The 52,267-nt window shown below is 67.6% G+C and carries 57 protein-coding genes, 1 tRNA gene and 1 pseudogene; 9 read left to right on the top strand and 50 right to left on the bottom strand.

Annotated features, from left to right (window positions below; translation table 11 throughout):
• The 29 genes and pseudogenes from ACWC09_RS41000 to rpsJ form a co-directional block, all read right to left on the bottom strand.
• Positions 1–104: pseudogene (locus ACWC09_RS41000) on the bottom strand (DNA-directed RNA polymerase subunit alpha); the annotation flags it as partial.
• A 144-nt stretch (positions 105–248) separates the two neighbouring features.
• On the bottom strand, positions 249–653 hold the full coding sequence (gene rpsK / locus ACWC09_RS40995; RefSeq protein WP_003956432.1) for a 30S ribosomal protein S11: 405 nt from the start codon (positions 651–653) through the stop codon (positions 249–251).
• Positions 654–723: 70 nt separating this feature from the next.
• A complete protein-coding gene (rpsM, locus tag ACWC09_RS40990) occupies positions 724–1,104 on the bottom strand; it encodes a 30S ribosomal protein S13 (RefSeq protein ID WP_450856139.1) in 381 nt (126 codons plus the stop codon).
• Between the two features lie 196 nt (positions 1,105–1,300).
• Complete coding sequence (rpmJ, locus tag ACWC09_RS40985; protein ID WP_003998809.1) at positions 1,301–1,414, bottom strand: 50S ribosomal protein L36; 114 nt, start codon at positions 1,412–1,414, stop codon at positions 1,301–1,303.
• A 29-nt stretch (positions 1,415–1,443) separates the two neighbouring features.
• Complete coding sequence (gene infA, locus ACWC09_RS40980) at positions 1,444–1,665, bottom strand: translation initiation factor IF-1 (protein ID WP_003948620.1); 222 nt, start codon at positions 1,663–1,665, stop codon at positions 1,444–1,446.
• Between the two features lie 210 nt (positions 1,666–1,875).
• Positions 1,876–2,712 carry a type I methionyl aminopeptidase gene (gene map, locus ACWC09_RS40975; protein WP_450856138.1) on the bottom strand — a complete coding sequence of 279 codons (837 nt, stop codon included), beginning with the start codon at positions 2,710–2,712 and terminating at the stop codon, positions 1,876–1,878.
• A gap of 100 nt (positions 2,713–2,812) precedes the next feature.
• Positions 2,813–3,475: an adenylate kinase gene (locus ACWC09_RS40970; protein WP_450856137.1), complete on the bottom strand. Its 663-nt coding sequence runs from the start codon at positions 3,473–3,475 to the stop codon at positions 2,813–2,815.
• The gene (gene secY / locus ACWC09_RS40965) at positions 3,475–4,788 is read right to left on the bottom strand and encodes a preprotein translocase subunit SecY (RefSeq protein ID WP_450856136.1); all 1,314 of its coding nucleotides are present in this window, start codon (positions 4,786–4,788) and stop codon (positions 3,475–3,477) included. Before secY ends, ACWC09_RS40970 begins: the two co-directional genes overlap by 1 nt.
• A 188-nt stretch (positions 4,789–4,976) precedes the next feature.
• The gene (gene rplO / locus ACWC09_RS40960) at positions 4,977–5,432 is read right to left on the bottom strand and encodes a 50S ribosomal protein L15 (protein WP_450856135.1); all 456 of its coding nucleotides are present in this window, start codon (positions 5,430–5,432) and stop codon (positions 4,977–4,979) included.
• 2 nt (positions 5,433–5,434) lie between these two features.
• Positions 5,435–5,617 (bottom strand): 50S ribosomal protein L30, encoded by a 183-nt coding sequence (rpmD, locus tag ACWC09_RS40955; RefSeq protein ID WP_129307387.1) that lies wholly within the window; start codon positions 5,615–5,617, stop codon positions 5,435–5,437.
• Between the two features lie 2 nt (positions 5,618–5,619).
• Complete coding sequence (rpsE, locus tag ACWC09_RS40950; protein WP_365145914.1) at positions 5,620–6,225, bottom strand: 30S ribosomal protein S5; 606 nt, start codon at positions 6,223–6,225, stop codon at positions 5,620–5,622.
• Between the two features lie 36 nt (positions 6,226–6,261).
• Complete coding sequence (gene rplR / locus ACWC09_RS40945) at positions 6,262–6,645, bottom strand: 50S ribosomal protein L18 (RefSeq protein ID WP_007494754.1); 384 nt, start codon at positions 6,643–6,645, stop codon at positions 6,262–6,264.
• 3 nt (positions 6,646–6,648) lie between these two features.
• Positions 6,649–7,188, bottom strand: coding sequence for a 50S ribosomal protein L6 (gene rplF / locus ACWC09_RS40940; RefSeq protein ID WP_269661073.1), 540 nt, complete (start codon positions 7,186–7,188; stop codon positions 6,649–6,651).
• Between the two features lie 24 nt (positions 7,189–7,212).
• On the bottom strand, positions 7,213–7,611 hold the full coding sequence (gene rpsH, locus ACWC09_RS40935; protein WP_007384075.1) for a 30S ribosomal protein S8: 399 nt from the start codon (positions 7,609–7,611) through the stop codon (positions 7,213–7,215).
• A 213-nt stretch (positions 7,612–7,824) separates the two neighbouring features.
• Entirely contained in the window at positions 7,825–8,010 is a 186-nt protein-coding gene (locus ACWC09_RS40930) for a type Z 30S ribosomal protein S14 (protein ID WP_003948630.1), read from the bottom strand.
• 5 nt (positions 8,011–8,015) lie between these two features.
• Positions 8,016–8,573 (bottom strand): 50S ribosomal protein L5, encoded by a 558-nt coding sequence (gene rplE, locus ACWC09_RS40925; protein WP_020135807.1) that lies wholly within the window; start codon positions 8,571–8,573, stop codon positions 8,016–8,018.
• Entirely contained in the window at positions 8,573–8,896 is a 324-nt protein-coding gene (gene rplX, locus ACWC09_RS40920) for a 50S ribosomal protein L24 (RefSeq protein WP_037929577.1), read from the bottom strand. Before rplX ends, rplE begins: the two co-directional genes overlap by 1 nt.
• A gap of 2 nt (positions 8,897–8,898) precedes the next feature.
• Positions 8,899–9,267 carry a 50S ribosomal protein L14 gene (rplN, locus tag ACWC09_RS40915; protein ID WP_003998823.1) on the bottom strand — a complete coding sequence of 123 codons (369 nt, stop codon included), beginning with the start codon at positions 9,265–9,267 and terminating at the stop codon, positions 8,899–8,901.
• Between the two features lie 98 nt (positions 9,268–9,365).
• Complete coding sequence (gene rpsQ, locus ACWC09_RS40910; RefSeq protein WP_007384073.1) at positions 9,366–9,653, bottom strand: 30S ribosomal protein S17; 288 nt, start codon at positions 9,651–9,653, stop codon at positions 9,366–9,368.
• Positions 9,653–9,877 carry a 50S ribosomal protein L29 gene (gene rpmC, locus ACWC09_RS40905; RefSeq protein WP_003998824.1) on the bottom strand — a complete coding sequence of 75 codons (225 nt, stop codon included), beginning with the start codon at positions 9,875–9,877 and terminating at the stop codon, positions 9,653–9,655. The genes rpsQ and rpmC overlap by 1 nt, the downstream gene beginning before the upstream one ends.
• Positions 9,877–10,296, bottom strand: a complete 420-nt coding sequence (rplP, locus tag ACWC09_RS40900) for a 50S ribosomal protein L16 (RefSeq protein ID WP_007494765.1) — start codon at positions 10,294–10,296, stop codon at positions 9,877–9,879. Before rplP ends, rpmC begins: the two co-directional genes overlap by 1 nt.
• A gap of 5 nt (positions 10,297–10,301) precedes the next feature.
• Positions 10,302–11,126 (bottom strand): 30S ribosomal protein S3, encoded by an 825-nt coding sequence (gene rpsC / locus ACWC09_RS40895; RefSeq protein ID WP_062023386.1) that lies wholly within the window; start codon positions 11,124–11,126, stop codon positions 10,302–10,304.
• Positions 11,126–11,473: a 50S ribosomal protein L22 gene (gene rplV / locus ACWC09_RS40890; protein ID WP_003974262.1), complete on the bottom strand. Its 348-nt coding sequence runs from the start codon at positions 11,471–11,473 to the stop codon at positions 11,126–11,128. The genes rpsC and rplV overlap by 1 nt, the downstream gene beginning before the upstream one ends.
• Positions 11,474–11,517: 44 nt before the next feature.
• A complete protein-coding gene (rpsS, locus tag ACWC09_RS40885; RefSeq protein WP_007384069.1) occupies positions 11,518–11,799 on the bottom strand; it encodes a 30S ribosomal protein S19 in 282 nt (93 codons plus the stop codon).
• A 12-nt stretch (positions 11,800–11,811) separates the two neighbouring features.
• The gene (gene rplB / locus ACWC09_RS40880) at positions 11,812–12,648 is read right to left on the bottom strand and encodes a 50S ribosomal protein L2 (RefSeq protein ID WP_450856134.1); all 837 of its coding nucleotides are present in this window, start codon (positions 12,646–12,648) and stop codon (positions 11,812–11,814) included.
• A 38-nt stretch (positions 12,649–12,686) separates the two neighbouring features.
• A complete protein-coding gene (gene rplW / locus ACWC09_RS40875; protein ID WP_359016919.1) occupies positions 12,687–13,106 on the bottom strand; it encodes a 50S ribosomal protein L23 in 420 nt (139 codons plus the stop codon).
• Positions 13,106–13,762, bottom strand: a complete 657-nt coding sequence (rplD, locus tag ACWC09_RS40870) for a 50S ribosomal protein L4 (protein ID WP_450856133.1) — start codon at positions 13,760–13,762, stop codon at positions 13,106–13,108. The genes rplW and rplD overlap by 1 nt, the downstream gene beginning before the upstream one ends.
• Before the next feature lie 7 nt (positions 13,763–13,769).
• On the bottom strand, positions 13,770–14,414 hold the full coding sequence (rplC, locus tag ACWC09_RS40865) for a 50S ribosomal protein L3 (RefSeq protein WP_210572712.1): 645 nt from the start codon (positions 14,412–14,414) through the stop codon (positions 13,770–13,772).
• 18 nt (positions 14,415–14,432) lie between these two features.
• Complete coding sequence (gene rpsJ, locus ACWC09_RS40860; RefSeq protein WP_003948644.1) at positions 14,433–14,741, bottom strand: 30S ribosomal protein S10; 309 nt, start codon at positions 14,739–14,741, stop codon at positions 14,433–14,435.
• A 475-nt stretch (positions 14,742–15,216) separates the two neighbouring features.
• Between rpsJ and ACWC09_RS40855 the strand changes: the two genes are divergently transcribed.
• Both ACWC09_RS40855 and ACWC09_RS40850 read left to right on the top strand, forming a co-directional pair.
• Entirely contained in the window at positions 15,217–17,826 is a 2,610-nt protein-coding gene (locus ACWC09_RS40855; RefSeq protein ID WP_450856132.1) for a hypothetical protein, read from the top strand.
• Entirely contained in the window at positions 17,823–18,986 is a 1,164-nt protein-coding gene (locus tag ACWC09_RS40850) for a hypothetical protein (RefSeq protein ID WP_450856131.1), read from the top strand. The genes ACWC09_RS40855 and ACWC09_RS40850 overlap by 4 nt, the downstream gene beginning before the upstream one ends.
• A 30-nt stretch (positions 18,987–19,016) precedes the next feature.
• Here ACWC09_RS40850 and ACWC09_RS40845 read toward each other — a convergent pair whose 3' ends face one another.
• On the bottom strand, positions 19,017–21,911 hold the full coding sequence (locus ACWC09_RS40845; RefSeq protein WP_450856130.1) for an AfsR/SARP family transcriptional regulator: 2,895 nt from the start codon (positions 21,909–21,911) through the stop codon (positions 19,017–19,019).
• A 181-nt stretch (positions 21,912–22,092) separates the two neighbouring features.
• On the opposite strand from ACWC09_RS40845, the gene ACWC09_RS40840 reads away from it, so the two are divergent.
• Positions 22,093–22,833 (top strand): IclR family transcriptional regulator, encoded by a 741-nt coding sequence (locus ACWC09_RS40840; protein WP_450856129.1) that lies wholly within the window; start codon positions 22,093–22,095, stop codon positions 22,831–22,833.
• Positions 22,834–22,851: 18 nt separating this feature from the next.
• On the opposite strand, the gene ACWC09_RS40835 is transcribed toward ACWC09_RS40840, so the two are convergent.
• Complete coding sequence (locus ACWC09_RS40835; RefSeq protein ID WP_450856128.1) at positions 22,852–23,361, bottom strand: RICIN domain-containing protein; 510 nt, start codon at positions 23,359–23,361, stop codon at positions 22,852–22,854.
• A gap of 329 nt (positions 23,362–23,690) precedes the next feature.
• On the opposite strand from ACWC09_RS40835, the gene ACWC09_RS40830 reads away from it, so the two are divergent.
• The 3 genes from ACWC09_RS40830 (at position 23,691) to ACWC09_RS40820 (ending at position 25,807) form a co-directional block, all read left to right on the top strand.
• Positions 23,691–23,834: a hypothetical protein gene (locus tag ACWC09_RS40830; RefSeq protein WP_450856127.1), complete on the top strand. Its 144-nt coding sequence runs from the start codon at positions 23,691–23,693 to the stop codon at positions 23,832–23,834.
• Positions 23,835–24,040: 206 nt separating this feature from the next.
• Positions 24,041–24,901, top strand: coding sequence for a helix-turn-helix domain-containing protein (locus ACWC09_RS40825; protein WP_450856126.1), 861 nt, complete (start codon positions 24,041–24,043; stop codon positions 24,899–24,901).
• A 15-nt stretch (positions 24,902–24,916) separates the two neighbouring features.
• Positions 24,917–25,807, top strand: coding sequence for a hypothetical protein (locus ACWC09_RS40820; RefSeq protein WP_450856125.1), 891 nt, complete (start codon positions 24,917–24,919; stop codon positions 25,805–25,807).
• Positions 25,808–25,835: 28 nt separating this feature from the next.
• On the opposite strand, the gene ACWC09_RS40815 is transcribed toward ACWC09_RS40820, so the two are convergent.
• The 7 genes from ACWC09_RS40815 to ACWC09_RS40785 all read right to left on the bottom strand — a co-directional run bounded on the left by ACWC09_RS40815 (position 25,836) and on the right by ACWC09_RS40785 (position 32,620).
• Positions 25,836–26,036, bottom strand: coding sequence for a hypothetical protein (locus ACWC09_RS40815; RefSeq protein ID WP_450856124.1), 201 nt, complete (start codon positions 26,034–26,036; stop codon positions 25,836–25,838).
• A 12-nt stretch (positions 26,037–26,048) separates the two neighbouring features.
• A complete protein-coding gene (locus tag ACWC09_RS40810) occupies positions 26,049–27,188 on the bottom strand; it encodes an acyltransferase family protein (protein WP_450856123.1) in 1,140 nt (379 codons plus the stop codon).
• 187 nt (positions 27,189–27,375) lie between these two features.
• Positions 27,376–28,569, bottom strand: a complete 1,194-nt coding sequence (gene tuf / locus ACWC09_RS40805; protein WP_142141935.1) for an elongation factor Tu — start codon at positions 28,567–28,569, stop codon at positions 27,376–27,378.
• A gap of 169 nt (positions 28,570–28,738) precedes the next feature.
• Positions 28,739–30,865 carry an elongation factor G gene (fusA, locus tag ACWC09_RS40800; protein ID WP_450856122.1) on the bottom strand — a complete coding sequence of 709 codons (2,127 nt, stop codon included), beginning with the start codon at positions 30,863–30,865 and terminating at the stop codon, positions 28,739–28,741.
• A gap of 39 nt (positions 30,866–30,904) precedes the next feature.
• Positions 30,905–31,375, bottom strand: coding sequence for a 30S ribosomal protein S7 (gene rpsG, locus ACWC09_RS40795; RefSeq protein WP_003992340.1), 471 nt, complete (start codon positions 31,373–31,375; stop codon positions 30,905–30,907).
• A gap of 2 nt (positions 31,376–31,377) precedes the next feature.
• The gene (rpsL, locus tag ACWC09_RS40790) at positions 31,378–31,749 is read right to left on the bottom strand and encodes a 30S ribosomal protein S12 (RefSeq protein WP_003948652.1); all 372 of its coding nucleotides are present in this window, start codon (positions 31,747–31,749) and stop codon (positions 31,378–31,380) included.
• Between the two features lie 328 nt (positions 31,750–32,077).
• Positions 32,078–32,620, bottom strand: coding sequence for a DUF1707 and DUF4190 domain-containing protein (locus ACWC09_RS40785; RefSeq protein WP_450856121.1), 543 nt, complete (start codon positions 32,618–32,620; stop codon positions 32,078–32,080).
• Positions 32,621–32,851: 231 nt separating this feature from the next.
• Here ACWC09_RS40785 and ACWC09_RS40780 point away from each other — a divergent pair, with 231 nt between their 5' ends.
• A complete protein-coding gene (locus ACWC09_RS40780) occupies positions 32,852–34,081 on the top strand; it encodes a hypothetical protein (protein ID WP_450856120.1) in 1,230 nt (409 codons plus the stop codon).
• 25 nt (positions 34,082–34,106) lie between these two features.
• Here ACWC09_RS40780 and ACWC09_RS40775 read toward each other — a convergent pair whose 3' ends face one another.
• The 11 genes from ACWC09_RS40775 to ACWC09_RS40725 form a co-directional block, all read right to left on the bottom strand.
• Positions 34,107–38,006, bottom strand: a complete 3,900-nt coding sequence (locus ACWC09_RS40775; protein ID WP_450856119.1) for a DNA-directed RNA polymerase subunit beta' — start codon at positions 38,004–38,006, stop codon at positions 34,107–34,109.
• 100 nt (positions 38,007–38,106) lie between these two features.
• On the bottom strand, positions 38,107–41,592 hold the full coding sequence (gene rpoB / locus ACWC09_RS40770; protein ID WP_450856118.1) for a DNA-directed RNA polymerase subunit beta: 3,486 nt from the start codon (positions 41,590–41,592) through the stop codon (positions 38,107–38,109).
• A 548-nt stretch (positions 41,593–42,140) separates the two neighbouring features.
• The gene (gene rplL, locus ACWC09_RS40765) at positions 42,141–42,524 is read right to left on the bottom strand and encodes a 50S ribosomal protein L7/L12 (protein WP_450856140.1); all 384 of its coding nucleotides are present in this window, start codon (positions 42,522–42,524) and stop codon (positions 42,141–42,143) included.
• A 121-nt stretch (positions 42,525–42,645) separates the two neighbouring features.
• The gene (rplJ, locus tag ACWC09_RS40760; protein WP_009330729.1) at positions 42,646–43,176 is read right to left on the bottom strand and encodes a 50S ribosomal protein L10; all 531 of its coding nucleotides are present in this window, start codon (positions 43,174–43,176) and stop codon (positions 42,646–42,648) included.
• Between the two features lie 279 nt (positions 43,177–43,455).
• The gene (locus ACWC09_RS40755) at positions 43,456–44,313 is read right to left on the bottom strand and encodes a DUF1396 domain-containing protein (protein ID WP_450856117.1); all 858 of its coding nucleotides are present in this window, start codon (positions 44,311–44,313) and stop codon (positions 43,456–43,458) included.
• 109 nt (positions 44,314–44,422) lie between these two features.
• Positions 44,423–45,331, bottom strand: a complete 909-nt coding sequence (locus ACWC09_RS40750; RefSeq protein WP_450856116.1) for a hypothetical protein — start codon at positions 45,329–45,331, stop codon at positions 44,423–44,425.
• A 156-nt stretch (positions 45,332–45,487) separates the two neighbouring features.
• The gene (gene rplA / locus ACWC09_RS40745) at positions 45,488–46,213 is read right to left on the bottom strand and encodes a 50S ribosomal protein L1 (RefSeq protein ID WP_356357901.1); all 726 of its coding nucleotides are present in this window, start codon (positions 46,211–46,213) and stop codon (positions 45,488–45,490) included.
• Positions 46,214–46,300: 87 nt separating this feature from the next.
• Complete coding sequence (gene rplK / locus ACWC09_RS40740; protein ID WP_450856115.1) at positions 46,301–46,735, bottom strand: 50S ribosomal protein L11; 435 nt, start codon at positions 46,733–46,735, stop codon at positions 46,301–46,303.
• Positions 46,736–46,901: 166 nt separating this feature from the next.
• Entirely contained in the window at positions 46,902–47,756 is an 855-nt protein-coding gene (nusG, locus tag ACWC09_RS40735) for a transcription termination/antitermination protein NusG (RefSeq protein WP_450856114.1), read from the bottom strand.
• Positions 47,757–47,836: 80 nt separating this feature from the next.
• Positions 47,837–48,121, bottom strand: coding sequence for a preprotein translocase subunit SecE (gene secE / locus ACWC09_RS40730; RefSeq protein WP_450856113.1), 285 nt, complete (start codon positions 48,119–48,121; stop codon positions 47,837–47,839).
• A 108-nt stretch (positions 48,122–48,229) separates the two neighbouring features.
• Positions 48,230–48,302 (bottom strand) — tRNA-Trp (locus tag ACWC09_RS40725).
• Between the two features lie 282 nt (positions 48,303–48,584).
• Here ACWC09_RS40725 and ACWC09_RS40720 point away from each other — a divergent pair.
• Both ACWC09_RS40720 and ACWC09_RS40715 read left to right on the top strand, forming a co-directional pair.
• Complete coding sequence (locus ACWC09_RS40720) at positions 48,585–49,811, top strand: pyridoxal phosphate-dependent aminotransferase (RefSeq protein ID WP_450856112.1); 1,227 nt, start codon at positions 48,585–48,587, stop codon at positions 49,809–49,811.
• A gap of 148 nt (positions 49,812–49,959) precedes the next feature.
• Positions 49,960–51,000 (top strand): adenosine deaminase, encoded by a 1,041-nt coding sequence (locus ACWC09_RS40715; RefSeq protein WP_450856111.1) that lies wholly within the window; start codon positions 49,960–49,962, stop codon positions 50,998–51,000.
• Between the two features lie 39 nt (positions 51,001–51,039).
• On the opposite strand, the gene ACWC09_RS40710 is transcribed toward ACWC09_RS40715, so the two are convergent.
• Positions 51,040–52,095, bottom strand: coding sequence for a UDP-N-acetylmuramate dehydrogenase (locus ACWC09_RS40710; RefSeq protein ID WP_450856110.1), 1,056 nt, complete (start codon positions 52,093–52,095; stop codon positions 51,040–51,042).
• Between the last annotated feature and the right edge of the window lie 172 nt (positions 52,096–52,267).

Genomic DNA, 52,267 nt, shown 5'->3' with positions numbered 1-52,267 from the left:
CCGAGGGTGTAGCCGAAGCCCGGCTCCAGCGGCTCGATCACGAACCGGGAGCGGAACTCGTCGACGACCTCTTCGGTCAGAGACGGACGCTGAGCGATCAGCATGTGTGGATCAGATCCTTCTTTCGTGGACGCCCGCTATTTGACGCCCGACGGAACCGCCCCCGGCAAGAGGGGCGGGTACTGCAAGGGTACGGGCGGCACCGCTCCGAAGAGCCGTACCGCCCGCAACCTCAAGACAACCTGGCCTCAGACGCGGCGGCGCTTGGGCGGACGGCAGCCGTTGTGCGGGGTGGGGGTGACGTCCTGGATGGAGCCGACCTCGAGACCGGTGGCCTGGAGGGAGCGGATCGCGGTCTCGCGACCGGAGCCCGGGCCCTTCACGAAGACGTCGACCTTGCGCATGCCGTGCTCCTGCGCGCGGCGGGCGGCCGACTCGGCGGCCATCTGCGCGGCGAAGGGGGTGGACTTGCGCGAGCCCTTGAAGCCGACGTGGCCGGCGGAGGCCCAGGAGATCACGTTGCCCGAGGGGTCCGTGATCGAGACGATCGTGTTGTTGAACGTGCTCTTGATGTGCGCGTGGCCGTGAGCGACGTTCTTCTTTTCCTTGCGGCGCACCTTCTTGGCAGCGCCCTGACGACCCTTGGGGGGCATCTAGTAACTCCTACGGGGAGGTGGTCGGTCCTACAGCGAAGACCGCTGATGAAGCGTTGTCCGCTGTGGACTACTTCTTGCCCGGCTTCTTCTTGCCGGCGATGGCGCGACGCGGGCCCTTGCGGGTACGAGCGTTCGTGCTGGTGCGCTGACCGCGGACGGGCAGACCACGACGGTGACGGAGACCCTGGTAGCAACCGATCTCCACCTTGCGGCGGATGTCGGCCTGGATCTCGCGACGGAGGTCACCCTCGGTCTTGATGTTGTTGTCGACGTACTCACGAATCGCGACGAGCTGCTCCTCGGAGAGGTCGCGAACGCGGGTGTTCGGGTCGATGCCGGTCTCGGCCAGCGTCTGCTGGGCGAGGGTCCGGCCGATGCCGAACACGTAGGTCAGGGCGACCTCCACGCGCTTTTCGCGCGGGATGTCAACACCGGAAACGCGTGCCATTCAATGGCTCCTGGTGATCTTCGGAGGTCTGCCGCAGAACCGGTTCCCGGTCGCCGTATCAGGTACGAACCGGGTCCCCAGCCTCCGAACCGGGGGTGTCAGGCGATCGCTCGCCCGGGTCCTGCGTATGAACATGTTCAGCTCGCGTCGCGCGAATCTCTGCGATGTCGATGCAGAGGGATCGGTCGATCGTGCGTCAGCCCTGGCGCTGCTTGTGGCGCGGGTTCTCGCAGATGACCATGACCCGACCGTGACGGCGGATCACCCTGCACTTGTCGCAGATCTTCTTGACGCTCGGCTTGACCTTCATGGGATCGAGGTTCTCCGAGTCAGAGGGATCTACTTGTAGCGGTAGACGATCCGGCCACGCGTCAGGTCGTACGGAGACAGCTCCACCACGACCCGGTCGTCAGGGAGGATGCGGATGTAGTGCATGCGCATCTTGCCGCTGATGTGTGCCAGGACCTGGTGGCCGTTCTGGAGCTCGACCTTGAACATGGCGTTCGGCAGAGACTCGACGACAGTGCCCTCGATCTCGATGGCACCTTGCTTCTTGGCCACGCTTCGCCCTTCGAATCGACTACCTTGATCGACTCCCGCACTTTCCCTCAAGGGCGCATGCGGACATGCGGGTGCACGAGAGCCGACGAGTCAGTCTACGTCAGCCCACTCGGAAAGACGAATCGAGAAAGAATGCCCCGGCGGGGAGATCTTTAAGCGGGTGACTCTCAGGCAAGCGGGTCGGGAGCGGGGATGCCACCCTCGCGGCCATCACGCCAGCGGATCCGGCGCCGCCGTGACTCCCAGCTCCGCCAACTTCGCCTTGCCGCCGTCCGGAGCCGTCAGGACCAGCGGTCCCTCCTCCGTCAGCGCCACCGAGTGCTCCCAGTGCGAGGACCACGTGCCGTCCGTCGTGATGACCGTCCAGTCGTCGGAGAGGACCTCGGTCTTGGGGGTGCCCAGGGAGACCATCGGCTCGATGGCGAGGCAGAAGCCCGGGCCCAGCTTCGGGCCCTTGCCCCGGCGCCGGTCGACGTAGTTCAGGAGGTGCGGGTCCATGTGCATCTCGGTGCCGATGCCGTGGCCGCCGTAGTCCTCGATGATCCCGTACTTGCCGCCGCCCGGCTTCGGCTGGCGGCGGATGTACGTCTCGATGGCCTTCGACACATCCACCAGACGGTTGCCCTGCTTCATCGCCGCGATGCCCGCCCACATCGACTCCTCGGTCACCCGGGAGAGCTCGATCAGCTCCGGCGCGTGGCCGGAGCCCACGAAGGCGGTGTACGCCGCGTCGCCGTGCCAGCCGTCGATGATCGCGCCGCAGTCGACGGAGATGATGTCGCCGTCCTTCAACACCACCTCGTCGGACGGGATGCCGTGGACGACGACCTCGTTGACGGACGTGCAGATCGTGGCCGGGAAGCCGCCGTAGCCGAGGAAGTTGGGCTTGGCGTTGTTCTCGGCGAGGACCTTGCGCGCGACCTGGTCCAGATCCTTCGTGCTGGCGCCGGGCACGGCCGCCTCACGGGTGGCCGCGTGGATGGCGGCCACGACCAGCCCCGCCTCACGCATCTTGGCGATCTGCTCGGGGGTCTTGATCTGCACCATGGGGGCCCTGCGCTCTCCGTCACTCACGTCAACCGGTTACGTACACAACAGTACGGCCGTGACACCCCGGCGGGCGTCACGGCCGGACAGCAGCTGACGGCTACTTGCCGTCGTCCTCGCGCTTGAGCGCCTCCATGGCGCGCTGCGTGATCTCGTCCACCGGACCCAGGGAGGAGATCGTGACGACCAGCCCCTGTGCCTTGTAGTAGTCGATGATCGGCTCGGTCTGCGTGTGGTAGACCTCGAGCCGCTTGCGGACCGTCTCCTCGGAGTCGTCGTCACGCTGGTACAGCTCGCCGCCGCAGACGTCGCAGACGCCTTCCTTCTTGGCGGGGCTGTAGGTCACGTGGAAGACGTGCGCGGAGTCGTTGCGGCAGATGCGCCGGCCGGCGATCCGCTTGACGACCTCTTCCTCGGAGACTTCGAGGTCGAGTACGGCGTCCAGCTTGATGGCCTCGGTCTTCAGCAGCTCGTCGAGCGCCTCGGCCTGCGAGACGTTGCGCGGGAAACCGTCCAGCAGGAAGCCGCCCTCGGCGTCCGGCTGCTCCATGCGGTCCTTCGCCATCGCGATGGTGACCTCGTCGGGGACGAGGTTGCCGGCGTCCATGTAGGACTTCGCGAGTTTCCCGAGCTCCGTCTGCTGGCTGATGTTGGCGCGGAACAGGTCACCCGTGGAGATGTGCGGGATCGTGAGCTTCCCGGCGAGGCGGGTGGCCTGAGTGCCCTTCCCAGCACCGGGCGGCCCGACGAGGACGATTCGCATCAGCGGAGGAACCCTTCGTAATTGCGCTGCTGGAGCTGGCTCTCGATCTGCTTCACCGTCTCGAGACCCACACCCACGATGATCAGGATGCTGGTCCCGCCGAACGGGAAGTTATTGGTCGCCCCAAACCCAACCAACGCCATCGTCGGTACGAGAGCAATCAGGCCCAGATACAGCGAACCCGGCCAGGTGATCCGGTTGAGCACGTACGACAGGTACTCAGCGGTCGGTCGGCCAGCCCGGATGCCCGGGATGAAGCCACCATACTTCTTCATGTTGTCGGCGACTTCCTCGGGGTTGAACGAGATAGCCACGTAGAAGAACGCGAAGAAAACGATGAGCAAGAAGTACGAAACGATGTAAATCGGGTGGTCGCCCTTGGTCAGGTTCTGCTCGATCCACGTCTTCCAGCTCGCGTTGCTGCCGGAGAACTGCGCGACCAGCGCCGGAATGTAGAGCAGCGAGGACGCGAAGATGACCGGAATCACACCCGCCTGGTTGACCTTGAGCGGAATGTACGTGGACGTACCACCGTAGGAACGGCGGCCGATCATGCGCTTCGCGTACTGCACCGGGATACGGCGCTGGGCCTGCTCGACGAAGACCACCAGGCCGACCATGACCAGGCCGACGAGGATGACGGTGCCGAACTCGATCCAGCCGCCGGCCAAGGTGCCGGACTTCTTGATCGCCCAGAGCGCGGACGGGAAGGTCGCGGCGATCGAGATGAACATGAGGATCGACATGCCGTTGCCGATGCCGCGGTCGGTGATGAGCTCGCCGAGCCACATCACGACGGCCGTGCCGGCGGTCATGCAGACGACCATGACGATGGTGGTGAAGATCGCGCGGTCCGGGACGATGCTGGACGCGACGGTGCAGCCGTTGAAGAGGGCGCCGCTGCGGGCGGTGGCCACCAGGCCGGTGCCCTGCAGGATGGCGAGCGCCACCGTGAGGTAACGGGTGTACTGCGTGATCTTCGCCGTACCCGCCTGGCCCTCCTTCTTGAGGGCTTCGAGGCGCGGGATCACCACGGTCAGCAGCTGCAGAATGATGCTCGCCGTGATGTACGGCATGATGCCGAGGGCGAAGATCGTGATCTGCAGCAGCGCGCCACCGCTGAACATGTTGACGAGACCGAAGAGACCCTGGGTGCCGGAGGCCTCGGTCACACACTGCTGGACGGCCGTGTAGTTGACGCCGGGGATCGGGATGTGGGTACCGACCCGGTAGACCACGATGATGCCGAGCGTGAAGAGCAGCTTCTTGCGCAGGTCGGGCGTCCTGAACGCCCGGGCGAACGCGGTGAGCACGGTGCCTCCTGCGACCCCCGCGCAACTGCGTCAAGGGTGACGGTCTTGAGGTTCGACGGATACGAATAACGAACGGTGCAGGCTACCTTACCGGCGGCACAGCTTCCCGTGTAACGACCGACCGGGGATACCCCTTTGTGGGATATCCCCGGTCGGGATCGCTCAAGTCATCGAGACGTCCGAGTGGATCAGACGAGCTCGGTGACAGTGCCGCCGGCGGCGGTGATCTTCTCCTTGGCGGAGCCGGAGACGGCGTCGACCGTCACCTGCAGCGCCACGGAGATCTCACCCTGGCCGAGGACCTTGACCAGGCTGTTCTTGCGAACGGCACCCTTGGCCACCAGACCCTCGACGGTGACCTCGCCACCCTCGGGGTAGAGCACGGCCAGCTTGTCGAGGTTCACGACCTGGAACTCGGTCTTGAACGGGTTCTTGAAGCCCTTCAGCTTCGGAAGACGCATGTGGAGGGGCATCTGCCCACCCTCGAAGCGCTCCGGAACCTGGTAACGGGCCTTCGTACCCTTGGTACCACGACCGGCCGTCTTACCCTTCGACGCCTCACCACGACCGACACGGGTCTTGGCGGTCTTGGCGCCCGGGGCGGGACGGAGGTTGTGGATCTTGAGCGGGTTGTTCTCCGCCATGATCAGTCGACCTCCTCGACCGTCACGAGGTGGCGGACATGGCGAACCATGCCGCGGAACTCGGGGCGGTCCTCCTTGACGACCTGCGTGTTGATGCCCTTGAGACCAAGGGAGCGCAGGGTGTCACGGTGGTTCTGCTTGCTGCCGATGTAGGACTTGACCTGCGTGATCTTGAGCTGCGCCATGATCACACACCCGCCCCGGCACGCGCACGGAGCAGAGCCGCGGGGGCGACGTCCTCAAGAGGCAGACCACGGCGGGCCGCGACCTCCTCCGGACGCTGCAGGCCCTTCAGGGCCGCCACGGTCGCGTGCACGATGTTGATCGCGTTGTCGGAGCCGAGCGACTTCGACAGGATGTCGTGGATACCGGCGCACTCGAGCACGGCACGCACCGGACCACCGGCGATAACACCGGTACCGGGGGACGCGGGCTTGAGCAGTACGACGCCGGCAGCCTTCTCACCCTGGATCGGGTGCGGGATGGTGCCCTGGATCCGGGGGACCTTGAAGAAGTGCTTCTTGGCCTCCTCAACACCCTTGGCGATGGCGGCCGGCACCTCCTTGGCCTTGCCGTAACCGACACCCACGGTGCCGTCACCGTCGCCCACCACGACCAGCGCGGTGAAGCTGAAGCGACGACCACCCTTCACAACCTTGGCGACACGGTTGATCGCGACGACACGCTCAACGTAAGCAGTCTTCTCGGCGGCGGCTGCGCCACCGTCACGACCCTTACGGTCCCGCCGCTCGCCGCCACCGGCACCGCCACCGCGGCGCTGGGGTCCAGCCATTGGATTACCTCTCTCTTTCCGCTAGCTACGAGCGGCTCAGAACTTGAGCCCGGCTTCGCGGGCGGCGTCCGCCAGGGCGGCGATGCGCCCGGCGTACTGGTTGCCACCACGGTCGAATACGACAGCCTCGACACCGGCGGCCTTGGCGCGCTCGGCGACCAGGGCGCCGACCTGCTTGGCCTGCGCGGACTTGTCGCCCTCGCCACCGCGGATCGAGGTGTCCAGGGTGGACGCCGACGCAAGGGTGTGACCCTTGATGTCGTCGATCACCTGGGCCACGATGTGGCGGTTCGAACGGGTAACGACCAGACGCGGACGCTCCGCCGTTCCGTTGATGTGCTTACGGATCCGGATGTGGCGGCGCTTGATCGCGGCGCGCTTGTAGGCGTCGCCCTTGAGGATCTTCTGTCCGTATGCCATGGCTTACTTACCCGCCTTTCCGACCTTGCGGCGGATGACTTCGCCCTCGTACTTGACGCCCTTGGCCTTGTACGGGTCGGGCTTGCGCAGCTTGCGGATGTTGGCCGCAACCTCGCCGACCTTCTGCTTGTCGATGCCCTCGACCGAGAACCGGGTGGGGGCCTCCACCTTGAAGGTGATGCCCTCGGGCGCCTCGACGGTGATCGGGTGGCTGTAGCCGAGAGCGAACTCGAGGTTCGAACCCTTGGCCGTGACGCGGTAACCGACACCGCTGATCTCGAGCTTCTTCACGTAACCCTGGGTCACGCCGGTGATCATGTTCGCCACCAGCGTGCGGGACAGGCCGTGCAGGGCCTTGTTCTGACGCTCGTCGTTGGGGCGGGTGACGTTGAGAACGCCGTCCTCGCCCTTGGCGATGTCGATCGGCGCGGCAACGGTGTGGGTCAGCGAGCCCTTGGGGCCCTTGACCGAGACCGTACGGCCGTCGATGGTGACGTCCACGCCGGCGGGAACCGTGATGGGGAGCTTGCCAATACGCGACATAGCTGTTTCCTCCGTTCCCTTCCGCTACCAGACGTAGGCGAGGACTTCCCCACCCACGCCCTTCTTGCCGGCCTGCTTGTCGGTCAGGAGACCGTGCGACGTGGAGATGATCGCCACGCCGAGGCCACCGAGGACCTTGGGCAGGTTGGTGGACTTCGCGTACACCCGGAGACCGGGCTTGGAGATCCGCTTGATGCCCGCGATGGAGCGCTCACGGTTCGGGCCGAACTTCAGCTCGAGAACGAGGTTCTTGCCGACCTCGGCGTCCTCGACCTTCCAGCCCGTGATGAAGCCCTCCTGCTGGAGGATCTCCGCGATGTGCGACTTGATCTTCGATGCCGGCATCGTCACGGAGTCGTGGTATGCCGAGTTCGCGTTCCGCAGACGCGTAAGCATGTCTGCGATCGGATCAGTCATGGTCATGAATTGGCCTTCGGCCTCTCTCGCCGGGGTTTCCAGGTGCCCATCCCTCTCCTCGATCCGAGACGAGGCGGGTGCGGTGCGGTGGACCTACGGCGTAGTAAGTCGTAAAGGCGACCGTCAGGCGCCCAACCCTCCAAGCCTAAGCCATGGAAGGGAGGGCGCCTGACACGCCCATTGCTTACCGAGAGCTTCGGGAATCCCTAAATACCGGGATTACCAGGAGCTCTTGGTCACGCCCGGCAGCTCGCCACGGTGAGCCATCTCACGAAGGCACACGCGGCACAGGCCGAACTTGCGGTACACGGAGTGCGGACGGCCGCAGCGCTGGCAGCGCGTGTAGCCGCGAACACCGAACTTGGGCTTGCGAGCAGCCTTGGCAATCAGAGCCTTCTTCGCCATCTCGCTCACGCCTCCTTGAACGGGAAGCCGAGGTGACGAAGGAGCGCGCGGCCCTCAGCGTCGTTGGTCGCCGTGGTGACCACGGTGATGTCCATACCCCGGGTACGGTCGATCTTGTCCTGGTCGATCTCGTGGAACATGACCTGCTCCGTGAGACCGAAGGTGTAGTTGCCACGGCCGTCGAACTGCTTGGGGGACAGACCACGGAAGTCGCGGATGCGCGGGAGCGCGAGCGACAGGGTGCGGTCCAGGAACTCCCACATGCGGTCGCCACGGAGCGTGACGTGGGCACCGATCGGCTGACCCTCACGCAGCTTGAACTGCGCGATGGACTTGCGGGCCTTGGTGACGGCCGGCTTCTGACCGGTGATCGTGGTGAGGTCGCGGATGGCGCCCTCGATCAGCTTGGAGTCGCGGGCGGCGTCGCCCACACCCATGTTGACCACGATCTTGACGAGGCCGGGGATCTGCATGACGTTCTCGTACTTGAACTCGTCACGCAGCTTGCCCGCGATCTCCTCGCGGTACTTCGTCTTGAGACGCGGAGTGGTGGTGGTAGCCATCAGATGTCCTCACCCGTCCGCTTGGCAACGCGGATCTTGTTGCCCTCGTCGTCGAAGCGGTAACCGACACGCGTGACGACCTTGTTGCCGTCCTTCTCAACGACCAGCTGGACGTTGGAGACGTGGATCGGCGCCTCGGTCGTGACGATGCCACCGGCCTGCGAACCGCGAGCGGTCGGGCCGGCCTTGGTGTGCTTCTTGACCCGGTTGACACCCTCGACCAGGACGCGCTCCTCGCGCGGGAAAGCGGCAATGACCTTGCCCTGCTTGCCCTTGTCCTTGCCGGTGATGACCTGGACCAGGTCGCCCTTCTTGATCTTCATGCTTACAGCACCTCCGGAGCCAGCGAGATGATCTTCATGAACTTCTTCTCGCGCAGCTCACGCCCGACCGGGCCGAAGATGCGGGTGCCGCGAGGGTCGCCGTCGTTCTTCAGAATGACGGCGGCGTTCTCGTCGAAGCGGATGTACGAGCCGTCCGGACGGCGGCGCTCCTTGACGGTGCGAACGATGACCGCCTTGACGACGTCACCCTTCTTCACGTTGCCACCGGGGATCGCGTCCTTGACGGTGGCGACGATGACGTCACCGATGCCCGCGTAGCGGCGACCGGAGCCACCGAGCACACGGATGCAAAGGATTTCCTTCGCACCAGTGTTGTCGGCGACGCGCAGTCGCGACTCCTGCTGGATCACGTCTATCTCCTGTTTGTCTGCCGGTTCCCCGGGAGCCGCTCAGCGAGCGGCTCCCGGAGCCTGGCGGAACTGTCCTGCGAGGGGTGCCTCGCAGGAAATTACTTGGCCTTCTCGAGGATCTCGACGACGCGCCAGCGCTTCGTCGCGGACAGCGGCCGGGTCTCCGCGAGGAGGACACGGTCGCCGACACCCGCGGCGTTCTGCTCGTCGTGAGCCTTGAGCTTGTTCGTACGGCGGATGACCTTGCCGTACAGCGCGTGCTTGACGCGGTCCTCGACGGCGACGACGACGGTCTTGTCCATCTTGTCGCTGACGACGAGACCCTCACGGGTCTTGCGGAAGCCGCGGGCCTCTGCAGTCTGCTCAGTCACGTTGCTCTCACTCATCAGGCGCTCTCCACCGTCTCGATGCCCAGCTCGCGCTCACGCATCAGGGTGTAGATCCGCGCGATGTCCTTACGGACGGCCTTGAGCCGGCCGTGGTTCTCGAGCTGGCCCGTCGCCGCCTGGAAGCGGAGGTTGAACAGCTCTTCCTTGGCTTCGCGGAGCTTCGCCAGAAGCTCCTCGTCACCCAGCTCGCGCAGCTCGGACGCCTTGGTACCGGCCGACATCACGCTTCACCTGCCTCGCGCTTGACGATCCGGCACTTCATCGGCAGCTTGTGGGCCGCACGAGTAAGAGCCTCACGCGCAATCTTCTCGTTGGGGTACGACAGCTCGAACATCACGCGTCCGGGCTTGACGTTGGCGATCCACCACTCCGGCGAACCCTTACCGGAACCCATGCGGGTCTCGGCGGGCTTCTTGGTGAGGGGACGGTCCGGGTAGATGTTGATCCAGACCTTGCCACCACGCTTGATGTGACGCGTCATGGCGATACGAGCGGCCTCGATCTGACGGTTCGTCACGTACGCCGGGGTGAGCGCCTGGATGCCGTACTCGCCGAACGCAACCGTCGTGCCACCCTTGGCAGCGCCGCTGCGCCCCGGGTGGTGCTGCTTGCGGTGCTTGACCCTACGGGGGATCAGCATGTCGGTCAGGCCTCCGTTCCGGTGCTCTCAGCCGGAGCGGCGGCGGGGGCCTCGGCCTTGGGGGCCTCGGCGCCGGCAGCCTGCTGCGGCTTGCGACCGCGCCGCTCGCCACCGCGGCCACCACGGGCCGGGCGGTCGGCACCGCCACCGCGAGCCGGGCGGTTACCCGCACGGGCGGCAGCGTTCTCGGCGCGGACCTCGGCGATGTTCTTGACGTCGCCCTTGTAGATCCAGACCTTCACACCGATGCGGCCGAAGGTCGTCTTGGCCTCGAAGAAGCCGTAGTCCACGTTCGCGCGGAGCGTGTGCAGGGGCACACGGCCCTCGCGGTAGAACTCCGAGCGGGACATCTCGGCGCCGCCGAGGCGGCCACCGCACTGGATCTTGATGCCCTTGGCGCCGGCCTTCATCGCCGACTGCATGCTCTTACGCATGGCGCGGCGGAAGGAGACGCGGGAGGAGAGCTGCTCGGCGACGGCCTGGGCGACCAGCTGAGCGTCGGTCTCGGGGTTCTTGACCTCGAGGATGTTCAGCTGGACCTGCTTGCCCGTGAGCTTCTCGAGGTCACCGCGGATGCGGTCGGCCTCGGCGCCACGGCGGCCGATGACGATGCCCGGACGAGCGGTGTGGATGTCCACCCGCACACGGTCACGGGTGCGCTCGATCTCCACCTTCGAGATGCCGGCGCGCTCCATGCCGGACGTCATCATCCGACGGATGGCGACGTCTTCCTTGACGTAGTCCTTGTACAGCTTGTCGGCGTACCACCGGGACTTGAAGTCCGTGGTGACACCGAGCCGGAACCCATGCGGGTTAACCTTCTGGCCCATTACCGGGTTCCTTCCTTGCTGCTGACGACCACGGTGATGTGGCTGGTCCGCTTGCGGATCCGGTAGGCACGGCCCTGGGCGCGCGGACGGAACCGCTTCAGGGTCGGGCCCTCGTCGACGTACGCCTCGGAGATGAAGAGGCTGTCGGCGTCGGTGTGGTCGTAGTTGTGCGCGGCGTTGGCGATGGCGCTGTCGAGCACCTTGCCGACGGGCACGGAGGCTGCCTGCGGAGCGAATCGCAGAACAGCCTGAGCCTCCGTGGCGTCCATGCCACGGATAAGGTCCACCACGCGGCGGGCCTTCATGGGCGTAACGCGGATGTACCGCGCCTGGGCCCTGGCTTCCATGGTTGTCCCTCTCAGTTACTTACGTGTCTGAATGCGATCCGCTACTAGCGGCGCTTCGACTTCCGGTCGTCCTTGACGTGGCCCCGGAAGGTGCGCGTCGGCGAGAACTCGCCGAGCTTGTGGCCGACCATCGACTCGGTGACGAACACCGGGATGTGGGTCTTGCCGTTGTGCACCGCGATCGTGTGGCCGAGCATGGCCGGGACGATCATGGAGCGACGGGACCAGGTCTTGATGACGTTCTTGGAACCGGCTTCGTTCTGGGCGTCCACCTTCTTGATCAGGTGGTCGTCGACGAAGGGCCCCTTCTTGAGACTGCGCGGCATCTAAACCCGCTCCTAGCGCTTCTTGTTCGTCTTGCGGCGGCGGACGATGTACTTGTTCGAAGCCTTCTTCGGCGAACGAGTACGACCCTCCTTCTGACCCCAGGGGCTGACCGGGTGGCGACCACCGGAGGTCTTGCCCTCACCACCACCGTGGGGGTGGTCAACCGGGTTCATCGCCACACCGCGAACGGTCGGGCGGACGCCCAGCCAGCGCTTGCGGCCGGCCTTGCCCCAGTTGATGTTGCTCTGCTCGGCGTTGCCGACCTCGCCGACCGTGGCGCGGCAGCGCTGGTCGACCAGGCGGATCTCACCGGACGGCATGCGGAGGTGGGCCATCGAGCCCTCCTTCGCGAGCAGCTGCACGGAGGCACCGGCGGAGCGGGCGAACTTGGCGCCGCCGCCAGGACGAAGCTCCACGGAGTGGATCGTCGTACCGACCGGGATGTTGCGCAGCGCCAGGTTGTTGCCGGGCTTGATGTCGGCACCGGGGCCGTTCTCGATCCGGTCGCCCTGGTTCAGACCCTTGGGCGCCAGGATGTAGCGCTTCTCGCCGTCCACGTAGTGGAGCAGCGCGATGCGCGCGGTGCGGTTGGGGTCGTACTCGATGTGCGCGACCTTCGCCGGCACGCCGTCCTTGTCGTGACGACGGAAGTCGATCACTCGGTAGGCGCGCTTGTGTCCGCCACCCTGGTGGCGAACGGTCACACGACCGGCGTTGTTACGGCCGCCCTTGCTGTGCAGCGGGCGGACCAGCGACTTCTCCGGCGTGGACCGCGTGACCTCGACGAAGTCGGCGACGCTGGAACCACGACGGCCCGGCGTAGTCGGCTTGTACTTGCGGATTCCCATTTCTCAGTCCTCGTCCGATATCGGACGATCCGACCCGCTTACGCGGTCGGACCGCCGAAGATGTCGATACGGTCGCCCTCGGCGAGGGTCACGATCGCGCGCTTGGTCGCCGCACGCTGGCCGAAGCCGGTGCGGGTCCGCTTGCGCTTGCCGATGCGGTTGATCGTGTTGACCCCGGTGACCTTGACCGAGAAGACCGCCTGGACGGCCTGCTTGATCTGGGTCTTGTTGGCGTTCGGGTCGACGATGAACGTGTACTTGTTCTCGTCCAGGAGCGCGTAGCTCTTCTCCGACACGACCGGCTTGAGCAGCACGTCACGGGGGTCCGTGTACGACTTGCTCAGCGGCGTCTCGACGGTGTTCTTGCCCTCGGCGGCGTGGCGACGCGCCTTGGCGACGCGCGCGGCCTTGGCGGCCTTGGCCGCCTTGGAGGCAATGCTCGGGTGACGCGTAGCCATCAGGCTTCGCTCCCTTCGGTGTCAGCGGCCTTGGGGCCAGACACGAAGGACTCGAAAGCGGCCTGGGTGAAGACCACGTCGTCCGAGACGAGAACGTCGTACGTGTTCAGCTGGCCCGGCTCCAGGATGTGGACCTGGGGCAGGTTGCGGGCGGACAGCCACGCGGCCTCGTCGGCGCGGTCGACGACCAGGAGCAGGTTCTTGCGCTCCGAGATCTTGCCGAACAGCGTCCGGGCGGCCTTCGTCGACGGGTTCTCACCCTCGACGACGCCGGAGACGACGTGGATGCGGTTGTGGCGGGCCCGGTCGGTGAGGGCGTGGCGCAGGGCCGCGGCCTTCATCTTCTTCGGGGTCCGCTGCGAGTAGTCACGCGGCTGCGGGCCGTGGACGACGCCACCGCCGGCGAACTGCGGCGCACGGGTCGAGCCCTGACGGGCGCGGCCGGTGCCCTTCTGGCGGTACGGCTTCTTGCCGCCACCACGGACTTCACCGCGACGCTTGGTCTTGTGCGTGCCCTGGCGGGCAGCGGCGTTCTGCGCGACGACGACCTGGTGAAGCAGCGGGATGCTGATCTTCTCCACGCCGAAGATCTCCGCGGGGAGCTCGACGCTACCGGTCTTCTCGCCCGCAGGCGAAAGGATGTCAACAGTGCTCATCGGTACCTCAGGCCCCCTTGGCCGCGGTGCGGACCAGGACGAGGCCGCCGTTCGGACCGGGAACCGCGCCCTTGATGAGCAGCAGACCCTTCTCCGCGTCAACGGCGTGGACGGTCAGGTTCTGGGTGGTGACACGCTCGTTGCCCATGCGACCCGCCATGCGGAGGCCCTTGAACACGCGGCCCGGGGTGGCGCAGCCACCGATGGAACCGGGCGAGCGGTGCTTGCGCTGGGTGCCGTGTCCGGCGCCGAGGCCCTTGAAGTTGTGACGCTTCATGACACCGGCGAAGCCCTTGCCCTTGCTCTTGCCGGTCACGTCGACCTTGATGCCGGCCTCGAACACCTCGGCGGTGATCTCCTGGCCGAGGGTGTACTCGCTGGCGTCAGCGGTACGGATCTCGACGAGGTGGCGGCGGGGAGTGACGTCGGCCTTGGCGAAGTGGCCCTTGAGGGGCTTGTTCACCTTGCGCGGGTCGATCTCGCCGAAGGCGATCTGGACCGACTCGTAGCCGTCGCTGTCGTTCGTACGCACCTGGGTGACGACGTTCGGGCCGGCCTTGACGACGGTGACCGGAACAACACGGTTGTTCTCGTCCCACACCTGCGTCATGCCGAGCTTCTCGCCCAGGATGCCCTTGATCTGCTTGGTCATCTCTCAGATCACCGGCCCTCAGAGCTTGATCTCGATGTCGACACCGGCCGGAAGGTCGAGTCGCATCAGAGAGTCAACGGTCTTGGGCGTCGGGTCGAGGATGTCGATCAGGCGCTTGTGCGTGCGCATCTCGAAGTGCTCGCGCGAGTCCTTGTACTTGTGCGGCGACTTGATGACGCAGTACACGTTCTTCTCAGTGGGCAGCGGCACCGGGCCCGCGACCGACGCACCAGTGCGGGTCACCGTCTCGACGATCTTCTTCGCCGAGGAGTCGATGACCTCGTGGTCGTAGGCCTTGAGCCGGATGCGGATCTTCTGTCCCGCCATGGCTACTCAGTAGTCCTTCGTCTGTTTCACGCTCTGGAACCCGGCCCTCCGCACACTCACCCTCCGACCCACGCGGTCGGGCGTGTCGTGCTCCCGCTGACACAGATGTCCCTTGTTCGAACATCCCTTGTCTTGGGAAAGAGGTTCACCGGGTGCCTGGCCAGTGCCGCACTGACACTTCCCGAAAGATTCCCGTACGTCCGCCCCAGCGCTGCCCGAGGGCAGTTAGGGCGACGAGTACTGTGGGACTCGCTTCCGGTCCTCCCGGCGGGAGGCGCGCAGCATCAACACTCGACCGAGCAACTCGGACAGTCTGCCATATGGGGCAGGGGCCTGGCCAATCGAGCCGGAGAGAATACCCCGGGCGTGACGCACGTCAAACACAGGTCCGCAGGGGTACCGATCAACACCGTCCCGGGTGAACACTCTGCGTACACGCACGACGTGCGTGAAACGGGGAAAACCGGGGGAAATAGTGACTGATCTGTTCCGCTTCGTCGCGCTGCGCGCGCCCGCTCGCACCCAGCCCGCCCACTCCGTCGACCTGCAGACCGCCAGCGCGTTCCAGAAGGCGCTGGCCTCGGCCCGCCAGAGCGAGAGCCCGGTCGACACCGCACAGGCGATCGCCGCCGGCTTCGTCAACGGCGACTACGGCCCGGGGTTCATCAAGGACAGCGACGCCGTCCCGAACCAGGACGCCTTCGACAAGCTCGCCGCCACCGCCGGCACGGCACAGCACACCGCGGATCTGGGCGCCGTGATCAAGGCGGGCTTCGGCAGGACCGCGCAGGTACTGGTCACCGACGCGGCGTACAAGACCTTCCTGCAGAACGTGCGCGACACGATCATCGCCGTCTTCCTGCTGCCGGCCTCGCGCTCGCACCCGATCTCGGACCTCGCCCGGCTCGCCCGTCTGACGGGTCTGATCGCGCGGGTCGCGGCCGCGGACGCCTCCCTGGAGAGCGCAGGCGAGATCCAGCGCTCGCTCAGCGAGACCCTCGTCCTGCCGACCGCGGTGTTCCCGTTACGGACGGGCCTGCCGCAGCCGGTCGGTGTCGGGGACCTGCTCGTCGTCAAGCAGCACCTCAAGCGGTACGAGGGCGGGGATGTCGCCACCATCGAGAACATCCTGCGCGGCGAGAAGCGGGAGAAGCTCACCCACCACAACCTGACCGTCGACACCACCGTGGTGACGGAGACCTCCAAGACGACGGAGACGACCACCTCGCTCGACGTGACCGAGCGGTTCGACTTCAAGAACGAGGTGCAGAACACCGTCAGCGAGGACCTGTCGGTCAACGGCGGCGTGAACGTCTCCGCGAAGTACGGCGCCGTGGAGATCAACGCGAACGCCAGCGTGGCCTACAAGCTGTCGAAGGAGGAGTCGTCGAAGGCGGCCACGGACCACGCGCGGGACGTGACGAGCCGGGCCGCGACCAAGGTCACCGAAACCATGCGCCGGCAGGAGACGGCCCGCACCATCGAGGTGCTCAAGGACCGGGAACTGCACTCGTTCGAGAACATCCAGCAGGGCGCCACCAACGTCATCGGCGTCTACCAGTGGCTGAACAAGATCTACGAGGCCCAGACCTTCAACTACGGCAGCCGCCTCATGTTCGACCTCATGGTCCCCGAGCCCGCGGCCTTCGTCGTCGACGCCGTCACCGCGAAGGACGTCAAGGAGACACTCCTCCCGCCGGAGCCCTTCGCCCTGGTCGCCGACAACGCCTCCCCGACCCACTGGCGCCCGGTCCAGCCCGGCGACCTCGGCGACAACGGCCTCCTCAAGCCGGGCGTCGTCTCCCGCCCCCTCACGCCGGGCGACGTGGCGCCGGAGCCCGCCTCGGTCACGTACTACGGCACCCTCATGGGCAAGTACGGCGCCCTCGGCGTCAACGCTCCCCCGGAGCCCGTCACCACCGTCTCCAAGAGCCTCACCGGCAACAAGGACGACCACGACCACCTCGCGGCCGTCGACGAGCTGACCATCCCGCAGGGCTACCAGGCCTCCGCCATCACCGCGCAGGGCGCCTTCACCCTCTTCGAGGAGGAGGACGGCGACGAGCGGATGTGGGTGTTCGTCGGCAAGCACCGCTTCGAGTGCAAGGGCGTCGGCCCGCTGCCGCCCAACGCCGCTCTGCTGCCCGACCCGCTCGACACGTCGATCAACGAACAGGGGACCCTCCCCATCGCCGTCGAGACCCAGCAGGCCCGGGACTTCGCGGTCACCGTCGACGTGACCTGCGTACGGACCGACGCGGCGCTGGAGCAGTGGCGCCTGGACACCTACAACGCGCTGGTCAACGCCCACGAGAACCTGGTCAGCAGCTACGAGGACAAGCTGAAGGCCAAGGCGGTGCAGGCGGCGGCCGCCTCGCTCGGCAAGAACCCGGCGCAGAACAGGCTGATCGAGCGCGCGGAGCTGAAGAAGTCCTGCATCTCCCTGCTCTCCGGCACCGATCTCTACGACGCCGACCTGGACGACGTGAGGGTGAACCCCGCCGGTCCCGTCTTCCCTCGCCCGAACGTCCCGCCACGCCCGAACCCGGCGGTCGTCGGCGCCGACCAGGAGGCGTTCATCCGCTTCTTCGAGCAGGCCTTCGAGTGGGAACACATGATGTACCTGTTCTACCCGTACTACTGGGCCCGCCGGGAGACCTGGTACGCGAACGCCCTCGCGGACGACCCGGACCCGCTGTTCGCCGAGTTCCTCAAGGCGGGCGCCGCCCGGGTCGTCGTACCGGTACGCCCCCAACTCGAAGGCGACGTACGGTACTTCCTCATGACCGGCCGGATCTGGAACGGCGGTGCCGTGCCCGGCATCACCGACACCGACTACCTCCCGATCACCGAGGAGATCCGCGCCCGCGACGACGCGCCGGGCGACGAGGTGCCGCAGGGCGACCCCTGGGAGGTCACCCTCCCGACCAGCCTCATCCAGCTCCGGGCGGACGAGACCCTGCCGGACTGGCACAAGTTCGTGGTCGACGGCCACGACGTCTGGGTGCCCGGCCGGGTGGTGGGCGGCAAATGGGTCCCGGACTTCGGAAAGCTCGACGCCCACGGCAACTGGACCCCGCAGTGACCGCGAACTCGTACGTCTTCTACGGCTCCGAACCGCAGTTCGTCCTGATCGTGGCCGGCATCCACGAGAGCGAGCAGAGCGGTATCGAGGTGGCGCACTGGATCCGCACCAAGCTGGCGGCGCGGAGCAGGCCGACGCGGTTCGGGGCGGTGGTGGTTCCGGACGTGTTTCCCCAGCGGGGGGTGGCCGCGCGGACGGAGGAGTGGCGGTCCGGAGACGCGAGCGGCTCGCGGGAGGTGAGGATCCAGGGCCAGACCCTGTTTCCCGCACGTCATTTCCCGCCGCCGGGACAGCCGTTGAGCGCGCTCAAGAACGGGCTGCTGATCGACCGGAACGGGGTCGAGCTGCGCATCGCCAAGCAGACGGTCCCCCAGCTCGCCGAGATCCGGTACGTCATCCAGTTCGTCGAGCAGTTCAAGCCGGTCAGGATCGTCAGCGTGCACGGCAAACGGCCGCGGACGCGCGACGACCTGAAGAGCACCCGGGCCCAGAACGGTCTGACCGACAAGCAGATCAAGGACTGGGACGAGGTCACCGCGATCAAGGGGACGAACTTCCCGGGCATCTTCGTGGACCCCAGATACCAACTCGGCAAGGACTGCCCGCAGTTCGACCTGGAGCCCTGCAAGTTCGACTCGCTCCACGACCCGGCCTTCCCCACCCTGAGCGAGGAGAAGGACCAGCGATTCGACTCGGCCCGCACCGACCTCGGCCGCAAGGACGACGCCCTCTGTCTGAAGGCCGCGAAGGCCGTCGCCGCCCTGGACGCGACGCTCGTCCGCGGCAACCACGTGGCCGAGCCGCTCCCCGTCGTCCACTACGCCAAGGAAGGCGGCACGCCCCAGGCCTTCTCGCTGGGCGACTGGGGCCCGGTCGACGTCGCCGTCCAGGGCCTGGGCACACGGTCCGGCGCACCGGTGTTCACCATCGAGGTGAAGGACGACAACGAGAGCTGGGCCTTCCTCGACGGGGTCCAGGTGGTGGACGAGAAGGGGGACCCCCTGATCGTGCCGCCGACACCGGAGGAACGGGCCGCCGGCAACAAGGGGCGGAAGTTCGTGAAGTCGCCCGGCTTCACCAAGCGGTTCAGCCAGAAACGCTCCAGGGAACTGCAGAACTACGCCCAGGGGATCATCGACACGATCCTGGAACTGCCCTGACGAACCCGAGCGCTACGAGCGATACGAGCGTCAAGGGGCCGGCCTGCGGCGGAGCTTGTCGCGCAGCGGGCCGGCCTCCGCAAGCCCCAGCTCGTCGAAGACCGCCAGCGCCCTGCTCCAGGCCAGCTCCGCCGCGCCGGGATCGGCGGCGGCCTCGTGGGTGTCGCCGAGGTAGGCCAGCCCGAGCGCCTCACTGCGCCGGTCACCCGTCTTGCGGAACAGCCGCAGCGCCTGCTCGTAACACTCCACCGCCTCCGTGAACCGCCCGAGGAGGCGGTGGACGTACCCCAGGCTGTCCCAGGTGTGCGCCTCTCCGTTGAGGTCCCCGATCTCCTGTACGGCGGCGAGCGCCTGCCGGCAGTACGCGAGCGCCTCGCGGTGTTCGCCGAGCTTGGCGAGGTACCAGCCGATCTCGTTCAGCGCGATGGCCTGGCCGCCCCGGTCGTGCGCGGCGCGGAAGTGGTCGAGGCTCAGCCGGGCGTGCTCCAGCGCCTCCTTGTGGACGCCCCGGGCCGATGCCGCGATGGCCAGGTTCTGGTGGATCCGGGCCTGCCCGGCGGGGTTGCCCAGCTCCCGGAACAGGCCGAGGCCGAGCAGATAGTGCTCGCGGCTGAGGTCGGGACGCTCCAGCCGGTGCCACGCCAGCCCGAGCCCGCGGTGCGCGTTGGCCTGCCCCGGCTGGTCGTGGCTGCGCCGTGCGGTCTCCAGGGCCGCGGTATGGGCGGCGGCCAGGGCCTGCCAGTGCCCCTGCCGCTCCAGGAAGGTGCCGAGCGTCACGGCGAGCTGCCAGGTGTGGGTGTCGAAACCGGGCTGCCGGCGCTGCACCGCGGACAGCAGCACGGGGTACTCGGCGCTGAACCAGGCCAGCGCTTCCTCCTGGCCGGCGGGGCGTCCGGGCAGCGCCCCGGGCACGGCCGGGGCGAGGGTCATCGGGTCCCGCCGCCGGGTCAGCAGGGCGTCGGCGGCGTAGGCGGTGTGCAGGTAGTGGTCCAGCAGACGGTGCGTGGCGGAGTGCCGAGCGGCGTCACTGTCGTGTACGACGGCCAGCTCGGCGGCGTACGCGCGCAGCAGGTCGTGCGCGGTGAACCGGCCGGGCCTGTGCTCGGTGAGCAGCTGCGCCTCGGTCAGTTCGGCGAGCAGGTCCCCGGCCCCGGCGACGGTGATCCCGGCCAGGGCCGCGGCGGCCGGGGCGGCGGTGTCGGGCCCGGGGTGCAGGCCGAGCAGCCGGAACAGCCGGGCGCCCTCGGGGCTCAGCATCCGGTACGACCACTGGAACACCGACCGTACGGCGGTCAGCGCGTCGTCGCCGTCCAGCGGGTCCAGGCGACGGTCTGCCGTCCGCAGTTCGTCGGCGAGGCCGGTCAGCGGCAGGCCCGGCCGGCCGGCCGCACGGGCGGCCACGACCGCGAGAGCCAGCGGCAGCCCCGCGCACTGCACGACGATCTCGTCCACCGCCGCGGGCTCGGCGGCCACCCGGACGGCACCGAGCCGACCGGCCAGCAGCTCGCGGGCCTCGGCCGGGGTGAGCAGGTCGACCGGCAGCAGATGCGCGCCCTCGGCCGCCGCCAGCCCGGTCAGCCGGTTGCGGCTGGTGATCAGCGCCAGACAGCCGGGCGCGCCGGGCAGCAGCGGGCGGACCTGCTCCGCGTCCCGCGCGTTGTCGAGCACGATCAGCACCCGTCGGCCGGCCAGCAGGCTGCGGTACAGCGCCGCCTGGGCGTCCAGGCCTCGCGGGACACGGTTCGCGGGCACCCCGAAGGCGTCGAGAAAGCCGCGGACCACCTCGGCCACGCCCACGGCCGCGCCACCCGGGTCGAATCCACGCAGGTTCACATAGACCTGCCCGTCCGGGAAGGCCGCCCGCGCCTGCCGCGCCCAGTGCACGGCCAACGCGGTCTTGCCGACGCCCGCGGTGCCGGACAACGCCGAGACCACGACCGCCGTCGGCTGCCGCTCGACCTCGGCGAGCAGGTCGTCCAGCCGGGCGAGCTCTTCGGCGCGGCCGGTGAAGTGTCCTATGCCCATGGGGAGTTGGGCGGGGATGTCGCGCGGGCCAGGAGCGGAGTCGGTGACATCGGCAGCAGCCGCGGAAGGTGTCGTACGCGACACGGCAGCGGTCGTTCGCGGTGCTGACGAGCCGGCTCTTCGGGCCGGGCGGACCGCTCCGGCCGGACGCCCCCGCAGAATCGCCTCGTGGGTCCCGCTGAGCCGCTCCCCCGGATCCGCGCCCAGTTCCTCCGCCAGCCGCTGCCGGATCTCGGCGAAACAGCGCAGCGCTCCGGCGCTGTCCCCCACGGCGTGCAGCGCTCTCATCAGGGTCTCGGCCAGCGGCTCCACCAGGGGGTGCTCCTCCAGCAGTTCGGTCAGCGGCTCCACGACGGCTGCGGGATCGCCTTCGCGCAACTCCAGCTCGGCCAGCAGGACGGCGGCGTCGATCCGCCGACGGCGCCAGGTCTGACGCACCCGCTCGGCCCACGGCCCGACCAGCCCGGACAGCGGCTCGCCGCGCCAGAGGGCGAGCGCCTCACGCAGCAGCGACACCTGGGTGCCGGCGGGCTGTCCGGGCTGCCGGGCCAGACCGTCCAGCCGACGGAAGAGGTGCACGTCCACCTGGTCCGGACCCGCCTGGAGCTGATATCCACCGGAGCGCCGCAGGAGCCGTAAAGCCTCCTCCCCGGCGTCGCCCGTCTGCTCGCACACCCGCCTGATCCGGGCGATGTGGGCGTGCAGCGCGCGCCGCGCACCGGGCGGCGCAGCCACGCCCCACACCCTCTCGGTCAGCACGTCGACCGGGACCGGCCGCCCGGCGTCCACCGCGAGAGCGGCCACCACGGTACGGCGCTGCGGTGGGCCCAGCTCCACCAACTGCCCCCGCACTTCGAGCTCGACCGGTCCCAACAGCCGTAACTGAACCAAGAGTTCCACCCCCAGCGCACATTTTCTTCACAGAATGCCCGCATGAGAACGGAGGGCGACAACCTTTCGGCAACATCCCGGCCCACACCCGACCCCCACCCTTGTCGGGCGCCTCCCGTCACGGGGGTGCGGGAGGCGCGCGACCACCACGGGGAAACAGGGGAAAACGGGGAAAACAGGGGACCGACCGATGAACCAGGCGACATCGGCGTCCGCGTCCGCGCCCACGACCGGGGCGAGCGGGCGCGGAGTGCTGGAGGGTGCGTTCGCGCTGCTGAGAGCGGTGGAGCGGGCCGAAGGAGCACGACTGAGCAGGCTGGCGGCGGAGTGCGGACTGCCCAAGACGACCGCGTACCGGCTGCTGGAGCAGCTGGCCGACCTGGGCGCGGTGCAGCGCAGCGGCGTCGGCTACGGGATCGGGCCGGGCGTGTTCCAGCTCGGGCGGCGCTGGCAACCGTTCCCGGGGCTACGGGCGGCGGCACGGGAACCCGCACGACGGCTGGCCGCCGCCACCGGCATGGCGGTGGGCCTCAACGTCCTGTGGCAGGGCCACACCCTGGTCCTGGACTGGACGCCCGGCTCGGCCGCGTCCGGTGGCCCGCCCGACGGCGAGGCGACCTGGCCCTGGTACACCGCGGCCGGCAAGGTCCTGGTCGCCGGCGCGGACTCCGGCCTCCCGCTCGACCCGCTGCCCGGTCCCTGGCAGCGCGAGGCGGCGGCGATCCGGGACCTGGGCGCCGCCTTCGACCGGGAGGAGGTGCTGGCGGGGGTGTGCTGTGTGGCCGTACCGCTGTACGGCGCGGGCGGGGCGAGCCACGCGCCGGTGGCCGCGCTGAGCGTCCTGACCGATCCCGCACACCGTCTGGAACGGCTCGCCGACGCGGCACGGCGCGCGGGGGCGGCGGTCAGCGCGGCGCTGGGCCACCGCTGACGACCGCCCCCAACGGTCCTACTGCTGGTGCCACCTGTCGTACAGGTCCGACGGATCACAGACCGTCGTCTGGATGAGCGTGCCGTTGCCCACGCTGGGTGTCGTCATGCAGTACCCGCTCGACACGTTCTGCCAGACGTCGTACCAGCCCGAGGGCGGGCCCTCCGGGTTGTCCGCGTAGTAGACCCGCCACTGCTGGTTGGTCGCGGCGGCGTTGCAGAACGCCATCGTGACCGTGCCTGTCCCCGAGGACGGCGCGGTGATGCACCGTCCGGTGTTCTGGTTGGTGAAGGTGAAGTAGCTCGTAGTGGTGTCGAACCCCTCCAGCCACTTCTGCTCGGAACCGCCGGTGCAGTTCCACATCTGGAGCTTCGACCAGTTCTCGGTGGCGTTGTCGAGACAGTGGCTCGACTTCCAGATGTTGATCGGGGTGAACCCGGCCGCCTGGGCCGGTGTGCTGACCGCGGCGACGCCGAGCATCGCGAAAACCGCGGCGAGTAACGCCAACAGGGCACGTCGTCTGGACATATGTCTTCTCCGGCTCTCTCGCTGGACGTTCACTGCGCTGTGCAGCTTGGTGCGCCGGGAGCCGGGTGTCGTGTCCTGTTCCGCTCAGCGGATCGAACGGGCGGTCACTTCACCGAAGCCGTGAAGACGGCCCAGGCGGACGGGGTGACCTGGAAGGTGGGGCCGGTGGTGGGCCCGTTGACCGGTCGGCCGCCCGCCACCACGGGCGAACGCCCCGCCGCCGAGCCGTCGGCGAACTTCAGGACGAAGCTGAGTTCGGGGCCCCAGATCCCGTTCGAAGACCGCCTGGCCCGACGTGTACACGGGCCGCCGCGTCCGGAGGAGAGCCCGTGCGTAGTCGGACGTCTGCAGCAACCCGTGTCGAGGCGACGGACGACCCCGTCGTGGACGCCCTCGCCGACCGCTGGGGCATCTCACCGGGCGTCAAGAATGCGGTCTCCGGCGCCAAGGGCCGCCTTTCCCAAAGGACTTGAGAGGGAAAGGACCCCCACCAAACCCCACCCCTCCCGCCCACGGCCGGCACTCACCCGCCCGAGTGAACATCACCAACTCAGCTGGATTTCGGCCCGGTTGCCTGCCCTACGCTCAGCGCAACACAACCGCAGACATGCGACGGCCCCCGCCGGGACTGGCATCCCAATGCGAGGGCCTGACCACCAAGGAAGAAGCCACCTTCCCGATGGACACCCAAAACCCTAGCGTGCCCCCGCACGCCCAGTCCCGCGTTGCCACCAACAACCACCCGGACCGGGACCCGGAAAGCCCCCACGGCGGTCTGATCCACGACAACGCCCGCCACACCACCCGCTTCACGGTGATCGGCAACCACCTGGCCCAGCACCCGGAGCTGTCGGGCCTCGCGATCGGCCTCGCGGTCTACATCCAGTCGCTTCCCAAAGGCGCCCGCGTCGACGTCAAGACCCTGGCCGCCCGCTTTCCCGAGGGCAGAACGCGTATCGCCGCAGCCCTCCGCGAGTTGGAGGCCCACGGCTATCTGCGCCGCGAGCGCACCCGAACGCCGGCCGGCCGCATCATCACCCGCACGATCTCCTGCAACCGGCCCGGTCACCGGCACGCGGCCCCTGTCGACTCGCACGCCCCCGCACCCCGGAAGAAGCGAACCCCGCGCAAGCCGCTGCCCGCCGTACCGCACCCGGCGTACCCCGCACCCGCCCTCCTCCGGATGGCCACCGACCTCCTCGTCGGCCTCCGCACCCACGACCCGCGCCTTCTCCTCTCCACCTGCGACACGGCCCACTTGGCCGCGGGCGTCGCCGCCTGGTTGGAACGCGAGGTCAGCCCCACCGCCGTACGAGAGGCACTGACAGCGGACCTGCCGCCCGAAGGCCTACGCCGACCGGCTGCCCTCCTGGCCCACCGCCTCACGGCCCTGCTCCCGCCCCCGCCCCCGTTCCGAGCCCCCGCAGCACGGCCGCCCGTCCGGCACCCACTCCGGAACTGCGACGACTGCGACCGCGCCTTCCGCGGCCCGGAACCAGGCCGCTGCGGCTCCTGCTCGGCCCGGCATCACTGCACCTGAGTACGAAGGAACCACATGGTCAGCCCGCCTCACGAGGCGATGCACCGCATCTTCCAGGAGTATCCGAACCTGTTCGCCGGAGTCTCCCGAGCCCTCGACCTCGATTTCGCCCCGCCGAAATCCGTCACGATCATGCCGACCGACCTCACCGAGGCCCGCCCCGTCGAACGCCGCGTGGACACACTGCTGCGCTTCGACTGCGACGGCGAGGACGGTGACGACTCCTTCCTGCTGGCCATCGAATCCCAGGGCAAGAAGGTCGCGGACAAGCCCTCCACCTGGGCCTACTACCTGTCGTTCCTCAGCACCAAGTACAAGCTCCCGGTGCTGTTGCTGGTCGTCTGCCAGGACCGGGCCACAGCCGAATGGGCCGCCCGGCCGACGTCCCTGGGCCCCCGGCAGTGGCCCGCACTGACCCTGCGCCCTCTCGTGGCGGGACCGCACAACATGCCGGTGATCACCGACTCGGCCGAAGCCGCAGCCGACCTGCCGCTGGCAACACTGTCCGCCATTACCCACGCGAAAGGACCGGTGGTCAATGGGATACTGGAGGCCCTGTCCACAGCTCTGCAGACCGTGCCCGAGGCCGTCGCAGACCCCATCATCGAATTCGTCGCACAGGGCCTGGGCAGCAGCCGCCGGGCCGCAGAACTCTGGAGGAACCTGGTGGCCGTGGACCTTTCCTTCTACAAGTCGTACATCTCCGAGGAGATCCGGGACGAAGGCCGCCTGCAAGGCCGTGTCGAGGACATCCTTGTCGTCCTGGAAGCCCGCGGCATCGACGTCCCCGCCGAGATCCGCGAACGCATCACCGCCTGCACCGACCCCGACCTCCTGCGCCGCTGGCTCACCCGCGCCGCCGTCGCGCCCTCCGCAGAAGAGATCTTCGCGGCCGACGACGCCTGAGCCCCTCGCCCCCGCCCTCGCGTCCGCGTCAGCGCGCGCCCACGTAGTCCGCTCCGCTGGTCGTGGCCCCGGTCGTGCCGTTGCCGCCGTACGCCCACCGCCACGAACCGTCGACGGCCGCGGTGACCGTCGTCTTCAGCGCGCCCGAACTGTTCGCGGTGACCTTCTTGACCGCCTTGAAGGAGTCGGTGTCCTCTTGTGTGGTGCCAAATGGGAGGGGGCAGACCAACCCGCGACATGATCAGGCCGCACTACGCAACCGCGCGAACGACACGTCCAACCCCCGCTTCAGCACCCGCGCCACCGGCACCTCCACCAACCGGTGCACCGCCCAGCTCAGCACCAGGAACCCGGCGATGACGACCGCCACCAGCAGTCGCGCGTCCAGCGTGCCCCGCAACCGGCTGATGACCGTCGTACCGGCCACGTAGTGCAGCAGATACAGCGGATACGTCAGACTTCCCGCCGTCACCAGCCACTTCCACCGCACCCGGTCCGTCGCCCCCAGCGCGATCGCGACCATCACCAGCAGGAACACCGTGAAGATCACGACACTCCCCCGCCACCCCGACACATGCTCGGTGTCGTCGATCCGCAGGCCCAGTTGCCGCTGCCCCATCAGCCAGGCCATCGCCAGGATTCCCCACAGCAGCAGGTCCTGGCCGAAGCGGTGCATCAGGTACAGGGCCAGGCCGGCGATGAAGAACCAGGCGCCCTCCGGATTCGCCGCCAGCGTCAGCGGCTGGAACTTCGCCACCGGAGCCAGCATCGCCGCCGCGCCCCACGCGCAGCAGAACAGGACCACCTTGCGGTACGTCGGCCCGGTGGCCACCACGACCAGGAACAGCAGGTAGAAGCGCAGCTCCGACCAGAGCGTCCAGTACACCCCGTCGACACTGTCCACGCCCGAACCGGACTGCAGCATCGTGAAGTTGAGGAGGATGTCGCGCAGCTTCAGCCGGTCCCAGACACCCGGCAGCGCCACCACCACGGCCGTCGTGAAGACGATGCCGAACCAGTAGGCCGGGTAGAGCCGGATCACCCGCGAGACGAAGAACTGGCGGGGCGTACGCCCCCAGCAGGACATGCAGATCACGAAGCCGCTGATCACGAAGAAGATCTCGACGCCGATCCAGCCGTAGGCGGCGAAGCGGAACACGGTCGGCATGATCTCGGACGCCGGCCGGTCCCACACCGCGTTGCCCGGCTGGTCGACCCGCCAGCTGCCGGCGTAGTGGTGCACCGCGACCATCAGCGCGGCGACGAGACGGATGCCGTCGATGGCGTACAGGCGTGGGCGTTCGCGGCGGAGCGGGGATCTCTGACGGTGGACCCGCACCGTTCGCAGCTGCTGCGTCGGCCGGTCGACCATCACGGACATCAACGATCATCCCCTGTCTGGCTGCTCGAACCCCCTCACGCTAGGGCGTCCCATCCGCCCCGAAGGGGATATACGGGGATGCACCAGGCGGACGTCCCGCAGAGTTCGCCGAGCCTTCACAGGACAGACGAAAGGGCCCGTACGACCGAAGTCGTACGGGCCCTCTCAGAGGCCTAGCGGCTCAGAGTCACTTGTTGATCTTGGTGACCTGGCCGGCGCCGACCGTCCGGCCACCCTCACGGATGGCGAACTTCAGGCCCTCTTCCATGGCGATGGGCTGGATGAGCTCCACCTTCATCTCGGTGTTGTCACCCGGCATGACCATCTCGGTGCCCTCGGGGAGGGTCACCACGCCGGTCACGTCCGTCGTACGGAAGTAGAACTGCGGACGGTAGTTGTTGAAGAACGGCGTGTGGCGGCCACCCTCGTCCTTGGACAGGATGTAGGCCTGCGCCTCGAACTCGGTGTGCGGGGTGACCGAGCCCGGCTTGATGATGACCTGGCCGCGCTCGACGTCCTCGCGCTTGATGCCACGGAGGAGCAGACCGACGTTCTCACCGGCCTGGCCCTCGTCGAGCAGCTTGCGGAACATCTCGATGCCGGTGACCGTGGTGGTGGTCTTCTCGGTCTTGATGCCGATGATGTCGACGGTCTCGTTGACCTTCAGGACACCACGCTCGATACGGCCGGTGACGACCGTACCGCGACCGGTGATCGTGAAGACGTCCTCGATCGGCATCAGGAACGGCTTGTCGACGTCGCGCTCGGGCTCCGGGATCGACTCGTCGACGGCCTTCATCAGGTCGAGGACGGTCTGGCCCCACTCCTTGTCGCCCTCAAGGGCCTTCAGAGCGGAAACCTTGACGACCGGCAGGTCGTCGCCCGGGAACTCGTACTCGGAGAGCAGCTCACGGACCTCGAGCTCGACGAGCTCCAGGATCTCCTCGTCGTCCACCATGTCGGCCTTGTTGAGGGCGACGACGATGTACGGAACGCCGACCTGGCGGGCCAGGAGCACGTGCTCCTTGGTCTGCGGCATCGGGCCGTCGGTGGCGGCGACAACGAGGATGGCGCCGTCCATCTGCGCCGCACCCGTGATCATGTTCTTGATGTAGTCCGCGTGACCGGGGCAGTCGACGTGGGCGTAGTGACGGGTCTCCGTCTGGTACTCGACGTGCGCGATGGAGATGGTGATACCGCGCTGGCGCTCTTCGGGAGCCTTGTCGATCTGGTCGAACGCCGAGGCCTCGTTCAGGTCCGGGAACGCGTCGTGCAGCACCTTGGTAATGGCGGCCGTGAGGGTCGTCTTACCGTGGTCGATGTGACCGATGGTGCCGATGTTGACGTGCGGCTTAGTCCGCTCGAACTTCGCCTTCGCCACTGGGGTCCTCCTGTGGAGTGGTTCTGTACGCCTTACTTCATCGGCGCCAGGTGATCTTTGCTGTCAGTGCCCGGGCCCCGGGGCATTCCCCACGATTGGGGAGGAATGCCCCGGCAGGCTCCGGAGTCAAGCCTACGGCGTGTGAACGCAGCGCGGTGAACGCGGTGTGTTACTCGCCCTTGGCCTTCGCGATGATCTCCTCGGCGACGTTCCGCGGAACCTCGGCGTAGGAGTCGAACTGCATGGAGTAGCTGGCCCGGCCGGACGTCTTGCTGCGCAGGTCGCCGACGTAACCGAACATCTCCGAGAGGGGCACGAGGCCCTTCACGACGCGGGCTCCGGCCCGCTCCTCCATGGCCTGGATCTGGCCACGGCGGGAGTTGATGTCGCCGATGACCTCGCCCATGTAGTCCTCGGGCGTGGTGACCTCGACGGCCATCATCGGCTCAAGGAGCACGGGGGACGCCTTGCGCGCGGCCTCCTTGAAGGCCTGCGAACCGGCGATCTTGAACGCGAGCTCGGAGGAGTCGACCTCGTGGTAGCCACCGTCGATGAGCGTGACGCGGACGCCCGTCATCTCGTAGCCCGCGAGGATGCCGAACTGCATGGCCTCCTGCGCACCGGCGTCCACCGAAGGGATGTACTCCTTCGGGATACGGCCACCGGTGACCTTGTTCACGAACTCGTACGAGGCGTCGCCGCCCTCGATCGGCTCGATCGCGATCTGCACCTTGGCGAACTGGCCGGTACCACCAGTCTGCTTCTTGTGCGTGTAGTCGACGCGCTCGACGGCCTTGCGGATCGTCTCGCGGTAGGCGACCTGCGGCTTGCCGACGTTGGCCTCGACCTTGAACTCACGGCGCATACGGTCGACCAGCACCTCGAGGTGCAGCTCGCCCATACCACCGATGATGGTCTGGCCGGTCTCCTCGTCCGAGTGGACCTGGAAGGACGGGTCCTCCTCGGCCAGGCGCTGGATCGCGATGCCCAGCTTCTCCTGGTCGCCCTTCGACTTGGGCTCGATGGCGACCTGGATGACCGGCGCCGGGAAGTCCATGGACTCCAGGATCACCGGGGCCTTGTCGTCGCACAGCGTCTCACCGGTCGTGGTCTGCTTCAGACCCATCACGGCGACGATGTCGCCGGCGCCCACCGACTCGATCTCCTCACGCTTGTTCGCGTGCATACGGTAGATCTTGCCGATGCGCTCCTTGCGGCCCTTGACGGAGTTCAGCACGGCCGTGCCGGACTCCAGGCGGCCCGAGTACACCCGGACGAAGGTGAGCTTGCCGAGGTGCGGGTCGCTCATGATCTTGAACGCGAGCGCCGACAGCGGCTCATCGTCGGACGGCTTGCGCTTGACGACCTCTTCCGCGTCGTTCACGGCGTGGCCCTCGATGGCCTCGACGTCGAGCGGGGAGGGCAGGTAGCGCACGACCGCGTCGAGCAGGGGCTGGACGCCCTTGTTCTTGAACGCGGTGCCGCAGAACACCGGGGTGACCGTGGTGTCCTTCGACTTGCCGGACGCGATGGTGATACGACGGATCGCGGCGTACAGCTGCTCCTCGGAAGGCTCCTCGCCCTCCAGGTACAGCTCCATGATCTCTTCGTCGTTCTCGGCGACGGCCTCGATCAGCTTGCCGCGGTACTCCTCGGCAGCCTCGGTGTGCGTGGCCGGGATGTCGACGATGTCGTACATCTCGCCCTTGGTGGCCTCGGCGGACCACACGAACGCCTTCATCGTGACCAGGTCGACGACGCCCTTGAAGTCGGCCTCGGCACCGATCGGGAGCTGCATGACGATCGGCTGAGCGCCGAGGCGGTCAGAGATCATGTCGACGCAGCGGTGGAACTCGGCACCGGTCCGGTCGAGCTTGTTGACGAAGCAGATACGCGGAACGCCGTAGCGGTCGGCCTGACGCCAAACCGTCTCGGACTGCGGCTCCACACCGGCAACGCCGTCGAACACCGTCACGGCGCCGTCGAGGACGCGGAGCGAACGCTCCACCTCGACGGTGAAGTCGACGTGACCCGGGGTGTCGATGATGTTGATGGTGTGGTCGACGTCTTCGAGCGGCCAGTGACAGGTGGTGGCAGCAGAGGTGATCGTGATACCACGCTCCTGCTCCTGCTCCATCCAGTCCATGGTGGCAGCACCGTCGTGGACCTCACCGATCTTGTACGACACACCGGTGTAGAAGAGGATCCGCTCGGTGGTGGTCGTCTTGCCCGCGTCGATGTGGGCCATGATCCCGATGTTGCGGACCTTGGCCAGGTCAAGTGAAGTGGTAGCCATAAGGCTTCAGTCTTCTCTCGGTCTCGATGTGGGTAGCGACTACCAGCGGTAGTGCGCGAAGGCCTTGTTGGACTCGGCCATCTTGTGGGTGTCCTCGCGCTTCTTCACAGCGGCACCGAGGCCGTTGGAGGCGTCGAGAAGCTCGTTGAGCAGACGCTCGGTCATGGTCTTCTCGCGACGGGCGCGGGAGTAACCGACCAGCCAGCGCAGCGCGAGCGTGTTGGCACGACCGGGCTTGACCTCGATCGGAACCTGGTACGTCGCACCACCGACACGGCGGGACTTGACCTCGAGGGTCGGCTTGATGTTCTCCAGCGCGCGCTTCAGCGTGATGATCGGGTCGTTGCCCGTCTTCTCACGCAGGCCCTCCATGGCGCCGTAGACGATGCGCTCGGCGGTGGAGCGCTTGCCGTTCAGCAGCACCTTGTTGATGAGCGACGTGACCAGAGGAGAACCGTAGACCGGGTCGATGATGACCGGGCGCTTCGGGGCGGGGCCCTTACGAGGCATTCTTACTTCTCCTTCTTGGCGCCGTAGCGCGAACGGGCCTGCTTGCGGTTCTTGACACCCTGGGTGTCGAGGGAGCCACGGATGATCTTGTAGCGAACACCCGGCAGGTCCTTCACACGGCCGCCACGCACGAGCACGATGGAGTGCTCCTGCAGGTTGTGTCCCTCACCCGGAATGTAAGCGGTGACCTCGATCCCGCTGGTCAGACGCACACGCGCGACCTTACGCAGGGCCGAGTTCGGCTTCTTCGGGGTGGTCGTGAACACACGCGTGCAGACGCCACGACGCTGAGGGGAACCCTCGAGTGCGGGCGTCTTGTTCTTCTCGACCTTGTCCTGCCGGCCCTTACGGACCAGCTGCTGGATCGTAGGCACTACTTCTCCGGTTTCTGTGTGCCGAATGGTGAAGCTAACCTGGAACGTCGCCGACCCACGCGGTCGGGTGTGTCGAATCCGGCGGACTCCCGCCGCGAGGCGAAAAGAGCACAGATTACGGTGGCCAGTGACGGCTCGCCATGCGGTTGATGGCACGCACGAGAGCCAGGGCACACCCCAGGCACAAGGTCTGAGCGTACCTACCTCAAACGCTACGGTCAAAACAAATGGGATCCGCCCGCATCACCATGCGGAACATGTCAAGACCCTACGCCGTACGTGATCTTCGATTTCACGTTCCGGTCACACGCAGACGCTCACCGGAACGTCACGCGGAGGCGATCGCCGCGGCGATCAGAATGGTGATGACCATCACCCAGCCGGCGACCGAAAGCCACCCCAGCACCAGCCCGGTCATGGCCAGTCCCTCACCGCGCTCACCGCTGTGCTGCATCTCGGTGCGGGCGGTGTGCCCGAGGATGACCGCCGGAATCCCGGTCAGCCCGAAGGTCGGGAAGGTGAGCACCCCGCACACCATGGCCCCGACCGCCTTCCCGTTCGTCGGCGGCGCGGCCGGCATGAAGGTCGCGGGCGCGGGCGGCGCGACCCGGTTCACCGGCACCGGCCCCTGCGGGAGATCGGCGACGAGCAGTGCCAGCTCCCCCACGGTCCGCGCGGCATACGCCCGCCCCACCCGCTTCTCGAACTCGGCGTGCTCCAGCCGTCCCTCCCCGTACCCCGCTCTGAGCACATCGACGGCCCGCTCGCGGTCGGCGTGCGAGGCCAGCATGGGGGGCGCGCTGTGCCCCTGCCAGGGCTGCGGGACACCTTGTCCTGACTCCCACGGCTGCCAGGGCGTCGGATGCGACACGGGCGCCTCCCCCCAAAAGCGAATGAACGCCTTCCATCATCCTCTAACGCCCCGCAATCGACATCGGTTCCTGGTCTGTTCCGTCGACTTCCGGCCGTTGCCGGGGTCCGGCAACCGAGAGCCGCCCGATGTGGCGTGGGTCGGCCCTGACGCCGGGGCGGGTACGCGGCGCACCATGGTCCGAGGGGGCTTCCCAGGGGACTTCCCAGGGGATGGACGGGGGGTGGCCGTATGACATCCGGCAGCAGGGCGTCGTGGGGCAGAAGTCTGGGGTACGGACTGGCCAGCGGGACGCTCGTCTTCGTCCTGCTGGGCCTCGTCCTCGGCCTGCTCCCGGTCAGCGACGGCGAGGCCGCGCTCATCATGTACGTCGCCCTGGTGGTGCCGCCGGCGCTGGCGGCCCGCCGGTTCAGGCCCAGGCACGAACGCAGGCCCAGGGGCGACCGCAGGGGGCTCCGGCCGCGGCCTTCACCGAAGCCCTCCCTGCCCCGGCCACCCCGCCGGACCGCCGCCGAGGCGGCCGACCGGGCCATCACCTCGTACGGCGACCTTCTGCGCCTGCACACCTACCGCCCCGGCCCGTCGGCCGACCCGGACGACCTCGCCGACTACCGCACCGCCCTGGAGGCCTACGACGAGGCCAGGGCGAGCGCCCCCGGCCGGGTGCCGGAGCTGCTGGAACGCGGGCGCGCGGCACTGGAGCGGCTGGACACCGCCCGTTTCGCCGCCACCGACATCTCCTGGATCCACGGCACCGGCGACACCAAGGTGCGGATGCCCTGGCCCGTCGGCGGGGGCCCGGCGCTGCTGGTCTTCGAGACGGACGGCGGGCGCGGCGACGTGTCGGGGGGCGGGCGCGGCGGCTTCTCGATGCGCGGGGACGGCGGATTCTCGGGGAGTGAGCGCGACGCCTTCTCGATGCGCGAGGACGGCGACTTCTCGGAGAGCGAGCGCGACACCATCTCGTACCGCGAGCGCGACGGCTTCTCCGTGCACGAGCTGGGCCTTCCCGGCACGCGTGCGCGGGAGCTCTTCAAGGGGGCGTACGACGCCTGGGACACCGAGCCCGGCCGGGCCAGGGTGCTGCTGCCCGCGCGGCGCGGTGGGGAGCTGCTGCTGGACGTCTGGGCGGTGGGTCCGTGGCGGATCGCGCTGCGCCCGCCCGGCGAGGCCCGGCGGCTGGAGGAGGACCTGCCGCTCACGGGGTTGGGCATCGAGACGGTGCTCAAGGACAGCGGGTGCCGTGTCGTCGAGTTCGCGCACCAGGACGCGGGGGCCTTCGCCGTCCACGAGGTGACCCGGTCCTACCGCACCGGGCGCCTGCTGGCCGAGGGCAGGGGCGCGGCCCGACTGACCGTGGCGGTGCCGGAGGGGCGCCGTGTGCTGCGGATCGACGCCGACGGACGCTGGACGCTTCGGCATCCGGGTACGCCGAGGGGCGGCCACCCCGCACCGGAGTGACCGCCCCTCGACTCAAGCTGCTCGCTTACTGGTTGTACGGACCGTAGTCGTAGTCCTCCAGCGGAACGGCCTGGCCGGAGCCCGTGCCGAACGGCGAGTAGTCGATGTCGTCGTAGCCGACGGCCGAGTACATCGCGGCCTTGGCCTCCTCGGTCGGCTCGACCCGGATGTTGCGGTAGCGGGACAGGCCCGTACCGGCCGGGATGAGCTTACCGATGATGACGTTCTCCTTGAGGCCGATCAGGGAGTCGGACTTGGCGTTGATCGCCGCGTCCGTGAGGACCCTGGTCGTCTCCTGGAAGGACGCCGCCGACAGCCACGACTCGGTCGCCAGCGAGGCCTTGGTGATACCCATCAGCTGCGGACGGCCGGAGGCCGGGTGGCCGCCTTCCTGGACCACACGACGGTTCTCGACCTCGAACTTCGAGCGCTCGACCAGCTCGCCGGGCAGCAGCTCGGCGTCGCCCGACTCGATGATCGTCACACGGCGCAGCATCTGCCGGATGATGATCTCGATGTGCTTGTCGTGGATCGACACACCCTGCGAGTTGTAGACCTTCTGGACCTCGCCGACCAGGTGGACCTGGACGGCACGCTGGCCCAGGATGCGCAGCACGTCGTGCGGGTTGGTGGCACCCACGGTGAGCTTCTGGCCCACCTCGACGTGCTCGCCCTCGCTGACCAGGAGCCGGGCACGCTTCGAGATCGGGAACGCCGTCTCGTCGCTGCCGTCGTCCGGGGTGACGACGATCTTCTTGGTCTTCTCGGTCTCCTCGATCCGCACGCGGCCCTGGGCCTCGGAGATCGGGGCGACACCCTTCGGGGTACGGGCCTCGAAGAGCTCGACGACACGCGGCAGACCCTGGGTGATGTCGTCACCGGCCACACCACCGGTGTGGAAGGTACGCATCGTCAGCTGGGTACCGGGCTCACCGATGGACTGGGCGGCGATGATGCCGACCGCCTCACCGATGTCGACCAGCTTGCCGGTGGCCAGCGAGCGGCCGTAGCACATGGCGCAGGTGCCGACCTGGGACTCGCAGGTCAGGACCGAGCGGGTCTTGACCTCCGCGACGCCGTACTTGACCAGCTCGTCGATGAGCACGTCGCCGAGGTCGGTACCGGCCGGGGCCAGCACCTTGCCGTCGACCGCGATGTCCTCGGCGAGGCAGCGCGCGTACACGGACGTCTCGACGTCCTCCGCCTTGCGCAGCACGCCGTCCGCGCCGACCTCCGCGATGTGGAGCTTGAGGCCACGGTCGGTGCCGCAGTCCTCCTCGCGGATGATGACGTCCTGCGAGACGTCCACCAGACGACGGGTCAGGTAACCCGAGTCGGCGGTACGCAGGGCGGTGTCGGCCAGACCCTTACGGGCACCGTGCGTGGAGATGAAGTACTCCAGCACGGACAGGCCCTCACGGAAGGACGCCTTGATCGGACGCGGGATGGTCTCGTTCTTCGCGTTCGACACCAGACCGCGCATACCGGCGATCTGCCGCATCTGCATCATGTTTCCTCGGGCACCCGAGTCAACCATCATGAAGATGGGGTTGGTCTTGGGGAAGTTCTCGTTCATCGCCTCGGCGACCTCGTTGGTCGCCTTGGTCCAGATCGCGATGAGCTCCTGAGTGCGCTCTTCCTTGGTGATCAGACCGCGCTCGTACTGCTTCTGGACCTTCTCGTCCTGCGCCTCGTAGCCCTTGACGATCTCCTTCTTCGCCTCGGGAACGACGACGTCGGAGATGGCCACGGTGACGCCGGAACGGGTCGCCCAGTAGAAGCCGGCCGCCTTCAGGTTGTCGAGCGTCGCCGCCACGATGACCTTGGGGTAGCGCTCGGCCAGGTCGTTGACGATCTCGGAGAGCTGCTTCTTGCCCACCGAGTAGTCGACGAACGGGTAGTCCTCGGGCAGCAGCTCGTTGAAGAGCGCGCGGCCCAGGGTCGTCCGCAGGCGGAAGGTGTCACCCTGCTGCCACTCCGGGTCGCCCTCCTCCTGCACCGGCGGGGTCCAGCCGCGCGGCGGGATGGTGCCCACCGGGAAGCGGATGTCGACCGCGGACTGCAGCGCGAGCTCACCGGCGTCGAACGCCATGATCGCCTCGGCCGTGGAGCCGAAGGACCGGCCCTCGCCCTTGGTGTCACGCAGCTCGCCGTCGGTGGTGAGGAAGAACAGACCGAGGACCATGTCCTGGGTCGGCATCGTCACCGGACGGCCGTCGGCGGGCTTGAGGATGTTGTTCGAGGACAGCATCAGGATGCGGGCCTCGGCCTGCGCCTCCGCGGACAGCGGAAGGTGTACGGCCATCTGGTCGCCGTCGAAGTCCGCGTTGAACGCGGTGCAGACGAGCGGGTGGATCTGGATGGCCTTGCCCTCGACCAGCTGCGGCTCGAAGGCCTGGATGCCGAGGCGGTGCAGGGTGGGAGCACGGTTCAGCAGCACCGGGTGCTCGGCGATGACCTCTTCGAGGACGTCGTACACGACGGTGCGGCCGCGCTCCACCATGCGCTTGGCGCTCTTGATGTTCTGCGCGTGGTTCAGGTCGACCAGGCGCTTCATCACGAACGGCTTGAAGAGCTCCAGCGCCATCGCCTTGGGCAGACCGCACTGGTGCAGCTTCAGCTGCGGACCGACGACGATCACGGAACGCGCCGAGTAGTCGACTCGCTTGCCGAGCAGGTTCTGACGGAATCGACCCTGCTTGCCCTTCAGCATGTCGCTGAGGGACTTCAGCGGGCGGTTACCGGGACCGGTGACCGGGCGACCACGACGACCGTTGTCGAACAGCGCGTCGACGGCCTCCTGGAGCATGCGCTTCTCGTTGTTCACGATGATCTCGGGCGCACCGAGGTCGAGAAGCCGCTTCAGACGGTTGTTGCGGTTGATCACACGGCGGTACAGGTCGTTCAGGTCGGAGGTCGCGAAGCGGCCACCGTCCAGCTGCACCATCGGGCGAAGGTCCGGCGGGATGACCGGCACGCAGTCCAGCACCATGCCCTTGGGGCTGTTGCTCGTCTGCAGGAACGCGGAGACGACCTTCAGGCGCTTGAGCGCACGGGTCTTCTTCTGGCCCTTGCCGGTGCGGATGATCTCGCGGAGGCGCTCGGCCTCCTCGTCGAGGTCGAAGGACTCCAGGCGCTTCTGCAGCGCCGCGGCACCCATCGAACCGTCGAAGTACGTGCCGAAGCGGTCGCGCAGCTCGCGGTAGAGCAGCTCGTCGCCCTCGAGGTCCTGGACCTTCAGGTTCTTGAACCGGGTCCACACCTCGTCGAGGCGGTCGATCTCGCGCTGCGAACGGTCGCGCAGCTGCTTCATCTCACGCTCGGCGCCCTCGCGCACCTTGCGGCGCACATCGGCCTTGGCACCCTCGGCCTCGAGCTCGGCCAGGTCGGTCTCGAGCTTCTTGGCGCGGGCCTCCAGGTCGGCGTCGCGACGGTTCTCGACCTGCTGCCGCTCGACGGAGACATGCGCCTCCAGGGAGGGCAGGTCGCGGGTACGGCGCTCCTCGTCGACGTACGTGATCATGTACGCCGCGAAGTAGATGACCTTCTCGAGGTCCTTGGGCGCCAGGTCCAGCAGATAGCCGAGGCGCGACGGGACACCCTTGAAGTACCAGATGTGCGTGACGGGGGCGGCCAGCTCGATGTGGCCCATCCGCTCACGGCGCACCTTGGCGCGAGTCACCTCGACGCCGCAGCGCTCACAGATGATGCCCTTGAACCGGACACGCTTGTACTTGCCGCAGTAGCACTCCCAGTCCCGGGTCGGACCGAAGATCTTCTCGCAGAAGAGTCCGTCCTTTTCGGGCTTGAGGGTGCGGTAGTTGATGGTCTCGGGCTTCTTGACCTCGCCGTGGCTCCACTGACGGATGTCGTCAGCGGTGGCCAGACCGATCCGGAGCTCGTCGAAGAAGTTGACGTCGAGCACTATGCGTCAATCCCTCTCAGGGTTGTAAGTCTGTGGGGTCTGATACGGGGGTCCAGGGGCCGGCCGGAGGTCCTCACCAGGTTCTCCGGCCGGACTCCCGTCAGACCTCTTCGACGCTGCTCGGCTCGCGCCGGGACAGGTCGATGCCGAGCTCTTCCGCAGCGCGGAAGACGTCCTCGTCGGTGTCGCGCATCTCGATGGACATGCCGTCCGAGGACAGCACCTCCACGTTGAGGCACAGGGACTGCATCTCCTTGATGAGTACCTTGAAGGACTCGGGGATGCCGGGCTCGGGGATGTTCTCGCCCTTGACGATGGCCTCGTAGACCTTCACGCGGCCGGTGACGTCGTCGGACTTGATGGTCAGCAGCTCCTGGAGGGCGTACGCGGCGCCGTAAGCCTCCAGCGCCCACACCTCCATCTCGCCGAACCGCTGGCCACCGAACTGGGCCTTACCACCCAGCGGCTGCTGGGTGATCATCGAGTACGGACCGGTCGAACGGGCGTGCAGCTTGTCGTCGACCAGGTGGTGCAACTTGAGGATGTACATGTACCCGATGGAGATCGGGTCCGGGAACGGCTCACCGGAGCGGCCGTCGAACAGCCGTGCCTTACCGGTCGGCTGCACCATCCGCTCGCCGTCGCGGTTCGGGATGGTGTGCTGCAGCAGACCCGCGAGCTCGTCCTCGCGCGCACCGTCGAAGACGGGGGTCGCGACGTTCGTGCCCGGGTCGACCTGGTCGGCGCCGATGACCTGCAGGCGCTGCGCCCAGTCGTCCGCGAGGCCGGAGACGTCCCAGCCGCGGCTGGCGAGCCAGCCGAGGTGGATCTCCAGGACCTGTCCCGGGTTCATTCGGGACGGCACACCGAGCGGGTTGAGGATGATGTCGACCGGGGTGCCGTCCTCCAGGAACGGCATGTCCTCGATCGGCAGGATCTTGGAGATGACACCCTTGTTGCCGTGACGGCCGGCGAGCTTGTCACCGTCGGTGATCTTGCGCTTCTGCGCCACGTACACGCGCACCAGCTGGTTCACACCGGGGGGAAGCTCGTCGCCCTCCTCACGGTCGAAGACGCGGACGCCGATGACCTTGCCGGTCTCGCCGTGCGGCACCTTCAGCGAGGTGTCACGGACCTCACGGGCCTTCTCACCGAAGATCGCGCGCAGCAGGCGCTCCTCCGGCGTCAGCTCGGTCTCGCCCTTGGGCGTGACCTTGCCGACGAGGATGTCGCCGGCGATGACCTCGGCGCCGATGCGGATGATGCCGCGCTCGTCGAGGTCGGCGAGGACCTCCTCGGAGACGTTCGGGATGTCCCGGGTGATCTCCTCGGGGCCGAGCTTGGTGTCACGGGCGTCGACCTCGTGCTCCTCGATGTGGATCGAGGAGAGGACGTCGTCCTGCACGAGGCGCTGCGACAGGATGATCGCGTCCTCGTAGTTGTGACCCTCCCACGGCATGAACGCCACGAGCAGGTTCTTGCCCAGCGCCATCTCGCCGTTCTGGGTGGCCGGACCGTCGGCCAGGACCTGGCCCTCGATGATCCGGTCGCCCTCGTTGACGATGACCTTCTGGTTGACCGAGGTGCCCTGGTTGGAGCGGGCGAACTTGGCCAGGCGGTACGTGATGTACGTGCCGTCGTCGTTGGCGGTGGTGATGTAGTCCGCGGAGACCTCCTGGACCACACCCGCCTTCTCGGCCTTGACCACGTCGCCGGCGTCGACGGCGGAGCGGTACTCCATGCCGGTGCCGACGAGCGGGGACTCGCTCTTGATCAGCGGCACGGCCTGACGCATCATGTTCGCGCCCATGAGGGCACGGTTGGCGTCGTCGTGCTCGAGGAACGGGATCATGGCGGTCGCGACCGACACCATCTGGCGCGGCGAGACGTCCATGTAGTCGACGTCGTCACCGGGGACGTAGTCGACCTCGCCGCCACGGCGGCGCACCAGGACGCGGGACTCCTCGAACCGCATGTCGTCATTGAGCGTGGCGTTGGCCTGCGCGATGACGAAGCGGTCCTCTTCGTCGGCCGTCAGGTAGTCGACCTCGTCGGTGACCTGACCGTCGACGACCTTGCGGTACGGGGTCTCCACGAAACCGAACGCGTTGACCCGGCCGTAGGAGGCGAGCGAACCGATCAGACCGATGTTCGGGCCTTCGGGTGTCTCGATCGGGCACATGCGGCCGTAGTGGGACGGGTGCACGTCACGGACCTCGAAGCCGGCCCGCTCACGGGAGAGACCACCCGGACCAAGAGCCGACAGACGGCGCTTGTGGGTGAGACCCGACAGCGGGTTGTTCTGGTCCATGAACTGCGACAGCTGGCTGGTGCCGAAGAACTCCTTGATGGAGGCGACGACCGGCCGGATGTTGATCAGGGTCTGCGGCGTGATCGCCTCGACGTCCTGGGTCGTCATGCGCTCGCGGACGACGCGCTCCATACGAGCCAGACCCGTGCGGACCTGGTTCTGGATGAGCTCGCCGACGCTGCGCAGACGACGGTTGCCGAAGTGGTCGATGTCGTCGGTCTCGACGACGATGTTCGTGCCGCTGTCGCCGACCGTCTCGGTCTCGCCCGCGTGCAGCTTCACCAGGTACTTGATCGTCGAGATGATGTCCTCGACGGTCAGGATGCCCGCGTCCAGCGGAGCGTCCGCACCCAGCTTCTTGTTGACCTTGTAGCGGCCGACCTTGGCGAGGTCGTAGCGCTTCGGGTTGAAGTAAAGGTTCTCGAGCAGCGTCTGCGCGGCCTCACGCGTGGGGGGCTCGCCCGGACGCAGCTTGCGGTAGATGTCGAGCAGCGCGTCGTCCTGGCCCTGGGTGTGGTCCTTCTCCAGGGTGGCGCGCATCGACTCGTACTCGCCGAACTCCTCCAGGATCTGCTCGGTCGTCCAGCCGAGAGCCTTGAGGAGGACGGTCACGGACTGCTTGCGCTTGCGGTCGATACGGACACCGACCATGTCGCGCTTGTCGATCTCCATCTCCAGCCAGGCGCCCCGGGACGGGATGATCTTGGCGGAGAAGATGTCCTTGTCGGACGTCTTGTCGATGGAGGAGTCGAAGTAGACACCCGGCGAGCGGACCAGCTGCGACACCACGACACGCTCGGTGCCGTTGATGACGAAGGTGCCCTTGTTCGTCATGAGCGGGAAGTCGCCCATGAAGACCGTCTGGGACTTGATCTCGCCGGTCTCGTTGTTGGTGAACTCAGCCGTCACGAAGAGCGGGGCGGCGTACGTGAAGTCGCGCTCCTTGCACTCGTCGATGCTGTTCTTCGGAGGCTCGAAACGGTGGTCGCGGAACGTCAGCGACATCGACCCGGAGAAGTCCTCGATCGGGGAGATCTCCTCGAAGATCTCCTCCAGACCGGACTTGGTGGGGACGTCCTGACCGGACTCCAGAGCCTCCTCGACCCGACTCTGCCAAGCGGTGTTGCCGAGCAGCCAGTCAAAGCTCTCGGTCTGCAGCGCGAGCAGGTTGGGAACCTCGAGGGGCTCCTTGATCTTTGCAAAGGAGATGCGCAGCGGGGCGGTGCTGGCGCCGTTGTTCATATTCGCGTTCGAGGCAGTGCGCGAGGCGGCCAAGAGGGGGTCCTTCCGAGGGCTCGGACTCACTACGCGCTCCCCGGCCCCTCACCGCCGCACAGCGACAGACCCCTCTGAACTTGGCTTTTCGGCCAGGCCAGAGATGATCCAGTCGTAAGTGCTGAGGCGAGGGCAGACCCCTGGTGACGGGCAGGGGACAGCTAACAGGCAGCGCAAAGGGTCAGTGTAGCCACTTGGCGCACTGATGTCCAGCCCCGATTTTCTGTGACCCTCGTTGTCCTCAACGCCCTTGGCATGCCTGCCCATTCAACGCACGTTGATACTGCCCTCTTCGTCGCCGATCCATGCCTCGGATTCGGACCGTTCTGGCGACGCGTCCTGAGAATTGCGCGCTGCGTGCGGTTCGTCAAGGCCCCCCAGCCCGAACCAGGGCCGTCGGGAGACACGACGAAGATCACCATACCCCTCGCCCACGAGGCCGCAAGGTAACCGTGGCCGCGCCCCCAGGAACGCCGAAGAGCGACCACCCGAATGGATGATCGCTCCTCAGTGCTTACGCGTTACAGCCCTGGGGACTGTGAGAGGTCTTACTTGACCTCGACGGACGCACCGGCGCCCTTGAGGGACTCGGCGGCCTTGTCCGCGGCCTCCTTGTTGACCTTCTCCAGAACCGGCTTCGGCGCACCGTCGACCAGGTCCTTGGCCTCCTTGAGGCCCAGGGAGGTGAGCTCGCGCACGACCTTGATGACCTGGATCTTCTTCTCGCCGGCACCGGTGAGGATGACGTCGAACTCGTCCTTCTCCTCGGCAGCCTCGGCCGGGGCGGCCGGACCGGCCGGGCCGGCAACGGCGACCGCGGCGGCGGCGGTGACGTCGAACTTCTCCTCGAACGCCTTCACGAACTCGGAGAGCTGGATGAGGGTCATCGTCTCGAACTCGGCGAGCAGTTCGTCCTGGGTGAGAGCCACGATGGCTTTCCTTCCACTAATTCGGCTGGTGCCGTGTGTACATGTCTGGCGGGCGTACGTTCGGCCCGCTACGACCGCTTCCTCAGGCGCGGAGCCTCAGGCGGCGGTCATTTCGCGAGCCGAATTACTCGGCACCGCCCTGCTCGTCCTGCTTGGCGCGAAGCGCGTCCACGGTGCGGACGAGCTTCGACGGGAGCGCCTGGAAGACCTGAGCAGCCTGCGTCTGCTTGCCCTTCAGGGCGCCCGCCAGCTTGGCGAGCAGAACCTCGCGGGACTCGAGGTCCGCAAGCTTCTTGATCTCGTCGGCGGACAACGCCTTGCCGTCAAGGACACCGCCCTTGATGACGAGGTTCGGGTTGTCCTTGGCGAAGTCACGAAGACCCTTTGCCGACTCCACCGGGTCACCGGTGACGAAGGCAACCGCCGTCGGACCGTTGAACAGGTCGTCGAGCGTCGTGATCCCGGCCTCGTTGGCCGCAATCTTGGTCAGCGTGTTCTTCACCACGGCGTACTGGGCGTTCTCACCGAGCGAACGGCGCAGCGTCTTGAGCTGCGCCACGGTGAGACCCCGGTACTCGGTCAGCACGGCGGCGTTCGAGCTACGGAACTGCTCCGTGAGCTCGGCTACCGCGGCAGCCTTGTCGGGCCTTGCCATGAGCGTCGGCCTCCTTCCGGGTGATGACGACCGCTCGGAAGGGGCTGGGGAAAACGAAACGCCCCGGCGCAGGCGCACGGGGCGTAGCTCGACCGGATTTCCCCTTGGACAGGGGCGAACCGGGAGCACTTCCACAGTCACCTGCGCGGGTCGTCCGCGGTTCAGCGGATCCTTCGGCCACCGGGCCCTCTCGCGAGCGCACGGCAACGACCAGCGGTCTTTGGCTTCTGTAGGAGAGTACGGGACCGGGCGGCCGTCGAGCAAATCCGCCCGTACGGCTCAGCTCTGGGCGTCCTTCATCATCTCGGCCAGGTCGGCGGTGTCCTTGGCCGGCGGGGCGGTGACCTTCACCGGTTCGTTGATGCCGAGGAAGGTGATCGTCAGGTCCAGCGGGCCCTTGTCGGCGTCGCCGCGCATCCGGAACTGCTTGGTGTGGTTCTCGCCGTCGATCCACATGTCCATGGTGAACGAGTCGAGGCCCATCTTCTCGTACTGATCGAGCCCCTTCTCCCGCTGTTCGCGGACCGTCTTGCTCTCGTCCTTGAGCGCGGCCTTGATGTCGTCGACGGTGACCGTGCCCTTGTAGTGGGTGGTCTTCACGCCGTCGACGGTCTCGGTGCCGACCTTCTTCACGTCCTTGGAGCCGGTGAGGAAGGTGGAGTCGGCGGCCGGGTTCTGGTCGGCCTGGCCGGCGCCCAGCTGGGAGCTGTTCAGCTCCTTGTCGGCCCCGAGCGCGGACATGTCGAACTTGATCCAGCTCTTGCCGTCCATCTCCTTGGCCAGGGAGGCGTTCCCGCCGATGTACATGGCCTTGCCGACGAGACGGATCTCGACCGGGCCCGTGGCGGCCTGGTCCTGGGCGGTCATCTTCATGCTCATGGCCGGCGGCTTCATGCTCATCGCGGCCTCGCCGGTGATCCGGCCCTCCCCCGGAACCTTCCCGGCCATCCTGTAGCGCAGCGAGGTGATGGCCTCGCTGTTCTTCGCGGCCTTGGCGACGGCCGCCGCGGGCGTCATCGCGGGCGACCCGGCGGAGTCGCCCTTCTGACAGCCGACCGCTCCCCCGGCGAGCAGCAGAGCGGCAAGGCCGGTACCGGCCGCTCTACGGCGCGCTGAACCACGTACGGAAGCCCCCATTGATTCCCCCCAAGAAAACATGGCTGATACACAGGTGAGCCGTGATCCTAACTCCAAGGGACTGCAAAGGGCTTCTGAATTCCCCTACGCCCCGGGAGGACCGCCGGACTCAGGAGGCCGAGCCCGCCCCGCCCTGCTTCTTCAGCAGGTCCTTGAAGTCCTCGGTGTCACTCGCGGGTGGCCTGGTCGCCGAGACCTTCACGCCGTAGTCGCTGTAGTACGCGGTCTGGGTGTACTCGCCGGCCGACATCGTGCCCTTCTCGACCTTCTTGACCAGCAGGTCCTTGCCATCGACCCAGATGTCCACGGTCTCGGTGCTGACACCGGCCTGGGTGAGCGCCTTCTTCAGGGCGGCCAGCTGGCTCGCCGGGAGGCTGGCGTTCTTGCGGGCGAAGTCGGCTATGTCCACCGTGCCCGAGTAGTGCGTGGTGTCGACGCCGCGCACTTGCTCGGAGCCGACCTTCTTGACGTCCCCGGAGGCCAGCAGGAGTTTCACCGACTGGTTGGGGGTCGTCTTGCGCATCTGGTCCTTGAGGAGCGCCCCGGAGCCGCCGGCGAGGTTCGCCAGGTCGGCGTACGCGTACCTGATCCAGTGCTTGCCGCCGACCTGCTCGGCGAACTTGGCGCCCATCTTCGCGTAGTAGGCGTCCGGCAGATAGCGGGCCTCCATGGACGTGGTCCCGGTCTGGCGCATCAGTTCGGCGGACGTACCACCGGTGTAGGTGATCGTCACGGTGCCCTGGATACCGTCGCCCCAGTCCAGGGCGCCGTCCGACTTCATGGACAGCTGCGAGCCGATGGTCGTCGCGGACTCGACCCTGGCGGAGTCGGCGCTGTCGGTGGACTTCTCCACGGTGCGCAGGGCCGCGACGGGGCTGATGTGCGTCGCGCCCTTGCCGGAGGCGCTGTGGTCCTTTCCGGAGCCCCCGGAGCCCGAGGAGGTGCAGGCGGCCACCCCCGACAGCGCGGTCGCCACCGCGATCGAGAGGGTCACGCGGCGCACGGTCGTGCTCTTCATTCGTCCCACCCCTATGCGATTGCTGTGCTCGCACGCTAACGCAGAGCACTGACAGTCGTACGGAGAAGTCCGCACGCGAAGAAGACGGGCCCCGCAACCCGTGGGTTGCGGGGCCCGTCTCCGCGTTCGACGCGGCTACCGGGGTGAGCGCTGGGCTCAGACGGCGGCCGGGTCCTCCTCGACGAGGAGGTTGCGGGTGCGGTTCGGGTCGACCGGGATGCCGGGGCCCATGGTGGTGGAGACCGCGGCCTTCTTGATGTAGCGACCCTTGGCGGCGGACGGCTTCAGACGGAGGATCTCCTCCAGCGCGGCGCCGTAGTTCTCCACCAGCTTGTCGTCCTCGAAGGACGTCTTGCCGATGATGAAGTGCAGGTTCGAGTGCTTGTCGACGCGGAACTCGATCTTGCCGCCCTTGATGTCGTTGACGGCCTTCGTCACGTCCGGGGTCACGGTGCCGGTCTTGGGGTTCGGCATGAGACCACGGGGACCGAGCACACGGCCGAGGCGGCCGACCTTGCCCATGAGGTCCGGGGTGGCGACGACGGCGTCGAAGTCCAGGCGGCCCTTCGAGACCTCGTCGATCAGCTCGTCGGCGCCGACGATGTCGGCGCCCGCGGCACGCGCGGCCTCGGCACGGTCACCGGTCGCGAAGACCAGGACCCGGGCGGTCTTACCGGTGCCGTGCGGAAGGTTCACGGTGCCACGGACCATCTGGTCGGCCTTACGCGGGTCGACACCCAGACGGAAGGCGACCTCGACAGTGCCGTCGAACTTGGTCGTGGAGGTCTCCTTGGCGAGACGGACGGCCTCGAGCGGGGCGTACAGCTTCTCCCGGTCGATCTTCTCGTCCGCAGCGCGGAGCGCCTTGCTGCGCTTGCTCACTACTTCTCCTGTGTGTTCTTAGGAGTCGTGGTACGGGCCGAGCCGGCCCTGCCACTTCTTCTGCTTGACGTACGGGGGGGGTGGGACTCAGCCCTCGACCGTGATGCCCATGGAACGGGCGGTGCCGGCGATGATCTTCGCCGCGGCGTCCAGGTCGTTGGCGTTGAGGTCGGGGAGCTTGGTCGTGGCGATCTCACGGACCTGCGCCTGGGTGATCTTGGCGACCTTGGTCTTGTGCGGCTCGCCGGAGCCCTTCTCCACGCCCGCGGCCTTGAGGATCATCTTGGCGGCCGGCGGCGTCTTGGTGACGAAGGTGAAGGAGCGGTCCTCGTAGACCGTGATCTCCACCGGGATCACCCAGCCACGCTGCGACTCGGTCGCGGCGTTGTACGCCTTGCAGAACTCCATGATGTTGACGCCGTGCTGACCCAGCGCGGGGCCGACCGGCGGAGCCGGGTTCGCCGCACCGGCGTTGATCTGGAGCTTGATGAGCCCCGTGACCTTCTTCTTCTTGGGAGGCATTACTCTCCGGGTCCTTTCGATTCGGGTCCTGCCTGCGCGCGAGGACCACCCGAACGCAGGCATACCGCACAACGATAACGGGTATAGAAGCGCGGCCAAAAACCGAGCAGGTCAGGCAGGCTGCGGGCAGCCCACCTGACCTGGTCGGAAGCTCGTTTCGAAGAAGCTAGTTCTTCTGGATCTGGTCGAAGCTCAGCTCGACCGGCGTCTCGCGACCGAAGATCTCGACGAGACCCTTGACCTTCTTGGAGTCGGGGTTGATCTCGTTGATCGTCGCCTGCAGCGTGGCGAACGGGCCGTCGGTGACGGTGACCGAGTCGCCGACCTCGAAGTCCAGCACCTGGACCTCGACCTTGCGCTGCGGGGCGGGCTTGCCCTCGGCCTCGGCGGCCTCGCGGGCGGCCTTCTCCTCGGCCTCCGGGGCGAGCATCTTGACGATCTCGTCCAGGGTCAGCGGGTACGGGTCGTAGGCGTTGCCCACGAAGCCGGTGACGCCGGGGGTGTTGCGTACGACGCCCCAGGACTCGTTGGTGAGGTCCATGCGGACCAGCACATAACCCGGCAGCTTGTTCTGCTTGATCGTCTTGCGGTCGCCGTTCTTGATCTGGACGACCTCTTCCTGTGGCACCTCGGCCTGGAAGATGTAGTCCTCGACGTTCAGCGAGACGGCGCGCTGCTCCAGGTTGGTCTTCACGCGGTTCTCGTAACCGGCGTACGTGTGGATGACGTACCACTCGCCGGGGAGGATGCGCAGCTCCTCGCGCAGGGCCTGGACGGGGTCGACGGGCTCGGCCGGCTCGGCCTCCTCCTCGACAACCTCTTCCTCGGCGTCCGCGACGTCGTCGGCGTCCTCGACGTCCTCGTCCACGACGTGGACGGCGTCCTCCTCGGCGGGCTCGCCGGCCTCGGCGTCGGCAGCCTCGAACTCGTCCAAGTCCTCGTCCGCGCCCTCGACGATGTCGAGCTCGTCGTCGACAGACTCGTCGGGCTCGATGGCGTCGTTCAGGTTCTGCTCAGACACGGTGGCTGCTTCTTCCTGGATACATAGGGGTGGAACATGCGAAAGGGGCGCCGGTAACCGCGGCGCCCTTCGCTCTCGGCTCAGCCGAAGACGTACTTCGCGGCGTGGCTGAGTCCATAGTCAATCACGGTCACCAGGCCGATCATGATGACGACGAAGACAATCACCACGGTCGTGTACGTCGTCAGCTGGTTGCGCGTCGGCCAGACGACCTTGCGAAGCTCGGCGATGACCTGGCGATAGAAAAGTGCAAGCCGCTTGAACGGACCCTTCTTGGCCCGCTTGCCGCCCTTGCGGGCCTTCTTCGTCTCCTGCGCCTCGTCCTGGGCATCAGGCGTGTCGATGGAGCCCACGGCGTCCGCCATTCGTCCTCACCTGTTCCCGGGTCGTGGCCGTGCCGCGCCCGGTCTGAGCCGCACGGCGGTGCATTGCTGTACGTACATGCGCACACATCCTGGCGAAGGTGTGTGTAGCAGGGCCGGAGGGACTTGAACCCCCAACCGCCGGTTTTGGAGACCGGTGCTCTACCAATTGAGCTACGACCCTTTGTGTGTTCCCCAACGTACCGCATCCGACCGGGTGCTCGGTGTGCACCGCTCGCGGCGCGGCTGCTGAAGGCCAACGAGGTGAGAGTGTACGTGGTCCGGAGCCCCTCGTCGAACAGAAAGCGCCCGTAGGGGCCTTGGGGAAGGAAGATCGCCGGGAAACCGACGGAAGATCACCAGGCCATCGTGCGAATCCGGACACGTGTTCAGCCGTCGATCCCCACATGTTCAGTCTGTGAAACCCGCGTGCCGGGCCGGTTTCCGGTCTGAAACGATGGGCCCCATGAGCGCTGCAACCCCTCCCACCGAGCGCCGGGTCTCCGCCCGAGTCGGCGCGATCTCCGAGTCCGCCACCCTCGCCGTGGACGCCAAGGCCAAGGCCCTCAAGGCCGCCGGACGGCCGGTGATCGGCTTCGGCGCCGGTGAGCCGGACTTCCCGACGCCGGACTACATCGTCCAGGCGGCCATCGAGGCCTGCTCGAACCCGAAGTACCACCGCTACACACCGGCCGGAGGTCTGCCAGAGCTGAAGGCCGCGATCGCCGCGAAGACGCTGCGCGACTCCGGCTACGAGGTCGAAGCGGCCCAGGTCCTGGTCACCAACGGTGGCAAGCAGGCCATCTACGAGGCCTTCGCCGCGATCCTCGACCCGGGCGACGAGGTCATCGTCCCGGCGCCGTACTGGACGACGTACCCGGAGTCGATCCGCCTGGCCGGCGGCGTCCCGGTCGACGTCGTCGCGGACGAGACGACCGGCTACCGCGTCAGCGTGGAGCAGCTGGAGGCGGCGCGGACCGAGAACACCAAGGTCCTCCTGTTCGTCTCGCCCTCCAACCCCACCGGTGCCGTCTACACGCGCGAGCAGATCGAGGAGATCGGCCGCTGGGCCCTCGAGAAGGGCTTGTGGGTCCTGACCGACGAGATCTACGAGCACCTGGTGTACGGCGACGCGGAGTTCCACTCGCTTCCGGTGGTCGTACCCGAACTGGCCGACAAGACCATCGTGGTCAACGGTGTCGCGAAGACGTACGCCATGACCGGCTGGCGCGTGGGCTGGGTCATCGGCCCGAAGGACGTGGTCAAGGCCGCGACCAACCTGCAGTCGCACGCCACGTCGAACGTGTCGAACGTGGCACAGGTCGCCGCCCTGGCCGCCGTCTCCGGTGACCTGACGGCCGTCGCCGAGATGCGCGAGGCCTTCGACCGCCGCCGCAAGACGATCGTCCGGATGCTCAACGAGATCGACGGCGTGGTCTGCCCGGAGCCCGAGGGCGCCTTCTACGCGTACCCGTCGGTCAAGGCCCTGGTCGGCAAGGAGATCCGCGGCAAGCGTCCGCAGGACACCGTCGAGCTGGCCGCGCTCATCCTGGAGGAGGCCGAGGTCGCGGTCGTCCCGGGCGAGGCCTTCGGTACGCCGGGCTATCTGCGGCTGTCGTACGCCCTGGGTGACGAGGATCTCGTCGAGGGCGTCAGCCGCATCCAGAAGCTGCTGGCGGAGGCGCGGGACTGAGGTCCTGTCCGGACAGGGGGCACCTACCGGTTTGGTGGGTGCCCTTTCGTTTCTGTGTGCGAGCAAGACCACCAAATCTGTGTACGAGCAAGACCACTAAAGGGGAATCCGCTACCGGGACGGCGGCGACGTACGGCAGGATCCTGGAATGGAGCGTGTACGTGATGTCTCTGAGCTGCCGAAGGCCCATCTCCATCTGCACTTCACCGGGTCGATGCGGCCGGGGACGGTCCTGGAACTGGCCGACAAGTACGGCGTACGACTGCCGGACGCCCTGACCGAGGCGCTGACCAGCGGTGAGCCGCCGAAACTACGGGCGACCGACGAGCGCGGCTGGTTCCGGTTCCAGCGGCTTTACGACGCCGCGCGCTCGTGCCTCAGAGAGCCGGAGGACATCCGGCGGCTGGTGCGGGAGGCCGCGGAGGAGGATGTGCGCGACGGCTCGGGGTGGCTGGAGATCCAGGTCGATCCGACGTCGTACGCGCCTCGGCTGGGCGGTCTGATCCCGGCACTGGAGATCATCCTGGACGCCGTCGAGACGACGTCCCGGGAGACCGGGCTCGGGATGCGGGTGCTGGTCGCCGCGAACCGGATGAAGCACCCGCTGGACGCGCGCACGCTGGCTCGGCTGGCGGTGCGGTACGCGGATCGCGGTGTCGTCGGTTTCGGGCTGTCCAATGACGAACGCCGGGGCATGGCGAGGGACTTCGACCGTGCCTTCCACATCGCGCGGGAGGGCGGGCTGCTGTCGGCGCCGCACGGTGGGGAGCTGACGGGGCCGTCGTCGGTGCGGGACTGTCTGGACGACCTGCATGCCGGGCGGATCGGGCACGGGGTGCGGGCGGCCGAGGATCCGCGGCTGATGAAGCGGCTGGCGGAGCGGGGGGTGACGTGCGAGGTGTGTCCTGCCTCGAACGTCGCTCTGGGTGTGTACGAGAAGCCCGAGGACGTGCCGCTTCGGACCTTGTACGAGGCTGGTGTGCCGATGGCTCTGGGCGCCGACGACCCGCTGCTGTTCGGCTCGCGGCTCGCCGCCCAGTACGAGATCGCGCGCCGCCATCACGGCTTCACGGACGAGGAGTTGGCGGAGCTGGCTCGGCAGTCGGTGCGGGGGTCGGCGGCGCCGGAGGACGTCAGGGCGAAGCTGCTGGCGGGCGTCGACGCGTGGCTGGCTGGGCCGGGTGTCTGACGCGGGCGGGGGGCTCGCACGCCTTGAGGCAAGCCTTCTTCACAGGCTGACGCCCACCGTCACCGGTTCGTTGACCAGGGTGATGCCGAAGGCCTCGTGGACGCCTGCGACGACCTCGCGGGCGAGGGTGAGGAGGTCCTCTGTGGTGGCGTTGCCCCTGTTGGTGAGGGCGAGGGTGTGCTTGGTGGAGATGCGGGCCGGGCCGGTGCCGTAGCCCTTGGTGAAGCCCGCCTTGTCGATCAGCCAGGCCGCGGAGGTCTTGGTGTGGCCGTCGGCCGCGGGGTAGGCGGGGGGTTCCGCGTCGGGGCCGAGTCGCTGCTTCACGCGCGCGTGGAACGCGGTGAACTCGGCGTCCGTGAGGATCGGGTTGGTGAAGAAGGAGCCGGCCGACCAGGTGTCGTGGTCCTCGGGGTCGAGGACCATGCCCTTGCCGGAGCGGAGCTTGAGGACGGTCTCGCGGGCGGCGACGAGGGGGACTCGGTCGCCGGGTTCCACGCCGAGGGCTCGGGCGGTTTCGGCGTACTTGACGGGGGCGGAGAGGCCGGCGGCGTCCTCGAGTGCGAAGCGGACGCGGAGGACGACGTAGCGGTCGGGGGTGGCCTTGAAGCGGCTGTGGCGGTACGAGAACGCGCAGTCGGTGTTCGGGATGGTGACCGTCTGGTGGGTGGTGCGGTCGTACGCGATCACCTCGGTGATCGTCGAGGAGACCTCCTGGCCGTACGCGCCCACGTTCTGGATGGGGGTCGCGCCTGCGGAGCCGGGGATGCCGGCGAGGCATTCGATGCCGGCGAGGCCTGCTTCCACGGTGCGGGCGACGGCGTCGGTCCAGACCTCGCCGGCGGCGAGTTCGAGGTGGGTGCCGTCGAGTTCGAAGCCCTTGGTGGCGATGACGAGGGCGGTGCCGGCGAAGCCCTTGTCTCCGATGACCAGGTTCGACCCACCGCCGATCAGCAGGAGCGGGGTCCCGTTGTCGTCGGCCTCACGGACGGCGGCGATCACCTCGGCGTCGGTGACGGCGGTGACGAGGCGGGTGGCGGGGCCGCCCAGTCGGAAGGTGGTCAGCGGGGCGAGGGGGGCGTCGTGTCGTTCCTGCACGGGCACAAGGGTACGAGACGGTGGGTGGATGCCTGCGGCGCAGCCGCGGGTTGGGTGGGGGTGCGCGTAGCGCCTGCGGTGGGTTGTGGGTCGGGGCCGGGGCGGGGGGTGTCCGTCCTCGGTCGGGCGGTGCTGTGTCTTTTTGAGGTGCGCGGTGATGGACGCCCGCCGC

The sequence above is a fragment of the Streptomyces sp. NPDC001617 genome (assembly GCF_053596855.1).
Note: the sequence above shows the minus strand (reverse complement) of the source record. Positions and strands in the feature narration are given on the sequence as shown.

Bases quoted from the DNA above. Each gene is read 5' to 3' on its own strand.
- rplK (WP_450856115.1), bottom strand. From the start codon at position 46,735: ATGCCTCCCAAGAAGAAGAAGGTCACGGGGCTCATCAAGCTCCAGATC.
- rpsC (WP_062023386.1), bottom strand. From the start codon at position 11,126: ATGGGCCAGAAGGTTAACCCGCATGGGTTCCGGCTCGGTGTCACCACG.
- rpmC (WP_003998824.1), bottom strand. From the start codon at position 9,877: ATGTCGGCCGGTACCAAGGCGTCCGAGCTGCGCGAGCTGGGTGACGAG.
- rpsE (WP_365145914.1), bottom strand. From the start codon at position 6,225: ATGGCTGGACCCCAGCGCCGCGGTGGCGGTGCCGGTGGCGGCGAGCGG.
- rplD (WP_450856133.1), bottom strand. From the start codon at position 13,762: ATGAGCACTGTTGACATCCTTTCGCCTGCGGGCGAGAAGACCGGTAGC.
- rplF (WP_269661073.1), bottom strand. From the start codon at position 7,188: ATGTCGCGTATTGGCAAGCTCCCCATCACGGTTCCCGCCGGCGTGGAC.
- fusA (WP_450856122.1), bottom strand. From the start codon at position 30,865: ATGGCTACCACTTCACTTGACCTGGCCAAGGTCCGCAACATCGGGATC.
- rpsG (WP_003992340.1), bottom strand. From the start codon at position 31,375: ATGCCTCGTAAGGGCCCCGCCCCGAAGCGCCCGGTCATCATCGACCCG.
- rplC (WP_210572712.1), bottom strand. From the start codon at position 14,414: ATGACCAAGCAGATCAAGGGCATCCTGGGCGAGAAGCTCGGCATGACG.
- ACWC09_RS40840 (WP_450856129.1), top strand. From the start codon at position 22,093: ATGAACCAGGCGACATCGGCGTCCGCGTCCGCGCCCACGACCGGGGCG.
- ACWC09_RS40750 (WP_450856116.1), bottom strand. From the start codon at position 45,331: ATGAAGAGCACGACCGTGCGCCGCGTGACCCTCTCGATCGCGGTGGCG.
- rplR (WP_007494754.1), bottom strand. From the start codon at position 6,645: ATGGCATACGGACAGAAGATCCTCAAGGGCGACGCCTACAAGCGCGCC.
- ACWC09_RS40720 (WP_450856112.1), top strand. From the start codon at position 48,585: ATGAGCGCTGCAACCCCTCCCACCGAGCGCCGGGTCTCCGCCCGAGTC.
- ACWC09_RS40970 (WP_450856137.1), bottom strand. From the start codon at position 3,475: ATGCGAATCGTCCTCGTCGGGCCGCCCGGTGCTGGGAAGGGCACTCAG.
- rplE (WP_020135807.1), bottom strand. From the start codon at position 8,573: ATGGCTACCACCACCACTCCGCGTCTCAAGACGAAGTACCGCGAGGAG.
- rpsH (WP_007384075.1), bottom strand. From the start codon at position 7,611: ATGACCATGACTGATCCGATCGCAGACATGCTTACGCGTCTGCGGAAC.
- rpsK (WP_003956432.1), bottom strand. From the start codon at position 653: ATGCCCCCCAAGGGTCGTCAGGGCGCTGCCAAGAAGGTGCGCCGCAAG.
- ACWC09_RS40930 (WP_003948630.1), bottom strand. From the start codon at position 8,010: ATGGCGAAGAAGGCTCTGATTGCCAAGGCTGCTCGCAAGCCCAAGTTC.
- rpsJ (WP_003948644.1), bottom strand. From the start codon at position 14,741: ATGGCGGGACAGAAGATCCGCATCCGGCTCAAGGCCTACGACCACGAG.
- rplW (WP_359016919.1), bottom strand. From the start codon at position 13,106: ATGGCTACGCGTCACCCGAGCATTGCCTCCAAGGCGGCCAAGGCCGCC.
- rplO (WP_450856135.1), bottom strand. From the start codon at position 5,432: ATGGCGGAGAACAACCCGCTCAAGATCCACAACCTCCGTCCCGCCCCG.
- ACWC09_RS40835 (WP_450856128.1), bottom strand. From the start codon at position 23,361: ATGTCCAGACGACGTGCCCTGTTGGCGTTACTCGCCGCGGTTTTCGCG.
- rplJ (WP_009330729.1), bottom strand. From the start codon at position 43,176: ATGGCAAGGCCCGACAAGGCTGCCGCGGTAGCCGAGCTCACGGAGCAG.
- ACWC09_RS40810 (WP_450856123.1), bottom strand. From the start codon at position 27,188: ATGTCCGTGATGGTCGACCGGCCGACGCAGCAGCTGCGAACGGTGCGG.
- ACWC09_RS40755 (WP_450856117.1), bottom strand. From the start codon at position 44,313: ATGGGGGCTTCCGTACGTGGTTCAGCGCGCCGTAGAGCGGCCGGTACC.
- ACWC09_RS40825 (WP_450856126.1), top strand. From the start codon at position 24,041: ATGGACACCCAAAACCCTAGCGTGCCCCCGCACGCCCAGTCCCGCGTT.
- rplV (WP_003974262.1), bottom strand. From the start codon at position 11,473: ATGGAAGCCAGGGCCCAGGCGCGGTACATCCGCGTTACGCCCATGAAG.
- rpmD (WP_129307387.1), bottom strand. From the start codon at position 5,617: ATGGCGCAGCTCAAGATCACGCAGGTCAAGTCCTACATCGGCAGCAAG.
- rpsQ (WP_007384073.1), bottom strand. From the start codon at position 9,653: ATGAGTGAGAGCAACGTGACTGAGCAGACTGCAGAGGCCCGCGGCTTC.
- ACWC09_RS40780 (WP_450856120.1), top strand. From the start codon at position 32,852: ATGACATCCGGCAGCAGGGCGTCGTGGGGCAGAAGTCTGGGGTACGGA.
- rpmJ (WP_003998809.1), bottom strand. From the start codon at position 1,414: ATGAAGGTCAAGCCGAGCGTCAAGAAGATCTGCGACAAGTGCAGGGTG.
- rpsS (WP_007384069.1), bottom strand. From the start codon at position 11,799: ATGCCGCGCAGTCTCAAGAAGGGGCCCTTCGTCGACGACCACCTGATC.
- rplX (WP_037929577.1), bottom strand. From the start codon at position 8,896: ATGAAGATCAAGAAGGGCGACCTGGTCCAGGTCATCACCGGCAAGGAC.
- secE (WP_450856113.1), bottom strand. From the start codon at position 48,121: ATGGCGGACGCCGTGGGCTCCATCGACACGCCTGATGCCCAGGACGAG.
- ACWC09_RS40820 (WP_450856125.1), top strand. From the start codon at position 24,917: ATGGTCAGCCCGCCTCACGAGGCGATGCACCGCATCTTCCAGGAGTAT.
- ACWC09_RS40715 (WP_450856111.1), top strand. From the start codon at position 49,960: ATGGAGCGTGTACGTGATGTCTCTGAGCTGCCGAAGGCCCATCTCCAT.
- map (WP_450856138.1), bottom strand. From the start codon at position 2,712: ATGGTGCAGATCAAGACCCCCGAGCAGATCGCCAAGATGCGTGAGGCG.
- rpsM (WP_450856139.1), bottom strand. From the start codon at position 1,104: ATGGCACGCGTTTCCGGTGTTGACATCCCGCGCGAAAAGCGCGTGGAG.
- rplP (WP_007494765.1), bottom strand. From the start codon at position 10,296: ATGCTGATCCCCCGTAGGGTCAAGCACCGCAAGCAGCACCACCCGGGG.
- rplB (WP_450856134.1), bottom strand. From the start codon at position 12,648: ATGGGAATCCGCAAGTACAAGCCGACTACGCCGGGCCGTCGTGGTTCC.